We start from the raw sequence: 54,414 nt of genomic DNA, 5'->3' as shown, positions 1-54,414 counted from the left end.
CGCTTCCCACTTCGCCTGGTTCATCGCGCTGACGGCGACCTTCGCAGGCGCGGCCTGGTTCTTCTGGTGGTACGGCAAGACGGCAGGGCAGGACTGAGGGCAGCGCAGGCCCATGCCCTCGTGCTGCCGCCCGCGAGCGGCCAAAGGCCGCGAGCCGGGCTCACAGCGTGCCAGCGCCGTGCAGCCCGTCGCCGAAGGCGTCAGAAACTAAGAAGCCCGTCGAACCTCGATGCCCTGCTCCTGCACCTTCCGGTACAAGGTGGACCGACCGATGCCGAGGCGGCGGGCGACCTCGGACATCTGCCCGTTATACATCTCGATCGCGGTCGCGATCAGGTCGCGCTCGATGTCGTAGAGGCTGCGCAGGTGGCCTTCGCGGTCGAGGACGCTGATCGGATCGTCGCGCGACGGCGTCGTGGCGGCAATCGATTCGATCGGCATGCCGTCCGCCTCGTCCGTCTCCTCGGCCAAGGGCGGTCCGCCCGCGACGCCCGCAGCCTCGAAGGCGGCGGTCAGCGTCGGGAAGTCGTCCGCAGACAGCCAAGCGCCCTCGCAGAGCACCACGGCGCGGAAGATCGTGTTCTCGAGCTGCCGGATGTTGCCGGGCCAGTCCTGCGCGCACAGGACTTCCAGCACCTCGTGGCGCACGCCTTGGACGTCGCGGCTCTCCTCGGCGTTGTAGCGCCCGATAAAGTGGTCGATCAGGGCGGGGATGTCGTCGCGGCGCTCGCGAAGCGGCGGCACCTCGATGGGGAAGACGTTGAGGCGGTAGTAGAGGTCCTCTCGGAACGTGCCCGCCTTCACCTCCTCGGCGAGGTTGCGGTTCGTCGCCGAGATGACGCGCACGTCGACCTTGACGGGGCGCTTGGCGCCGACCGGGTCGACCTCGCCCTCCTGCAGGACGCGCAGCAGCTTGACCTGCGCCTCGAGCGGCAGCTCGCCGACCTCGTCGAGGAAGATCGTGCCGCCATTGGCTTCCTGGAACTTGCCGGCGTGCTTGCCGACCGCGCCCGTGAAGGCGCCCTTCTCGTGGCCGAAGAGGATCGACTCGACGAGGTTGTCCGGGATCGCGCCGCAGTTGACGGTGACGAAGGGCTTGCCGGAGCGCTCCGACGAGCCCTCGATCGCGCGGGCGAACATCTCCTTGCCGGTCCCGCTCTCCCCGGTGATCAGGATCGGAATGCCCGAGGCGGCCGCTCGCTCGCCCATGCGGATGCAGGCGCTGAGCGCGCCCGAGCCGCCGATCACGTCCGAGAAGCCCATGGCGTTCTCGGCCTTGCGCTTGAGGCGCGAGACCTCGCCCTTGAGCGTCGTCACGTTGAGAGCGTTGTTGATCGAGACGATGACGCGCTCGGGCGACGCCGGCTTGACGAAGAAGTCGTTGGCGCCCGCCTGCATCGCCTTGACCACGGTGTCGACGCCGCCTTGCGCCGTCAGCACGATCACCGGCAGGTCGACGTTGAACTTGCGGAGGTCTTCGAGGACCTCGATCCCGCCCATCTTGGGCATGGTGAGGTCGAGCAGCATGACCGAGACGCCGCGACCGGCATCGGTACGCATGATCTCGATCGCCTTCTCACCGTCCTCGGCCTGCATCACGAAGTAGCCGGCGCGTTCGCAGACGGCCTGCATCAGGCGACGCTGCGTGGGGTCGTCGTCGACGATCAGGACGGTCTTGGCCATGTAATCCTCGGCGTGATTGTATCGTTGGGGCCGTCCTACCCTCCTGATCCCTAAGAGCCGGTGAAGTTGTACCGGGATGGGGCGCAGGGAAAAATCCATGCCACTGCGCGCAGAAGTGGCCGATCCTGCTCTCTTAGCGTAGGAAACGTGATAGGGCTGCACGAGGGATCCCCGCCGAATGAAGGTTTCGCCGTGACGAAGATCGCCGTCCTGCGCGCGGGCGGCGACGCCCGCGTCGCCGCGACCCCCGACACCGTGAAGAAGATGACTGCGCTCGGGCTCGACGTATCGGTCGAACCGGGGGCGGGCGCTCGCGCGGGCCTGCCCGATTCGGCGTATGAAGCCGCCGGCGCGACGGTCGGCGGCGGCGCCCTCGACGGCGCGGACGCCGCCTTGGTGGTCGAGGCGCCGCTCGGACCCTTGCCGCGCGGCCTCGCCGTCATCGGCCTCCTCGACCCCTACGCCGAGGACGACCGGGCAGCGCGCTGGGCCGAGGGCGGCGTCGATGCCTACGCGATGGAACTCGTGCCCCGGATCACGCGGGCGCAGTCCATGGACGTCCTGTCGTCCCAGGCGAACCTCGCCGGCTACAAGGCGGTGATCGACGCGGCCGGCGCCTACGGCCGGGCCTTCCCGATGATGATGACGGCGGCGGGCACCGTGCCGCCGGCCAAGGTCTTCGTCATGGGTGCCGGCGTCGCGGGCCTCCAGGCGATCGCCACCGCCAAGCGTCTCGGCGCCGTCGTCAGCGCCACGGACGTAAGGTACGCCGCCAAGGAGCAGGTCGAGAGCCTGGGGGGCACCTTCGTCACCGCCGACCTCGAAGCGATGAAGGCGATGGAGACCAAGGGCGGCTACGCCAAGGAGGCGTCCGAGGACTTCCAGAAGAAGCAGGCCGAGCACGTGAAGGCTCACCTCGCCAAGATGGACGTGGTCATCACCACCGCCCTCATCCCCGGCCGCCCGGCGCCGAAGCTCATTACGCAGGACATGCTGTCGGGCATGAAGCCGGGCTCGGTCCTCGTCGACCTCGCGGCGCCGAGGGGCGGCAACGTCGAGGGCGAGGCGGAGGGCGTGACGGTGGTGCGCCCGCAGAACATCCTCGAAGGCCTCCCAGGCGAAGCCTCGAACCTCTACGCGCGCAACCTCCTGAGCTTCCTGACGCTGATCTACGACAAGGAGACAGGGGCGCTGAAGGCGGACCCCGAGGACGAGATCGTCAGGGGCACGCAGCTGACGAGGAACGGCGAACGCGTCCACGAACGCTTCGCCCCGCCGAGAACGCCGGTGGAGACGGACCCGCCGCGGGGGGAGGGGGCGTGAGAGAGACGCGCGGTTCCCACGCGCCCAACCTCTCCCTCGGGAGAGGTCCAAATCTCCGATTTGGGGTGAGGGGTGTTGTGGGGGAGGTCGACTTCGCACGAAACCTTCGGCGCAACCAGACCGAGGCGGAAGGCCGATTGTGGTCGCGGCTTCGAAACCGGGGCGTAGGCGTGAAGTTCAAACGGCAGGTGCCCATCGTAGGATACTTCGCTGACTTCCTGTCCGAAGAGGCCATGCTGATCGTCGAAGTCGACGGCTCGCAGCATGCCGAAGAGCGCTTCGAATATGATCGTAAGCGTACGGCCCGGTTGGAGACGGAAGGCTTCACGGTGATGCGGTTCTGGAACGGTGAAGTGTTGGCACGAACGGACGAGGTGGTCGAAGCTATCGGCACGACGATCGCGACCTCAAGCGCCGAACGTGCCCCTCACCCGAAATCGAAGATTTCGACCTCTCCCAAGGGAGAGGTTGGGCACGACGGAGGCTCCCTGTGATCCAACAAACCTCTACCCAGCTCGACGCCGCTCAGACCGAGGCTCTTCGCGCCGCCGCAGACGCGGACGCCGCGGCGGCGCAGCTCGACGCGGCTCAGGCCAACGCTGGCCTCGCGCTCGCCAAGGCCGAGGCCGCTCAGGCGCGCCTTGCCGAGGCGATGGGCGCGCCGCACGGCATCCTCGAAGGCGCGGGGCACCTGCCCTTCGTCTCGGACGTCGTCTACCTCGCCGCGATCTTCGCGCTCGCCTGCTTCGTCGGCTACTACGTCGTCTGGTCGGTGACCCCGGCGCTCCACACCCCTCTCATGTCCGTCACCAACGCCGTCTCCTCCGTCGTCATCGTCGGCGCCCTGATCGCCGTCGGCGCCGAGGTCGCGGACACCGCGGCGGGCGGCTGGTCGAGGGCCTTGGGCGTCGTCGCCGTGGCGCTGGCGTCGGTGAACATCTTCGGCGGCTTCCTCGTCACTCAGCGAATGCTCGGCATGTACAAGAAGAAGGAACGCCCGGCATGAACGCTGACCTCACCGCGCTCCTCTACATCGCCTCCGGCATCCTCTTCATCCTCGCCCTACGCGGCCTCTCCAGCCCCGTGACCGCGCGGCGCGGGAACCAGTTCGGCATCGCCGGGATGGCGATCGCGGTCACAGCGACGCTGTTCTCCGAGCGCTTCCTGTCCGGGGCGGGCGCTGGCGCCTGGCTCCTCGTGATCCTCGCCGTGGCGGCGGGCGCGATCCCGGGCGCGATCATCGCGCGGCGGGTGGCGATGACGTCGATGCCGCAGCTCGTCGCGGCCTTCCACGCGCTCGTGGGCCTCGCCGCGGTGCTGATCGCCTGGGCGGCCTTCCTCGCGCCGCGCGCCTACGGCATCGGCGTGCCGGGCGAGATCGAGGCGCGGGCCGTGGTCGAGATGGCGATCGGCGTCTTCATCGGGGCCGTGACCTTCACCGGCTCGATCATCGCCTTCGCCAAGCTCGACGGGCGGATGTCCGGAAAGCCGATCCTGCTGCCGCAGCGCCACCTCATCAACATCGGCCTCGCCGCCGCCGCGCTCCTCCTCATCGTCGTCATCGCGGCGGGCGCGCAGTCGGTCTTCTTGTTCTTCCTCCTCACCCTGATCGCGCTGGCGCTCGGCTTCCTCCTGATCGTCCCCATCGGCGGGGCGGACATGCCGGTCGTCGTCTCCATGCTGAACAGCTACTCAGGCTGGGCCGCCGCCGGGATCGGCTTCACCCTCGGCAACATCGCGCTCATCGTCACCGGCGCGCTCGTCGGCTCTTCGGGCGCGATCCTCAGCTACATCATGTGCCGCGCGATGAACCGCAGCTTCGTCTCGGTCATCCTCGGCGGCTTCGGCGGCGAGGATGCCGCCGCCGGGGCAGGGGGCGAGGAGGATCGCCCGGTCAAGCAGGGCTCGGCCGAGGACGCGGCCTTCGTCATGAAGAACGCCGGCAAGGTCATCATCGTCCCCGGCTACGGCATGGCCGTCGCCCAGGCGCAGCACGCGCTTCGCGAGATGGCGGACCTCCTCAAGAAGGAGGGCGTCGACGTGCGCTACGCCATCCACCCCGTGGCGGGGCGGATGCCCGGTCACATGAACGTCCTCCTGGCCGAGGCGAACGTGCCCTACGACGAGGTCTTCGAGCTCGAGGACATCAACTCGGAGTTCAAGGGCGCGGACGTCGCCTTCGTCATCGGCGCCAACGACGTGACGAACCCGGCGGCCAAGACCGACAAGACCTCGCCGATCTACGGCATGCCGATCCTGGACGTGGAGAACGCGGGCACCGTCCTCTTCGTGAAGCGCGGCATGTCATCGGGCTATGCCGGGGTTCAGAACGAACTCTTCTTCCGCGACAACACGATGATGCTCTTCGGCGACGCGAAGAAGATGTGCGAGGAGATCGTCAAGGCGATGGACTGAGCGGCGCGCTCAGCCCGCCTTCGCCCGCTCTACATATCTGCCGATCACCTCGCTCAGCACCGTCATCGGCACGCTGCCGCCAAGGAGCACCGCGTCGTTGTAGTCGCGGAGGTCGTAGGCGTCGCCGAGGCGCGCCTTCGCGTCCTCGCGAAGGCCGACGATGGTCGAGTGCCCGACCTTGTAGCCGCAGGCCTGGCCCGGCCAGGCGCAGTAGCGGTCGACCTCGCTCGCGACTTCCTCCGGGTTCGACCCGTTCTCGCGCACGAAGAAGTCGACGCCCTCTTGCCGCGTCCAGCGCTTGGCGTGCAGCCCCGTGTCCACGACCATGCGGCAGGCGCGGAAGGCGAGGGACTGAAGGTAGCCTAGGCGCCCTACGGGGAAGTCGTCGTAGACGCCGAGCTCGTCGGCGAGCTGCTCCGCGTAGAGCGCCCAGCCCTCCGAGTAGGCGTTGAAGGCGAGGAGCGAGCGGATGAGCGGCTGGCGGAAGGTGTACTCGCCCTGCCAGACGTGGCCCGGGATCGATTCGTGATAGGTGAGGTCCGCGAGGCTGTAGCGGCTGTGAAGCGCGGGCGTGCGCAGGTTGATCCAGTAGTGCCCCGGCTGCTTGCCGTCGATCGAGCCCGGGCCGCCATAAGCGCCCGGGGCGCCCGCCTCGACGTCCTTCGGGATGCGCGTGACCTCGAGGAAGCCGGGGACGAGCGTGCCGAAGGCTTGCGGCAGGCGCGTGCGGATGTCCGCCAGGGTCTCTTCGATGAAGGCGAGGATCTCCTCGCGGCCCTCGTCGCCCTCTGAGAACTGATAGCGCGGGTCCTTGGACAGCGCGGTCATGCGGGCGCCGACCGACCCCTCCGTAAAGCCCGCCTCGCGCAGGATCGGGTCCATGCGGGCGTGAAGGCTTTTCAGCTCCGCCCGCCCCATCTCGTGCACCTCGTCCGGCGACATCGGCGTCGTGGTCCCTGCGCGCAGCGCCCAGTCGTAGTAGGCCTCGCCTTCGGGCAGGGCCCAGACGCCCGCCTCCTCGCCGGGGCGGGGGGTGAGGGCTTCGAGCGCCGCGGCCTGGCGCTCTACGGCGGGGCGGATCTTCTCCTCGGCGATCTTGCGGGCCTCTTCCGCATGCACGTCGCTGCGCTCCGCGAGCGAGGTGACGATGCCCCAGCTCTCCGTCTCCGCGCCAAGGGCGCCGCGCATCTGGCCGAGCGTCTTCGCCATCAGGAAGTCCGGCAGGACGACCCCCCGGCCCGCGTCGATCCGAACCCGCTCGGTCTCACCGTCCAGCTGCCCCGCATAGGCCTCCATCCGGGCGAGGTAGGCGGCGGCGTCGTTCTTCGTCTCGACGGTGTGGGAAGAGCCGAGGAAGCTTGGGATCTCGACGAAGGCGCCCGTGTTCTGCGCCACGGCGTAGGGGCTGTTCCGGTACGACCAGTTGGTGTTGAGGAGCGCGACGTCGCCGTAAGGGAAGTCGAAGCCCTCCGCCGCCCGCTCGTAGACGGTGCGCACGACCTCGACGTTCAGCGCCTCGTCGGCGGGGAGGGCGCTCGTGTCCACCTTGCGCAGGTCCCCAAGGAGGCTTCGCACGTCGCGCTCGATCGCGGCCTGACCCTCCGGCGAGCGGTCGGTCAGCTGCGCTTTCAACGCCGCGCGGGCGCCCGTGTCGATCCCAGCGCTCGACGCGCTCTCGGGGTAGGCGGCGAGCATCTGATCGGTGCAGCGGTCAAGGACCGGTGTGCCTGCCTTCGCCTCCTGCGCCCTTGCAGGCAGGGCCGGAAGGAGGGCCGCGGCGGCGGAGGTCTTGAGAAGGGTGCGTCGGGAGAGGGGCATCAGGCAGTGTCCCCGCCCGATGCGGGGTGGGTCAAGCGTCCGCCCACTCGTCCTTCGGGATGCCCTGCAGGTAGAGGAGGGCGGTGAGGTCGCCATAGGTGACCTTCACGGGCGCGGCCCTGGCGACGACCGGCTTGGCGCGGAAGGCGACCCCCAGCGGCACGGCCGTGATCATGCCGAGGTCGTTGGCGCCGTCGCCGACGCAAAGGGCGTCCTCGGGCGCGAGGCCGAGCGCCTCGAGGCTCGCGTCCAGGCGCTCCTTCTTGGCCTCGCGGCCGAGGATCGGGTCCGCCACGCGGCCGGTCAGACGGCCACCCTCCGTCAGGAGCGTGTTGCCGTGATGCTCGTCGAAACCGGCGCGCTCGGCCACCGGGCCGGTGAAGCTCGTGAAGCCGCCCGAGACGAGGACGCATCGCGCGCCGTGCGCCCGCATGGTCGCGGTGAGGGTGCGCGCGCCCGGGTTGAGCGTGATCCGCTCTTCGAGAACCCGTCCGATGACCTCTTCGGGGAGGCCTTCGAGCGTTTTCACCCGGCCGCGCAGGGCTTCCGCGAAGCCGATCTCGCCGCGCATGGCGGCCTCGGTCACCCGGGCCACTGCCTCGCCGTGGCCCGCCAGGTCGGCGAGCTCGTCGAGGCACTCCTGCCCGATGATGGTCGAGTCCATGTCGGCGAGGAGGAGGCGCTTCTTGCGCGGCCCCGGCGGGATCGCCGCGGCGTCGATGCCGGTGGGCATGGACGTCTTCGCGAGCCACGCCCGAAGCTCCTCGTAGGGAAGATCCGTATCGAGCTCCGCCGCGCCGCCCATATCCCGCACCTCGGGCGCGTTCAGCTCCCGCCGCCAGGAGGCGCAGGCGTCCCGCGCCCCCTCGCCGATCAGGCAGAGGACCGCCATCAGAAGGCGAGGGCCTGCGCCGACTTCACGTTGGGCAGGTCGCGCACTTGTCTCAGGAGGTCCTTGCCGACCGCGTCGTCCGTCGCGATCAGCGCGACCGCCTCGCCGCCGGCCGAGTGACGGCCAAGGTTGAAGGTCGCGATGTTGACGCCCGCCTCGCCCATCAGGTCGCCGAGCTTGCCGATGAAGCCCGGCTTGTCGTCGTTGACGACGTAGAGCATGTGCGCCGCGAAGCTCGCCTCCAGCCGCATCTCGCCGATGCGGGTGACGCGCGGCTCGCCGCCGAAGGTCGCGCCCGTGATGCTGCGCTCGCCCTTCTCGGTACGGATCGTCACCGTGATGGTCGCGCCGAAGTTCGGCGACTTGTCGGTCTTCGTCTCGGAGATCTGGATGCCCCGGTCCTTGGCGACGGACACGGCGTTGACCGTGTTCACGCCCTGAAGCGCAGGCGCGAGCGCGGCGGCGACCGCCGCTGCGGTCATCGGCGCGGTGTTGAGGCCCGTCACCTGACCCGCATAGGAGAGCTCGATGCCGGTGACGCCCGTGGCGGTCAGCTGGCCGCAAAGGCTGCCGAGCTTCTCCGCGAGCGCGATGTAGGGCTTCAGCTTCGGCGCCTCCTCCGCGCTCACCGACGCCATGTTGAGGGCGTTCGTCACCGCGCCCGTCAGCAGGTAGTCCGCGATCTGCTCTGCGATCTGAACCGCGACGTTCTCCTGCGCCTCTTCGGTCGCAGCGCCTAAGTGCGGCGTGCAGACGACGTCGTCGCGGCCGAAAAGGGGGTTATCGGTCGCGGGCTCGGTCTCGAAGACGTCGAGGGCGGCGCCCGCGACCTGGCCGGTCTCGAGCGCGTCCAGGAGCGCCGCCTCGTCGATCAGGCCGCCGCGCGCGCAGTTGATGATCCGCACGCCCTTCTTGGTCTTGGACAGAGCGCCCGCGTCCAGGATGTTGCGCGTCTGGTCCGTCAGCGGCGTGTGCAGCGTGATGAAGTCCGCCCGGGCGAGGAGGTCTTGCAGTTCCAGCTTCTCGACGCCGAGCTCCACCGCGCGCTCGGCCGTGAGGTAGGGGTCGAAGGCCACGACCTTCATGTGCAGGCCCTGGGCGCGGTCCGCGACGATGGAGCCGATGTTGCCGCAGCCGATGAGGCCGAGCGTCTTGCCGTAGAGCTCGCGGCCCATGAAGCGGGACTTCTCCCACTTGCCGGCGTGCGTGGACTCGTTCGCCTGCGGGATCTGGCGGGCGAGGGCGAACATCATGGCGATGGCGTGCTCGGCCGTGGTGATCGCGTTGCCGAAGGGCGTGTTCATCACCGCGATCCCGGCGGCGGTCGCGGCCGGGATGTCGATGTTGTCGACGCCGATCCCGGCGCGTCCGATCACCTTGAGGTCCGGCGAGGACGCGATGAGCTGCGCCGTCGCGCGGGAGGCCGAGCGGATGGCCCAGCCGTGATGGCCGGGCAGCGCCGCTTTGAGCTTCTCGGCATCCTTGCCGAGCGAGGGATCGAAGGTGACCTCGATGCCTCGGGCTTCGAGCACGCGGACGGCGTCGTCGGACAGCTTGTCGGAGATCAGGACTTTGGTCATGGGGTATCCGGAAGGCTAGGGATTCAGAGGGAGGCGGCCTCGGCGGCGAAGGCGTAGTCGAGCCACTCGGTCAGGATGCGGACGTCGTCCGTCTCGACGGTGGCGCCGCACCAGATGCGAAGGCCCGGCGGCGCGTCGCGGTAAGCGCCGATGTCGAAGGCCGCGTCCTCGGCCGAAAGGCGCTTCTCCATCCTTTTGACGAAGGCGCGCTGGTCGTCCTCGGACAGGTTGGCGACGCGGGCGTCCGTGATCTTGAGGCAGACCGAGGTGTTCGACCGGGCGGCGGGGTCGCCGGCGAGGTGATCGATCCAGTCCGTCTTCTCCACCCAGGCCGACAGCGCGCCCGCGTTCTCGTCCGCACGACCCTTCAGCGCGTCGAGCCCGCCGATGGACGCGGCCCAGTCCAGCGCGTCGATGTAGTCCTCGACGCAGAGCATGGAGGGCGTGTTGATCGTCTCGCCCTTGAAGATGCCTTCGATCAGCTTCCCGCCCTTGGTCAGGCGGAAGATCTTGGGGATCGGCCAGGACGGCGTGTGGCTCTCGAGGCGTTCCACCGCGCGGGGACCCAAGATGAGCATGCCGTGCTGGCCCTCCCCGCCGAGCACCTTCTGCCAGGAGTAGGTGACGACATCGAGCTTCGCCCAGGGCAGGTCCTGCGCGAAGGCGGCGGAGGTCGCGTCGCACAGGGTCAGACCCTGGCGGTCGTCATCGATCCAGTCGCCGTTCGGCACGCGCACGCCGGAGGTCGTGCCGTTCCAGGTGAAGAGGACGTCGGTGTCCGTGTCGATGCCGCCCAAGTCCGGCAGCACGCCGTAGTCGGCGGTCACCGTCTTGGCGTCGACCTTCAGCTGCTTGACCGCGTCCGTGACCCAACCCTGGCCGAAGCTCTCCCACGCCACGGCCGTGACGGGGCGGGCGCCGAGCAGGGTCCACATCGCCATCTCGTAGGCGCCGGTGTCCGACGCCGGGACGATGCCGATTAGGTGGCTGTCGGGCACCTGCAGGACGGCGCGCGTCTTGGCGATCGCCTCGGCGAGGCGGGCCTTGCCCAGCGCCGAGCGGTGAGACCGCCCGAGCGCGTCGGTAGGGAGCGATTCGGCCTTCCATCCCGGCCGCTTGGCGCAGGGTCCCGAGGAGAAGGACGGGTTGGCGGGTTTGCGGCTCGGCTGTTCCATGGGGCGCCTTCTAGCGATCTCGCAGCGGATTGCAGCCGGAACTTGCGGCCATGCGACGGAATGAGCGAAAGTCGCGCGTGACAGGGGCAAAAAGGGGAACTTCATGGCCTTCGATCTCGGGCGGGTCGTCCGCCGTACCTTCACGCCGATCGCGCACAACCCGGCGACGTTCTTAGGGTTGTCCTTCGTGCTGGTGGGCTTGCCGGGGCTCGTCTCCCTCGTGCTTCAGCGCAGCCTCGCCCAGGGCGGCGGGTTCCTGGCGCCGGCACTGGGCACGCTCGTCGTCAGCCTGATCTCGGTCGCGACCTACGGCATCCTTCAGGGCGGTCTCGTCCACGCGGCGATCAAGGACTACCGCGGCGGCCGGGCGAGCTTCGGCGAGTCGCTCGGCACAGGCCTTCAGCACCTCTGGCCGGTCATCGCGATCTCCATCCTTTACGGCCTCGCGGTATCGGTCGGCATGCTGCTGCTGATCGTTCCGGGCGTCTTCCTGGCGATCATCTACATGGTCGCCGTCCCGGCGGAGGTGACCGAATCGACCGGCATCAGCGGCGCCTTCAGGCGCAGCCGCGCGCTGACCAAGGGGTCGCGCTGGTGGCTGCTGCTCACGATTCTCCTTTACGCCGTCGTCTCCTGGGGCATCAGCCTGGTCGTGTACCTGCCGATCGGGTTCGGCGAGGACATGATGGCACAGATCACCACCGCGGTGCTGATCGGACAGCTTGTCGTCTCGACGCTCCAGGGCGCGATCGCGGCCTCGGGCAGCGCGGCGGTCTACACGGAGCTGCGCGAGCAGCGCGAAGGGGTGATGGCCGACGAGCTCGCCAGCGTCTTCGCCTGACGCCTCAGCGCGCGTGCTTGTCGGCGCGGCGCTGGCCGAAGAGGAGGCGGCCTTCCAGACGGCCCCTCAGCGCCTGGTAGTAGGCTTCGAGGAAGGCGGCGTCGGCCTCGCCGGGCTTGGCGGGGCGGCCGATCTTCGCGCGGATGCGTTCGGCGACGGCCTTCAGCGTCGCGTCGTCCTTAGCGCGCAGCACGTCCTCGAGCACGTGCAGCTCCTTGATGCCGTAGGCGTCGAGCGCCGCCGTCGTGAAGGCGTAGGCATCGGACGCCGCCGCCGCCGACAGGTCGGGCAGGAGCTTCCGCCGCGGCGCCTCGATGACCCAGGTCCCGCCGATGAGGTCGCCCGCGCGCAACCGGTCGCGGTTGAACAGCGGAAAGAGGACGAAGATCCCGCACCAGACGAGCGCCACTATCGAGATCAGCGCATCGACGCCGACCGCGTCCGACAGGAGGAAGGACAGCGGCAAGAACAGCTCGACCTCCCGCATCGCGTTGCGGGCGAGCACGCCGAGCGGCGACAGCCTGCCGCCGTCGCGCGCGGCGACGCGAAGGCCCAGAAGGCGCTTTCCCGGCGTGGCGGCGCGCGGGCCGATCTCGAAGCCGGTGAAGTAGAAGCTGCGCAGGACGAAGAAGAACAGGATCCAGACGACGGCGAAGGCGTCTGCCCGCCCGCTGGCGCCGGGCGCGGCGCCGAGCTGGCTGAACGCGACGATCAACAGCACCGTCACGACGATCAGCGCGATCAGCATGAAGGTCAGGTCGAGGAGGAAGGCCCCGGCCCGCGCGCCCGCCTCGCCGAGCTTCAGGCGCAGGTCGACGCCTTCGGGCGTGATCAGGCTACGCTCGCGAGTCTTCACGCCGGCGCTCATGCGGGCTCCTCGGCCGCCGGGCGCGGCGCGTAGAAGTAGGTGCCCCACAGGACCGCCGTCACGCCCGCGATCGCGAACCGCGCGAGGTCCGAGGTGACGAGCTGCCGCCCGAAGCCTTCGAGGAGGGCGGCGATGGCGAGCATGACGACGACGCCCGCGATCACGCCTGCCGCCTGGCGTCCGGCTTCGGCCGCCGCGTCGAGGCGGGAGCAGGCGCCGGGGAAGGCGAGCGCCGTGCCGATCTTGAGGCCCGCCGCCCCTGCGAGGACGATCGCGAAGAGCTCGGTCACCCCGTGGATGAAGAGCCAGCCCGTCAGCTCGACCCCTAAGCCCCGCTCCACGTAGAGCGCGTAGAAGGCGCCGAGCGCGCATCCGTTGTAGATGAGGAGCGCGACCGTCGGCACGCAGAAGGCGAAGCCGAGCGCGAAGGCGAAGATCGCGACGCGCGCGTTGTTCGACAAGAGGAAGGCGGCGAAGACCGACAGGCCCGAGGCGCCGCCATCGTGGTAGAGCCCTTCGCGCAGGCTCTCGGTCGAACTCGCCGGGCTCCGTCCGCCTGCGAGTTCGCCGGGCATGAAGCTGTAGTACCAGTCGGCGTCCGACGAGACGAGGAGGTAGGCCACGGCCACGCCGAGCAGGCTGAGGACGAGGCTGACCAGCGTCTCGCGCCAGAGAGCGCGGACGGCCGAAGGCCAGCCCTCGGCGAAGAAGCCGTAGAGGCGCGAGGAGAGCTTCTCCTTGTTGCCGTAGACGGCGAAGTAGGCGCGGGTGCAGAGCGCCTCCAAATAGTCCGTCGTCCCCTTGTCGAGCGAGGTCTCCCGCGCGACCGAGAGCGCGGAGAGCGCCGCGCGGTAGGCGCGGGGCAGGGCGATCATCTCGTCCGCGGAGAGGGAGCGCGCGCCGCCGCGCTCGATCCGCGTCAGGAGCGCTTCGAGGGTCTGCCAGTCCGCCTCGCGCTCGCTTCGAAAGCGGGCGCTGCGCAGTGTCAGGGTCTGGCTCACAGAAGGCCCCTTTCGCGGATGGCGACGACGCGCGACGCGACCGCCGGGCCGAAGGTCTCGGCATCGGCTTCGAGCACCTCCGCGCCCAAGCGGCGCAGGCGGGTCAGCACCAGCTCGCGCTCGCGCAGAAGGTCGCTCGCGACGACCGCGCGGCTCACGTCCTCGACCTCCTGCGGCTCGGCGGCGGCGATCGCTTCGAGCTCCTCGTCGCGGAAGGCGACGAAGAGGACGAGGTGGTCGCGGGTCAGTCTTCCGACCGTCTCGATCATCAGCTCGGCCATGGTGGGGTCTGCGAACTCGGTCATCACGACGACGAGGCTGCGCCGGTCGAGCTTGCCCGCCAGGGCCGAGAGCCCGAGCGTGTGGTTGGTCTCGCGCGACGAGTAGGCGATGCCGGACGCGGCGTTCTGAAGCGCGGGGAAGCCGCGGGCGCCGGAGACGAGGCCGGTCGAGACCTGCGGCTGCGCGTCGTAGGCGAAGAGGGCGGCCCGGTCGCCGCGCTTGAGGGCGACATAGGCGCAAAGCAGCGCGGCGGTGACCCCGACATCGAGGCGGGAGAGGCGGCCGGGCGCGATCGGCTCCGACATCAGGCGGCCCGCATCGAGGGCCAGGACGACGTTCTGGTTCTGCTCGGTCCGGTACTCCCGCGCGAGGAGGGTGCGGTGCCTCGCGGTGTGCTTCCAGTCGATGGCGCGGGGGTCCATGCCGGTCTGGTACTCGCGCAACGCCTCGAACTCCGAGCCCTGGCCGCGCTGGCGCTGCACCGTCTCGCCGAGCGCCATGCGGGAGAAGATGCGCAGCGCCTCCTCGCGCACCGTGCCGATGTCGGGGGTGATGCGGACCTCTTGGCCGAGCCGTGCGCGCTTCTGCCAGCGGACGAGCCCCATCGGGCCGGGCCAACGGAGCCAGAGCGCGTCGAAGCGCCCGGTGCCGCGGCGCAGCGGCGTCACGTCGAAGCTCACCGCCTCGCCCTCGCGCGCCCCGCCCGAGACGGCGAGCGGGTCCGAGACCTCGAGCCGCGCCTCGGCCCTCAAAGGCAGGCCGCGCGCCTCGATGCGGGCGGGGGCGGCGCGTCCGACCTCCATCCCGCCGGGCAGGGCGTAAGTGAGCGCCACTCGCCCCGGCCAGCGCGCCAAGAGCGCGTCGGCTCCGATCAGCGCGAGGACCGCGACCTCGAAGAGGAGGCCCCACACCCACGCCCCCGGCGCGAGCGCGCCGACGAGCAGCGCGGCCGGCAGGCCGAGGGCCGCGAGGACCACGGCGCGGGGGGTGGGGGTCGGCATGGAGGGGGTTACCGGGGCGGCTTCGCCTGCTCGAGGATCGAAGCGACCGCCTGGTCGGCGGGCATCCCTTCGATCTCCGCCGAGGGCGACAGGACGACCCGGTGGCGAAGGGCGGGCAGGGCCAGCGCCTTCACGTCGTCGGGCACGGTGTAGTCCCGGCCGTCGAGCGCCGCGCGCGCGCGGGCCGCGCGCGCCAGCATCGCGCCCGCCCTCGGGCTCGCGCCGACCGACAGGCTCGCGGTCTCCCGCGTCGCCCTGATCAGCGCGACGACGTAGTCCGCGACCTCGTCGGAGAGCCGCACCTGTCCGACCGCGGCGACCGCGCGGGCGAGGGCGTCGCCGCTCGCGACCGGGCTGACGCCCGCGCTCTCGGGCCGGCTCGCCGCCGCCCGTCCGCCGTGCTCGGCGACGATGCGGCGCTCTTCCTCCGGGCTCGGATAGCCGAGCACGTGCTTGAACAAGAACCGGTCGAGCTGCGCTTCGGGAAGCGGATAGGTGCCCTGCTGCTCGATCGGGTTCTCGGTCGCGACGACCATGAAGCGGTCGGAGAGCGCGTGGCTGCGTCCGTCGATCGTCACCTTGCGCTCCTGCATCCCTTCGAGAAGCGCGGCCTGCGTCTTGGGCGGGGTCCGGTTGATCTCGTCGGCGAGCAGGAGCTCGGTGAAGATCGGCCCGCGCGTCAGGCGGAACTCGGACGCCTGGAAGTCGAAGATGTTGGCGCCGATCACGTCGCCCGGCATCAGGTCGGGCGTGAACTGGATGCGGGCATACGACAAATCGAGGCTCGCCGCGAAGCTCCGCGCGAGCAGCGTCTTCGCCGTGCCGGGCGGCCCTTCGAGCAGGACGTGCCCGCCCGCGAAGAGCGCGGTCAGAAGGAGGTCCACGCTCTCGTCCTGACCGACGATGGTGCGGGCGACCTCCGCGCGGATGGCGCTGGCGAGGCGGGGGATGTCGGCGAGGTCGGCTGCTGTCACGTCAGGTCCTTCTCGAAGGCGAAGAGGCGCCTCGCGGCGCGAAGGAGGGTGGGGGCGTCGCGCGCATCGTGCGCGGCGGCGCTGATGTTTGGCAGGTCGGTCCGGCCTGTCGCGCGCGCGGCGGCCTCGTCGACGCGGTCCTCGCTCGCGCCGAGGCGCCGGGCGATGCGGCGGCGGGCGAGGGCGGCGTAGCGGGGGCCGAGCGTCAGGTCCTTGCCCGACGAGGCGAGGAGGGTGGCGGCGCTATCGACGAGCGCGGTCTTGCCGAGCGCGAAGCTGCGCCCCCGGACGAGCGGCGGGCCGAAGCGGATCGCCGCCTGCCATCCGGCCAGCGCCGCGACGACGAGCCCGGCCAGCGTCGCGCCGAGGAAGGGCGGCTCCAGCGCGAGGGTGAGGAGGTTCCTCGGCCGGCCGAAGCCGTGCAGCGTCAGGTCGAAGAGGATCGCGTCCTCGCCCGCGAGCGCGCCGAGGAGGGAGAGCGCGGCGAGCGCGTTCGGGCGGCTCGCGAGGCCTTGCGTGTTGAGAAGGTCGGGGTCCGACAGGACGTAGACGTCGGAGAGGAGGGTGCCGTCCTCGAGCGCCTCGCGGCTCGGCAGCCGGACGCCATGATCGCCCGGGAAGCTCACGCGGCCGAGGACGATCGCGCCGTCCTCGTCGGTCCAGACCGGCGAGAGGTAGAAGCCCGAGACGGTCTGAAGGCTTCGCACGCGGGATAGGCGCGCGGGCGGCGCGGGGCCGGGGGCGCTGCCTGCGAGGAGGGGGGCATCCGAGCGCTCGGGAAGCGTCAGGCCGAAGCCCTTATGGGCCTCCTCTTCCGGCTCGCCGTCTTCGGCAGGCGCCGCCTCTTCCGCATCGGCGGCCCTCTCTTCTTCGGCTTCCTCGCCGACGGTCAGCTTCAACTCGTGGCCGTGCACGCTCAGGGTCAGCGTGCCGCGCCGATAGGGCCGGACGAGGCCGACCCAGCCCGGATGCTCGGCATGAGGAAAGGTCGACCACTTCGGCAGCACGACGAGGACAGGCCCGCCGCCCGGCACCTCCTGCGTGCCGTAGAGGCCGCGAGGGGTGAGGACGAGCAGGCCTTCGTCCCGCGCGTCGAGCGGCGAGCGGCTGCGAAGGACCCTGTGCCCCGACCGCTCGGCGAGGTCGGCGAGCGCGGCGAAGCCCGTGGCGCCGGTCGACAGGGCGTGCGTGCCGCCGTCCTTGCCGCTGCGAAGCGCGGGCGCGTAGGCGGAGAGGACGAAGAAGGCCGCGAAGGCGAAGACGCCGACGGCGATCATCACCGCGACGGCGACCCGGCCGAAGGGGTTTCCCGCCTCGGCGCTCACGACCAGGCCTCCCTCGCCGCGAGGCGGGCATAGGTCTCGCGCGCCTCGTCGTAGCTCGCCCGCGTCAGCTCGCGGCCCGCGAAGTGCGCGCGTTCGACGAGCCCGGCGATGCCCGCGAAGGCCTCGGCAGCGAGGGCGGTCAGGACCGGTAGGCGCGCGATCTCGCGGCTCGTCATGGCGTCGCGCACGGCGCCGGGACGCTGGCGCTCGACGTCGGCGATGGACCGGTGAAGAAGGAGGCGCACGGCCTCCGCGTAGCGGCCCTCGGAGGCGAGCCTGTCCGCGTCCTCGAGAAGCACGCGGACCGTCCCCGCCGCCGGGCGGTAGGGGGCGGGCCCCGCCTCCTCTTCGCCCCGGCGCGCCTGCCAAGCCTGCCAGCCCGCGCGGCCCGCGAACCAGAGGACGGCGAGGGCGATGGCGGCGAGGCCGACCCAGAAGAGGACCTCCAGCGCCTTGCCGAGGAACTCGAGGAAGGTCTGGACCGCAGGGCTCTCGAGGAGGCGTTGAAGCCAGCTTGGCTCTCTCGGCTCGAGGTTCAGGCCCTCGGCCTCGAACTGATAGCGCGGATCGGCGCGCACGGCGTCGTAGGCCGCGCCGTCCGGCACGCCCGCCCCCTCGGCGCCCGTCGCCCCATTGCTCTGCCCCGCCTGCACGGGAAAAGCGTAGCGCGGAAAACCTTACCCGTCAGTGGCCGAAAGAGACCGCCCCGATCGTGCCCCAGGGGCCGCCTTCGTAGGACCAGAGCTGCACGCCCTCCGCGGTCGCGGTGAACGGCTCGAACTCGGCCTCGATCACCGCGCGGCAGGCTTCGGCCGTCGCCTTCGTCACCTTGTTCTGCACGGTGACATGGGCACGGAATCCTTGGCGGTCCTGTCCTGTCAGCCAGGGGAAGAAGGCGTGGGCGAGGTCCTGGCGCAGGCGTTCGAGCGCTTCCGACCGCAAGCGGTAGGCGACGCCCGCGCCGAGGCTCAGGACCTCCGCCACCACGACTTCGAAGGGCTCGCGCGCGGCGCAGGCCTCCCCCAGCGCCTCCATCACCGCCTCGCGCTCCTCGCCGGGCAGCTTGTGGAACAAGGTCAGGTGCGCGGGCACCTGATCGAGACGGGGCACGAACCAGCGCTTGCGCTCGTCCTGGAAGAAGTCCTGCGACTTCGCGTCGAGCTGAAGGGTCAGGATGATCGGGCTCGCCATGCGCGGGACTTATGCTGGGGATCGCGACGCGCCACTGGCGGGGCGGGCGGGGGTCGGGCAGGCTCGCGCCATGAGCGAGCACTTCGACGTCCTGATCATCGGCGCCGGCCTCTCGGGCATCGGCGCCGCCTACCACGTGCAGGACAAGCTGCCGGGCCTCACCTACGCGATCCTCGAAGGGCGAGAGCGGATGGGCGGGACCTGGGACCTCTTCCGCTATCCCGGCGTGCGCTCGGACAGCGACATGTACACGCTCGGCTACCCCTTCCGCCCCTGGATGGGGGACGAGGCGATCACGTCGGGCGCCTCGATCCTCGCCTACATCGAGGAGACGGCGAAGGCCTACGGGATCGACGAGAAGATCCGCTACGAGACGCGGGTGCGGCGGGTGTCCTGGTCGTCGGGAGATGCGCTCTGGACGGTCGAGGCGGACACGCCCGGAGGGCCGGTCACGCTCACCTGCCGCTACCTCCTCTCCTGCTGCGGCTACTACGACTACGAGGGCGGCTACACGCCGGACTTTCCGGGGGCGGAGGACTTCGGCGGCGAGATCGTCCACCCTCAGGACTGGCACGATGGGGTCGAGACCGAGGGCAAGAGGATTGTCGTCATCGGCTCGGGCGCGACGGCAGTGACGCTCGTGCCCGCGCTGACGCAGACCGCCGCGCACGTCACCATGCTGCAAAGGACGCCGACCTACGTCGCCTCGCGGCCCGCGAAGGACGAGCTGTCGGCAATCGCCCGCCGGTTCCTGCCGGGCCCGCTCGCGCACGGCGTGCTGCGCGCGAAGAACGTCCTGATGTCGATCTACATCTACCAGCTCTCGCGCAAGAAGCCGCAGAAGCTGCGGCGCTACCTGATCGACGAGGCGCAGAAGCGGCTCGGCGACGAGGTTCAGGCCGACCCGCACTTCGCGCCGCCCTACGATCCATGGGACCAGCGGCTCTGCCTCGTGCCCGACGACGACCTCTTCGAAGCCTTGCGCGGGGGCAGCGCCTCGATCGTCACGGACCAGATCGAGCGGTTCGACGAGGCGGGCATTCTGCTCGAGAGCGGCCAGCACCTGGACGCCGACCTCGTCGTCTCGGCGACGGGGCTGAAGCTCCTGCCCTTCGGCGGGATCGAGATCGTGCTCGACGGCGCGCCTTTGGACCTCGCTTCGACCTACAACTACAAGGGCATGATGTTCTCGGGCGTGCCCAACTTCGCGGCCTGCTTCGGCTACACCAATGCAAGCTGGACCTTGAAGATCGACCTCACGGCGCGCGCCTTCTGCCGCCTGATCCGAGCTGCGATGCGGCGCGGGGCGGACAGCTTCGTGCCGCGCTTCGACGGCGAGCCGCCCGCGCCGCAGCCGCTCCTCGACTTCGCCTCGGGCTACGTGCAGCGCGACATCCACCGCTTCCCACGCCAGGGGCCGCAGCGGCCGTGGCGGAACCATCAGAACTACGTGGCGGACGCGCTCGACATCGGCCTCGGCCGGATCGATGACGGCGTCATGCGCTTCGAGCGGGCACGCAAGACAGAGGAGAGCGCGGCATGAGCCTTTGGCCCTATCACGGCGCGGCGGTCATCACCGGGGCGGGAAGCGGCATCGGCCGCGCCCTCGCGCTCAGGCTCGCCGAGCGCGGCGTGAACCTGGCGCTCGTCGATCGCCGGGAAGACCGCCTTCGTGAGGTGCGCGACGCGATCGAGGGGCCCGATCACCACGCCTCCGTCCACGTCCTCGACCTCACCGACCGCGCCGGGGTCGCCGCCCTGCCGGAAGCTGTGCGCGCGGAGCACGAGGCCGTCAGCCTCCTCTTCAACAATGCCGCCGTCGCGATCGGCGGCGACTTCGAGGAGGTCTCGGCCGAAGACTTCGACTGGCTGATAAGCATCAACTTCGGCGCGGTCGTGGACATGACCCGCGCCTTCCTGCCCGTCCTCCGCCGGGCGCCGCGGGCGCGGATCGTCAACCTCTCCTCGATCTTCGGCATCGTCGCGCCTGCGGGGCAGACCGCCTACGCCGCGTCCAAGTTCGCCGTGCGCGGCTTCTCGGAGGCGCTGCGGCACGAGCTCGAAGGCTCGTCCGTCGGCGTCACGATCGTCCACCCCGGCGGCGTCGCGACCAACATCGCCAACGACGCGCGCATCAACGTGGCGCGCCCGACCGAGGAGGTCGAGCGCCGCAGGGCCGCCTTCAACAAGCACCTTTCCCTGCCGCCCGCCCAGGCCGCGGAGATCATTCTAGAGGCCGTCGGGCAGGGCCGGGACCGCGTTCTCGTAGGGGCCGATGCGCGCGTGGGCGCGCTGATCCAGCGCCTGATGCCGGTGCGCTACTGGGACCTGATGAAGCGGCGGATCGGCTAAGCAGCGCAGTGGTCCGCTGGCGAACTCGCGGTTAACTCGCGGTCTTCGTTCGCTTCGAGGGGAACATTCCGATGAAGATTTCGCGCCTCACCGGCGGCGTTCTCGCCGCCGCGCCTCTCCTAGGCACAGTCGCCGCCGCGCAGAACACGGGCGGTGTGCCCGGCCCTGCGGTCAACCCGGGCGAACGGACGGCGGAGCTTCGGCTTGCCTGGGTCCCCGAGGGCGACGACCAGCTCGCGACGCGGTTCCAGTTCGACGTCGCCGCTACGGACGACCTGCGCTGGCGCCTCGTCGGACAGACCCTCTCGACCGAGGGCGACGGTACGGACTTCGACTTCGCCGAGCTTCAGGTCTTCTACGAGTTGGGCGAGGTCCGCCCCGGATGGCAGACCGGCTTGCGCTTCGACGGCCGGGTGCGAAGCGACGGGCGGCCGGGCCAGATCCGGGTCAACTGGACGAACCAGTTCGCCGTGTCCGAGCGTTGGACCGCTAGGGTCGCTGCGTTCAACAGCTTGCAGGTCGGAAACGGCGGAAGCGGCGACCTTTCCCTGCAGCTGCGCTCCAGCCTCGGCTACAGGACCGAGGGCGGCTCTACGATCGGGATCGAAAGCTACGATACGTTCGGTCCCTATGACGATCTCGGCCGATGGTCCGACCGGGGGCACCAGACCGGTCCCTACGTGAACGCACCTCTCGGCGGCGGGTGGTCCGCGTTCGGCAGCGTGCTGATCGGCACGTCGGATGCAACGCCCGACGCGACGCTTCGCCTGTTCGTCGGCCGTAGCCTTTAGAACCGGCCCGCCGGGCCCGGGAAGACGACGGGCGTTTCGGAGCCGTCCTCAGCCACCGCCGAGACGCCGAAGAAGTAGTTGTCGATGACGAGGTTCTCGAACGTGTACTCGGTCACGTCGCCGACGAAGCGGCTGTTGGTCCACTGCGGCGCCGTCGTGTCGCGCCACCAGACGCGGTAGCCCGCGAGGTTCGCGCCCGCCTCGCCCTCGCCGCCGTGCTGCCAGGTGAGCTTGGCGGAGGGCTCGACCGCGCCCGTCGCCTCGACTTCTGCCGGGAAGGGCGGGGCGCCCGCGATCCCTGCGAGGGTGACCGCGTTGAGCGCGGTCAGCTTCGCGGCGTAGTCCGCATCCACCCCTTCGATCGTGTCGCCGTAGACGATGCCGTCCTCGGTGCGCAGGTCCTGGTGCTGGCGCGTGTAGTCCTCATGCGTCTCCATGATCCGCACGCCCGGGAAGCCCGCCTCGTTGAAGGGCCGGTGGTGGCCGCCCCGGCCGTAGCGGTCGAGGCGGTAGATCATCATCACGTCGAGGTTGGTCAGGTACTGGTCCGCCATGCGGTCGATGTAGCGGGCGAGGTTGCGCGAGGGGCTGTCGACCTCGCCGCCGGTGAAGCGGCGCATCCGCGCCTCCTCGGGCGTCTCGGTCACGCGCGTGCCCTCGGAGAAGACGCGGGCGACGGCGTTGTCGGTCACGCCGTCCACGCCCGAGACGTTCGAGATCATGTCGTTGTTGAGGACGCCCTTGATGTCCCAGCCCTCCTCGGTCGCGACCGCGGCGACGATCTTGCCGCCGAAGAGGCCCTGTTCCTCGCCCGAGAGGCCCGCATAGACGATGGTGCCGGCGAACTTCCGCTTGGAGAGGACGCGCGCCGCCTCGATCACGCCCGCCATGCCCGAGGCGTTGTCGTTGGCGCCCGGGCTGTCCGACGTGCCGTCGAGGGCGTCGGAGACGCGGCTGTCGATGTCGCCCGACATCATCACCATGCGGTTCGGGTCCAGCGTGCCGCGCTGGATCGCGACGACGGAGATCACTTCGGTCGGCTTCGGAATGCGCTCCTCGTTCGCGATCGTGTCGCCGATCATGCGCACCTCCAGGCAGCCCCCGCACTCTTCGGAGATCGCCTCGAACTGATCCCGGACCCAGCGTCTTGCGGCGCCGATGCCGCGCGTGTCGCTCTCGGTCTCAGAGAGGGTGTGGCGGGTGCCGAACCCGACCAGGGTCTCGACGTCCGACATGATCCGGTCCGCGGAGACCTCGTCCTGAACGCTGTAGAGCGCCATGACCTCCGAGGGCGGGGCGGTGACCCCGGTGTCCTGGGCGAAGGCGAGGGCGGGGAGCGCTAGGAGCGCCGCGGGGAGGAGGAATCGCATGGCGTAAGCCTAGAGCCTTGCTAGCGAACCGAAAGCCCCTCGCTGCAGCGCGTCACGCGGCGAGGTGAAGCCAGAAGGGCAGAGCCGCGAAGGCGAGGATGGTGGTGGCTGTCACGTGCCCCGCCATCAGCTCGGCGTTCCCGCCGAGCTCCCGCGCCAGCACGTAGGCCGAGGCGGCGCAGGGCGCGGCGCCGATCGCCATCAGCGCGGCGAGGGCGGCGCCGGTCACGCCGAAGACCGCGCCGAGGCCCCAGAAGACGAGGGGGGCCACGATCAGCTTCAGCGTCACCGACAGCGCGAGGAGCGCCGGCGCCGCGCGCAGCGCCGCGAAGTCGAGCGAGGCGCCGACCGTCAGGAGGATGAGCGGCAGGGCCGCCCGGCCGACGAGGCTCGCCGTCTCGACCACCGCCGCGGGGCGGAGCACCGGGAAGGCGGCGGCGGCGAGACCCGCGAGGCAGCCGAGGATGAGCGGGTTGGTCGCGATCCGCGATAGGACCCGTGAGACGCTGGGCGCCCGGTCCTGCCGGCAGAAGATGGTCAGGACGGCCACGGCGAGGACGTTCACGAGCGGCACCATGACGGAGAACATGATCGCGACGAGGACGACGCCCTCGGGCGGGAACGCCGCCTCGGCGAGCGCCAGCACGACGAAGCCGTTGATGCGCAGACCCCCCTGGAAGACGCTCGTCAGCGTCGGCCCGCCCATCGGCAAGGCGAGCCCCGCGCCGAGCGAGATCGCCGCCATGGCGAGGAAGCCGAGCGTCATCGCGCCCAGGAAGGAGCCGACCGGCACGCCCGCATAGTCGGTGCTCGCGAGCGTCACGTAGAGGACGGCCGGCAGGAGCGCCTGGTAGGCGAGCCGGGTGATGGCAGGCCAAAGCTCCGCCCTGACGAGGCCCGACCGCCGCAGGAGCCAGCCGAAGGCGATGCTTCCCGCGATGGGGATCAGACCGGAGACGAGGGGACTCATCGGACGCTTGTGGCGTCGGTGCGAGCCCGGTCAAGAAGCCGAGCTGTCGATGCTACTCCGCCGCCGCCTTCGCGAAGCCCTGCTCGATCGTCCGCGGGACGCTGTCGATGTGCAGCGTCTGCGTCGGGAAGGCGAACTCGATGCCTTCGCGCTCGAAGAGGGCGTGGATCGCGAGGAAGATCTTCTGCTGGGCGTCCATGTAGACGCCGTACTCCTTGGAGAGGACGTAGTAGACGAACTCGAAGTTGATCGAGAAGTCCGCGAACGCGGCGAGGTGGCTGCGGTCGAAGCGGACGTCGGGCGTCGCCTCCACGATCTCCCGGATCTGCGCGGCGAGCCGCTCCAGCTTCTCGTGCGGCGTCGAGTAGGTGACGCCGACCGACGACACGATCCGCCGCTCCGCCATGCGGCGGTAGTTGTTGATCTCGTTGCCGAGGAGGTTCGAGTTGTTCACCGTCAGCTGCTGGCCGGAGAGCGTGCGGATCCGCGTCGACTTGAGCCCGACGCGCTCGACCGAGCCCATCTTGTCCCCGAAGATGATGAAGTCGCCGCGCACGAAGGGCTTGTCGAGGATGATCGAGAGCCCGGCGAAGAGGTCCTCGAAGAGGCTCTGCGCGGCGAGGCCGATGGCGATGCCGCCGACGCCGAGACCCGCGACGAGGCCGGTGACGTCCATGCCGAGGTTCGACAGGATGACGACGATGGCGACCGCGAAGACGATGACGTTCACGAAGACGATGATCAGCGACATCGCGTTCGCCAGCGTCGACTCGTCGGCCGACTGCTTGTCGGAGACCCGCGCGAGGAGCGCCTTGACGACGACCCGCGCCCAGAACGCGACCTGAAGCGTGCCGACGATCATGAAGGCGGTCTGGAGCGCCTCGACCTGCCATTCGCGCAGGACGACGAAGAAGGGCACGACGATGACGACCGACAGGACGATCAGGAACAGCGAGTTCGTCGCCTTCACGAGGCCCGCGATGACGTTGCGGACGGACCAGTCCGGCTTGTCCGAATGCCCGACGATCTTGGTCAGCGTCGTGCGCAGGAGGGCGAGGAGGAGGTAGACGCCGACGATCACGCCGATCGCGATCGCCCACTGGACGCCGTTCGCCGCGATCCACTCCGTGATCCGACCGACCGTGCCCGCGGTCGCGTCGACGGCGGCGCTGGCTTCGTCCAATACGTTCTCGACCTGCACAGGCTCGTCCTGCATGTCGGTTCCTCGAAAGATTGCCCAGGACCCGCTTTGCCGGGGCGGGGCTTGAGAGGCAACACCGCCTGGGCTGTGCGGCGCCGCCTTCTGAGCGGTTCCCCCGGGGGCTAGTCCGTGCTTAAGCCCGGTCCCGCACTGCGACACCGGACGGCGAGACCATCGCGCCGCGCGAGGACGATATGACCGAACTGACCCTTTCCGACGCCCTGAACCGCGTAAAGCCGTCGGCGACCCTCGCCGTGACCCAGAAGGCGCGCGAGCTGCGCGCGGCGGGACGCGACGTGATGGCGCTCGCCGCCGGCGAGCCCGACTTCGATACGCCCGAGCACGTCAAGGACGCCGCGATCGACGCGATCCGGCGCGGCGAGACGGGCTACACGGCGGTCGACGGCATCCCGGAACTGAAGAAGGCGATCGCTGACAAGTTCGCGCGCGACAACGGCCTGACCTACGACCCTTCGACCGAGGTCACCGTCACGACGGGCGGCAAGTACCTCATCTTCGCGACCATGCTCGCCACGCTGAACCCCGGCGACGAGGTGGTGATCCCCGCGCCCTACTGGGTCAGCTACCCCGACATGGTGGGGATCGCGGGCGGCACGCCGGTGATCGCCGAGACGACGCCCGAAGACGGCTACGTGCTGACGCCGGAGAAGCTCGAGGCGGCGATCACGCCGAAGACGCGCTGGGTGATCCTCAACTCGCCGTCGAACCCGACCGGCGTCGTCTACAGCGCGGACGCCCTGGCCGCCCTCGGCGCGGTGCTCGAACGGCACCCGCATGTCTGGGTCCTGACCGACGACATGTACGAGCACATCGTCTACGACGCCGCGTTCTCGACCATCGCGCAGGTGACGCCCGCCCTGAAGGAGCGGACGCTGACCATGAACGGCGCGTCCAAGGCCTACGCGATGACGGGTTGGCGCATCGGCTACGGCGCGGGCCCCGCGCCCCTCATCAAGGCGATCGGCAAGGTGCTCAGCCAGTCGACCTCCAACCCCTGCTCGATCAGCCAGTGGGCGACGGTCGCGGCGCTGAACGGCGATGACGGCTTCCTCGAGGAGCGCAACGACGCCTTCCGCGCCCGGCGCGACGCCGTGCAGAAGGCGCTGGACGAGACGCCCGGTCTCTCCTGCCTCCTGCCGGAGGGCGCCTTCTACCTCTATCCCTCCTGTGCTGGTGTGATTGGCAAACGCGCAGGGGGCAAGGTGATCGAGAGCGACCTCGACTTCGCCGCTGCGCTTCTCGAGGCCGAGGCCGTCGCCGTCGTTCCCGGCACGGCCTTCGGCGCGGGTCCGGCCTTCCGGGTCTCCTACGCGACCGACATGGAGACGCTGATGGAGGCCTGCCGCCGCATCCGGCGCTTCTGCGAGAGCCTTGATTGAGCAGCTGCCCCGCCTGTGACTCCCCGGGGCGGGAGAGGGCGGCGAGCTGGGCCGAGTGGGCCGCCAGCTGCGCGAACCGGCCGGACGGCCCGATGCGCCTCGCAGCCGCCGAGGTCTGCGGCGTGGCGGCCGCCGCCCCGGACCTGGTGCGCTGCCTGGCTTGCGAGACGATCGGCATGGCGCCGGTGCCGACGAACGATCAGCTCGCCGTCTTCTACGACCGCTACCACGCGACGGACGCCTTCCTCGCCAAGGCCGAGCGCAAGGTCGCGCGGGCCCGCCGACGCGTGCGGGCGCTGAGGCTCCTGAAGCCGGGCGCGCGCACCTTCCTCGACGTCGGCGCCAGCATCGGTACGGCGGCGGAGGCCGCGCGGCGCGCAGGTCTCGAAGCCTTCGCCGTGGAGATCGACGAGGACGCGGTCGCGAAGGGGCGCGCGCTCTTTCCCGATGTCGCCTTCACGCGAGGCACGCTGGACGACCTGCCGGCGGGGGCGGCTTACGATCTCCTCTACGGCGCCGAAGTCATCGAGCACGTGCCCGATCCCCTCGGCTTCGCGCGACGCCTCTTCGAGCGGACGGCGCCGGGCGGGCTTCTCTACCTGACGACGCCGGACGCCGGCCATCCGAGGCGCCCGCGGCGGCTCCTCGACTGGCACTCCGTGAAGCCGCCGGAGCACGTGACGCTGTTCACCCGCAGCGGTCTCCGCGCGCTCCTGTGCCGGGCGGGCTACGATCGCGTGGTCTTCCAGCCCTATCTGAAGCCCGGCATCCGCGCGGTCGCCCGGCGCGGGCGGCGCTGAGGGTCCGCGAGACGCCTGCACCGACTGTTTACCGTGATGGGGCAGGAAGACCGGCCGGGCGGCGGGGCCTTGCGGGTAGGGAAGACAAGATGAAGAGAGTTCTCGCAGCGACGGCACTTGCCGTCGCGATGGTCGCGACGCCGGCCGCGGCCCAGTCCACTTACGGCGCGCTCGGCGTCACCTTCGACGATGGCGTCACGGACCTCGGGGCCACGGGCCGCATCGGCCACGACCTCAACTCGGTCGCCTCGATCGAGGCCGACGCGACCTACCTCTTCGGGCCGGAGGTCGGCACGATCGCGGGCTTCGTGAAGGGCCGCGTCCCGGTCACGCCGCGCATCACCCTGCATGGCCGTCTCGGCTACGGCTTCGTGCGCAATGGCGAGTTCGACATCGATGACGACGCCTTCGCCTACGGCCTGGGCGCGGAGGCGGCGCTAAGCGCGCGCAACGCGGTCAGGATCGACTGGACGAAGTTCGACGCGGGCGGCGGCGGCAGCGACGGCCTCCTCACCCTCAGCTACAGCTGGCGCTTCGGCGGACGCTGATCCGTATCGCTCAGTACTCTCGGATGAGGCCCGTCAGACGGCCCTGAACGCGGACCTGGTTCGGACCGAAGATACGCGTCTCGTAGGCGGGGTTCGCCGCCTCGAGCGCGATCGAGCCGCCGCGCTTGCGGATGCGCTTGAGGGTCGCTTCCTCGTCCTCGATCAGCGCGACGACGATGTCGCCGTTGGGCGCGTCGTCGCAGCGCTGGATGACGACCGTGTCGCCGTCGTGAATGCCCGCCTCGATCATCGAGTCGCCCTGCACCTTGAGGGCGAAGTGCTCGCCGCCGCGCATCATGGAGAGCGGCACCTGGATCCGGTCCTGCTCGTGTTGGATGGCGCTGATCGGCGTCCCGGCCGCAATCTTGCCGAGCACGGCGATCTCCTCGGTCCCCGACGGCGCGATCGGCATCGGCGCCTGCGGGCCGCGCGCTCCTTCGATGACCGAAGGCGTGAAGCCGCCCATGCGGCCCGCCGCGGCGGCGACCGGCGTCGCGGTCTCTGGCAGGCGCAGCACCTCGAGCGCCCGCGCCTTGTGGGGCAGGCGGCGTAGGAAGCCCCGCTCCTCGAGCGCGGTGATCAGGCGGTGGATGCCCGACTTCGACTTGAGGTCGAGCGCGGCCTTCATCTCCTCGAAGGAAGGCGAGACGCCGTCCGCCTGGATCCGCTCGTGGATGAAGAGGAGGAGAGCGCGCTGCTTCGCCGTGAGCATCGAAGATCCTTCCGCGCTATGACCGCGCCGGTGGTGTGAACAAATCAGGACCGTTCTAGGGTTGTTCCAGCCGAGGCGTCAAGCGCGACGTGCGCCTCGCGGCGGTCCGAAGCGACGGCGCCTCGCATGTTCGAGCGAGCGGAACGCGCTATGTGAGGACCCGAGGGCAGGAGGCATCATGCTCGCGATCGCGCATGCCGGCGGGGCCCTGAACGGGCGTCCTTACACCAACAGCCTCGAGGCGTTGGACGCCTCTTACGCGCGCGGGTTCCGGTGGTTCGAACTCGACTTCAAGCGCTGCTCGGACGGCGCGATCGGGTGCCGCCACGACTGGAAGGACTTCTCGGGCCGCGCGCCGAGCCTCGAGGCGCTGAAGCAGCGCTTCGCCGGCGTCTACACCCCCCTTTGCGCGACGAGCCTATCGGCCTGGATGGCGGCGCACCCGGACGCCGTGCTGGTGACGGACGTGAAGGAGGACGACCAGCTGCCCGTGCTTCGCGACCTCCTCGCGGCGGGCGTGCCGCCCGGGCGGACGGTGGTGCAGCTCTTCGATCCCCAGGAGGACGAACCCGTCGCCGCGCTCGGCTTCCCTCGCCGCTCGATCATCCTCTACCGCTACCAGGGCACAAGCCGGGCTCTTCGGGCCTTCGTGGACGCCGCGCGCCCCGTCGCCGTCGCGGCGGCGCAGGGCGAGGCGCGCCGCCTCTCCCGCCTTCGGGGAGCGGCCCGCTGGGTCTACACGGTGAACGCGCCGGACGCGCTGGCCGGCCTTGCGGCGAGGGGCGTTTCCGGCGTCTTCACCGACGACCTTGGCCCCGGCCGCGACGGCCTGACCGCCGTGCCGGCGGACCAGGCGCTCTTCGTCTACGGCACGCTGCGCGATCCGGACGTGCAACGCAGGGTGCTCGGACGATGCGTCGAGGGAACGCCGGACGGGATCGCCGGCTACGCCCGCGGCCTCCTCGCGCAGGAGGGCGAGAGCTACCCCATGGTCACCCCGACCGGCGCGCCGAGCGACAAGGTGGGCGGCGTCGTGTTGTCCCTCACAAACGAGGAGCTCGCGCTCGCCGACGCCTATGAGGGGGCGGAGTACGCGCGGGTGCGGACGGCGCTGGCGTCCGGCGCCGAGGCGTGGCTCTACATATGCGCGAAGGAGACCTGATGTTCGACGTTCCGATCCCCACCGTGCCGATCCTGAACGGCGGCGCGTTTCCCGTTCGCCGCATCTTCTGCGTCGGCAAGAACTACGCGGACCACGTGCGCGAGATGGGCGGCGACCCGCAGGACACGCCGCCCGTCTTCTTCACCAAGCCTGCGGACGCCGTCTCCGCCGCGCCGGAGATCCGCTACCCGCTCGCCACCGAGAACCTGCACTTCGAAGGCGAACTCGTCGTCGCGCTGAAGGCCGGCGGCGAGCGTCTCTCCGAGGACGAGGCCCGCACCTGCCTCTTCGGCATCGCTGCTGGCTGCGACCTCACGCGGCGCGACCTCCAGGCGGCGGCGAAGAAGGCGGGCGGGCCCTGGGACACGGCCAAGGCGCTCGACGACGGCGCTGTGCTAGGGCCCATCGCACCGGTGGACGAAGCGCCCGCCGAAGGCTTCCTCCGCACGCGCGTCAACGGCGAGCTGCGACAGGACGGCCGGCTCGAGGACATGATCTGGCCGGTCCCCGCGCTGATCGCCAAGCTGTCGGAGTACTTCGAACTCAAGGCGGGCGACCTCGTCTTCACCGGCACGCCCGAGGGCGTCGGCGCGATCGGACCGGGCGACGCCGTCACGGTCGAGATCGAGGGCTGTGCGCCCTGCGCCTTCGGGGTCGTGCCGCGATGACGCTCCGCGACGCGAAGCCGAGCGACCTCGCCGCCATCACCGCCATCTACGGCGCCTCGGTCGAGGCGGAGACCGCCTCCTGGGAGACCCTGCCGCCCGACGAGGCGGAGATGGGAAGGCGCCTCGGTCAGATCACGGCGGGGGGCTACCCCTACCTCGTCGCGGCGGAGGGGGAGGCGGTCCTGGGCTTCGCCTATGCCGGACCCTTCCGCCTGCGCGCGGCCTATGACTGGTCGGTCGAGGACTCGATCTACGTCGCGAAGGACGCGCGGGGGCGGGGCGTCGGCACCGCGCTCCTCGGCGCGCTCGTCGAGCGGTGCGAGGCGCGCGGCTTCCGTCAGATGCTCGCCGTCCTGGGCGAGGCGGAAGGAGGCAGCCGCAAGCTCCACGCCGCCTGCGGCTTCACCGAAGCCGGACGGATCAAGGACTTCGGTTGGAAGCTCGGCGCGTGGCGGGACTTGCTTCTCATGCAGCGGAGCCTAGGCCCCGGCGGGGCGACCCCGCCCGAGGAGCTCACCCGCCCATGAAGGACGACATCTACCGCCAGCTGCGCCGCGAGGCCCTCTCCGTGCTCGAGGGCGAGGCGAACGTGACCGCCCGCATGGCGACGGTGGCCTGCCTCCTCGCCCACGCCTTCCCCGAGAACATCTGGACCGGCTTCTACGTCGTCGACGAGGACAAGGACGAAGAGCTCGTCGTCGGCCCCTACCAGGGCACGCTCGGCTGCCTGCGCATTCCCTTCGCTAGAGGGGTCTGCGGCGCGGCGGCGCGCACGGGCGAGACCCAGGTGGTGGCGGACGTCCACGCCTTCGACGGTCACATCGCCTGCGACAGCCGCTCCGTCAGCGAGATCGTCGTGCCCGTCCGCGATGCGGAGGGCCGTCTCTTCGCCGTCCTCGACATCGATGGTCCGGACGCCGGGATGTACGGCGACGCCGACCGGGCGGGCCTCGAAGCGTTGGTCGAGGCCGTGTTCGTGTAGGAGCGAATCGCATCAAGGTTCTGATCTGCCCTGAGGGTCGTTCCGAATGCTCCGTGTCGTCTCGCTCTGGCTCTTCGGTCTGATGCTCTTCGGCTGCGGCGCGCCGGACGAGGCGCGGTCGATCACGATCCGCGCCTCGGCGACGGCGGAGGCGACGGCGGACACCTTCGTCGTGAACGCGGCGGCGATGGCGGGCTCGCGTCGCCGTGACGAGGCGATCGAACGCCTCGCCGCGCAGATCGCCGCCGTCAGGCGCGACGCGGCCCGCCTCGAGGGTCTCTCCGCCCTCACGGTGGAGGCGGCCGACCTGTCGATCGAAGGCGTCCCCGCAGCCACCTGCGTCGCCGCCTACGAGTACGACTGGGAAAGGCTTTGTGCCCCGAGCGAGTACCGGACGCGGAGCGCGCTGACGCTGCGCGGGCGGCCGGCGGCGCTGGCGGGCGACATGGTCTCCCTCCTCTCCGAGCTCGTCTCGGGCGACGTCGCGCTTTCGGGCTACGAGCTGTCCGACCGGACCGCCCTCGAGCAGGAGGCGCTCCGCAGCGCGATGGCGTCGGGCCGGACGCGGGCGGCGCTGATCGCGGAGGCGTCGGGCGACGCCCTCGGCAGGCTGATCGACGCGCAGCCGCTCGACGACCGGGGGACGGGAGGGGACGTGATCGTCGTGACCGGGACGCGCGCTGGCGGCCGCGATCGGGTCAGTCCCAGGACACCGATCGCGCTCGACCCGACCGTCGTGCGCGAGGAGGCGACCGTGCGTCTCACCTTCGCGATCGAGTAGCGGGGCGGGGAAGCAACCAACCCCCTTCGGCGCTGTTCGGGCCGCATGACCAGATCGCCGGCCGAAGCTGCGCCGCCCCACATCGCGCCGACCCATGCGCCCGCGCCGCGCCGGGCCCCCGACGAGCTCGCCGCGCACCTGCCGGAGGGCAAGACCAGGCTTTGGCGGCCGAAGCGCATCGTCATCGCCAAGGCCGCGGCGGGCACCGCCGTCGCTGCGCAGGCGGCGCGGGTCGGCGCCGAACTCGGGGCGGAGGTCGTGCACCTCTCCGGCAACACCGTCCGGGGCCTCAAGGGCGAGAGCGAGGCGGAGACCTACCGGCGGGCGAAGTCGACGCTCGCGATCGTTCAAGCGCCGCCCTCGGCGCTGAAGCTCCAGCCGATCCCGCCCAGCGCCGACTTCCGCCTCGACCTCGCCGTCGGCTGCCCCGCGCACTGCCAGTACTGCTACCTCGCAGGGTCTCTGTCCGGCCCGCCGGTGACGCGGGCCTACGCCAACCTCGGTGAGATCTTCGCCGTGCTGCCGGACTACCTCGGCCAGGGCCGAATCACGAGCGGGACGCAGGCGAGGGGGCACGAGGGGACGACCTTCGAGGCGTCCTGCTACACGGACCCCTTGGGCATCGAGCATCTGACCGGAAGCCTCTCGGCCGCGATCGAGCACGTCGCGGGAATGCACCAAGAAGGCGCCGAGATCGGCCTGCGCTTCACCACCAAGTACGACGCGGTCGCCCCGCTCCTGACGCTCCAGCATGGCGGGCGGACCCGCGCCCGCTTCTCGGTCAACGCCGAGATCGTCACCCGCCTCTTCGAGGGCGGCACCGCGCCGCTCGGCGCCCGGCTCGCGGCGATGGGGCGGATGGCGGCGGCGGGCTACCCCGTCGGCCTCACGGTCGCCCCGATCATGCCGGTGGAAGGCTGGCAGGACGCCTACGACGCGCTTCTGTCCCGGACCGCGGCCGTCCTGCCCGAGGGCGCGGACCTGACGGTCGAACTCATCACCCACCGCTTCACCCCCGGCAGCCGCGAAGTCCTGATGGGTTGGTACCCGGCGACCAAGCTCGAGATGGACCCGGGCGTCCGCGCCCAGAAGCGCAACAAGTTCGGCGGCGTGAAGTACGTCTACCCGAAGGCGCTGATGGACGAGATGAAGGGCTGGTTCGGCGAGGCGGTGAGGGCACGCCTGCCTCGCGCTTCGGTCCTCTACTGGACGTAAGTCTCGGGACGCGCCGACGCAGACGGCGAGATCCCTAAAACTCTCCTTCTCAACTTGAGGGGTTGGAAACCGGGCCGGGGCACGCTACGTCAGGTATGGCGAAGGCGAACCCAGGGGGTTCCTCGCTCGGCTTCCTCTTATCGATCTTGCCCGCCGCATGTCGTCGTGCGGGTTCGGACCGAACAAGGGGGCGCGGAGGACGCTTCGTCTAGAGGACGGGTCCGGCGGGTGCCGGGCCGATGACCGCCGGGGAACAGATGGTTTCGACCTGACGGGTTCCGAAGGGAACCCGCCCCGGCCTGAACAGGATGTCGCACGTTTTATGGCGCAGAACTCCAAACGCGGCCGGTCCGGTCGCCGTCGGCAAGGCGGCGGTGGGAACAACCCCAACCGGTCGATGGACAGCCAGGGCCCCGAGGTGAAGATTCGCGGCACGGCCCAGCAGATCTACGACAAGTACACGGCCCTCGCGCGGGACGCCTTCTCCTCCGGAGACCGGGTGCGCGGCGAGAGCCTGCAGCAGCACGCCGAGCACTACTACCGCATGCTCCGCGCCATGCAGCCCGAGAAGTTCGCGACGGACGAGCAGAAGCAGGACGCCGGCGAGGACCAGTCTCAGGACGCCCGCGCCGAGACCCAGCAGAATCAGCCCGAAGTGAAGGAAGAGGCGCCCAAAGCGGCCCAAGCCGATCAGCCCTCCGATCGCGACGCGGTCGAGAAGGATACGGCCGAGACCGCCGCCCGCGCGGAGGCTGCCGACGGCACCGACGAGGAGGGGAGCGCCCGCCCCCGCCGCACGCGCCGGCGCCGTTCCCGCCGGGGCGAGGACGCCGAGGCGTCGTCGGAGGACGCGCCTCAAGAGAAGCAGAAATCGCCCGAGCCCGAAGAGGCGCCCGCCGCCTGATCGTTCGCGTGCAGTGACGCTTCGCTTCTGCGGCTGTTCGCTCGTCGGGAACGATGCGGGAGCACTGCGTGATCGAGGACGAGGCAGGCGGGAGCGCCACGCCCGGAGAGGACGAAGGGCAAGCGCAGGGCGTCGGGCATGAAGGGCCCGTGCGCCGCACCGGGCCCTCGCCGCGCTCCTGGCTGATCGGCGTCATCACGGTCGTGCTCGTCGGCGCGGCGCTTAAGGCGACGGCGACCATCACGCTTCCCCTCGCGCTCGCCTTCTTCGTCGCGCTCGTCGTCTGGCCGATCGACGGCTTCGTCCGGAAGCACGCGCCCAAAGGGTTTCGCTGGCTCGGGCACCTCGCGGCGATGGGGGCCATCCTCGCGGTCATCGTCTTCTTCACGGCGGCGCTCTACTTCGTCGCCGCTTCGCTTGCCGACGCGATCCCCGACCAGGCGAGGGCGATCCAGGCGCGTTTCCACGAGATGACGCAGGACGGCGACGGCATGGCCGGCCGCGCGGCGGAGCTCTTCTCCTCGGCGACGGGCGAGAGCGCCTCGACCCTCGTCAACCTGTTGCGGTCCTTCGCCGAGCGGGTTCTCCAGTCGCTCGGCATGACGCTGTCCCTGACGACGCTCGTCTTCTTCTTCGCCCTCATCATGCTGACCGAGGCACAGGACTGGCGCGCGAAGATCGACGCCGTCTCGGGCGACCCGCTCGAGCACGACTGGTTCGAAGTCGCCGAGGCGGCGGGGCAGCGGTTCCGGTGGTACCTCTTCGTCCGCACCGTCCTCGGCCTCGCCACGGCGCTTCTCTACGCAGGCTGGCTATGGGCGTTCGGGCTCGACTTCGTCCTCGTCTTCGGGATCTTGACCTTCCTCTTGGGCTTCGTGCCCACCCTCGGCTCCCTGATATCGGGCCTTCTGCCCTTCCTCTTCGCCCTTGCGACGAGGGACACCGGCACGGCGCTGATCATCGGCGCGGGCCTGTTCGTCATCGAGCAGGTGATGGGCAGCTACGTGGATCCCAAGATGCAAGGCCGCGAGCTCTCCCTCTCGCCCCTGGTCATCCTCTTCTCGCTCCTCCTGTGGAGCTTCATCTGGGGCATACCGGGCGCGCTGATCGCGGTGCCGATGACGGTGCTCATCGTCATCGTCCTCGCGCATATCGACCCGCTCCGCCCCGTCGCCCTGCTGCTCAGCGGCAACACGACCTATGACGGCCTCGACGAGAGCGTCGCGCCGGACTGAGCCTGCGAAGGCTTCTAGCTCTTCTTCGGCGGCTGCGGCCGGGTAAAGACGAAGGTCCGGTCGTCCGACAACGCCTTCTGGAACTTGTATCCCCCACCGCGGAAGTCCTTGAGGCCGTCCGCCCGGTCGAGCCGCTCGTCCACCGCGAAGCGCGCCATCATCCCCCGCGCGAGTTTGGCGAAGAGGGCGAGCGTGCGGGCCTGCCCGTCCTTCTCCTCCTTGAAGACCGGCGTGATCACCGGCGCGTCGAGGTCCTTGGCCGCTTTGAAGTACTCGTTCGAGGCGAGGTTCACGACCGTCTGGTCCTCATGGCCCGCAAGATCGTCCTCGATCGCCTGCGCGATCTTCCCGCCCCAGAAGCCGTAGAGGTCCGCCGCCTTCTTGGTGCGCAGCTTCGTGCCCATCTCCAGGCGGTAGGGTTCGATCGCGTCGAGGGGCCGCAGGAGGCCGTAGAGGCCCGAGAGGATGCGCACCCGGTCCTGCGCGGCGGAGAGGTCTTCGTGCGACATCGTCCCGGCATCGAGGCCGCGGTAGACGTCGCCCGCGAAGGCGAGGATCGCCGCCTTCTTCGACTGCTCGCCGAAGGCGCGGTAGCGGGCGCGGTTGAGCGCCGCGAGCTTGTCCGAGAGCGACATGAGGCCGGCGATGTCGGCGGCCGACTTCGCCTTCAGGCTCTTCGCGAGCGCGGCGGTCTCCTCGGGAAAGCGCGGGGTCGTCGCAGGCGGGGCGGGCGCCTCGGCGAAGTCGAGGTTCTTGGCGGGCGAAATCAGGATCAGCATGGCGGGCTTCTAACCTGCGCGCGGCCCTCAGGGCGAGTCCGTCTCAGAGCGTCAGGTCGAGCCCGATGTCGAGGTTCGGCGCCGAGTGCGTGATCCACCCCGAGGAGATCACGTCCACCCCCGTCTCCGCGACCCCGCGCACGGTGTCGATCGTCACGTTGCCCGAAGCCTCCAGCACCGCCCGCCCGGCCGTCAACCGCACGGCCTCGCGCAGCGCCTCGGGCGTCATGTTGTCGAGGAGGACGACGTCCGCCCCGCCCATGAGCGCCTCTTCGAGCTGATCGAGCCTGTCCACCTCGACCTCGATCTTGACCATGTGGCCCAGCGCGGCGCGGGCGGCCCGGAGCGCGGGCGTCAGCCCGCCCGCCGCGACGATGTGGTTGTCCTTGATCATCGCCGCGTCGTGCAGGCCGAAACGGTGGTTGTGGCCCCCGCCGCAGAGCACGGCGTGCTTCTGCGCGGCTCTGAGGCCCGGCAGCGTCTTGCGCGTGCAGACGATCCGCGCCCCCGTGCCCTCGACCGCACGCACCAACGCTGCCGTGGCCGTCGCGACGCCCGAGAGGTGGCCGAGCAGGTTCAGCGCGACGCGCTCCGCCGTGAGGAGCGACCGCGCGGCGCCCTTCACGGTCATCACGCGTCCGCCGGCCGCGAGCCGGGCCCCGTCTTCGGCTTCGACCGAGACCTCCAAGGTGGTGTCGACGAGGCGGAAGACGCGCCGCGCGAGCTCCACCCCCGCCACGTGCCCCGCCTTCCGCGCGTTGATCTCGGCCACCGCCTGCCGGTCCGCCGGCACCGTCGCGAGCGTCGTGACGTCACCGGCGTCGCCGAGATCCTCTTCGAGCGCCCTGCGGATCAAGGGCTCGGTCAGGGCGGGGGGCAGGGGAAAGGGGATCATCGTCCGACCTTAAAGGGCCGCGGGCCGCCTGTCCTCTCCGCGGAGGCGAAGTCATGGCGAGCCGGGGTTGAAGGGGCGCTTCGAACGAAGCCTAGCTGTCGAGCATCTGGCCGACCCGCCGGGCCAGGTCCTCGACGTCGAAGGGCTTGCCGATCATCTCCATGCCTTCTTCCAGGAAGTCTCCCCTCACCGCAGCCTTCTCGGCATAGCCCGTGGCGAAGAGGACCTTGAGGTCCGTCTGCACCTTTCGCGCGGCCTCGGCGACCTGCCGTCCGTTGAGGCCTGGCAGGCCGACATCGGTGACGAGGAGGTCGAAGCGCCGGTCCGCTTCTAGGATCTCGACCGCTCTGCGGCCGTCGCCCGCTTCGGTGACCTCCAGGCCGAGGTCCTCGAGCGTATCGACGATGAGCATACGGACGAGCGGCTCGTCCTCGACCACCAGGACGCGGGCCCGCCGCAGCGGGCCGGGGCCCGGGACGGACGGCGCGGGACTGGCGGCGGCCTCGGCCGCCCCCTCGGCTCGCGGCAGGTGCAGCGTGACCGTCGTTCCTTCGCCCTCGATGGAGGCGATGCTGGCGTAGCCATTCGACTGCCGCACGAAGCCGTAGATCATGGAGAGTCCGAGGCCCGTACCCTGGCCGATCGGCTTGGTCGTGAAGAAGGGTTCGAAGGCGCGGCCGCGTACCTCTTCGGACATGCCGCTGCCCGTATCCGACACCGAGATCGCGACGTAGTCGCCGGGCTCGATCTCCTCGTCGTCCTGCGCGCGGCCGCCCTCGAGCCGGACGTTCTTGACCGTGATCGTCAGCTGCCCGCCCTCGGCCATGGCGTCGCGGGCGTTGATCACGAGGTTCAACACCGCGTTCTCGAGCTGGCTGACGTCGGTCGCGACGGGCCAGGCCTGCGCGTCGACGTTCAGAACGAGGGTCGCCTGATCGCCGACCGTGCTTCCGAAGAGGTCGGCGAGCCCCCGCACCAGGGCCGCTGCGTCCAGCCGCTCGATCTCGAGCGACTGGCGGCGGGAGAAGGCGAGAAGACGCTGGGTCAGCGCCGCCGCCCGTTGCGCGGAGCTGTGGGCCGCGTCGAGGTAGCGGTCGACCTTCGGATCGCGCGGGTCGGAGAGGTGCCGCCTGGCCACCTCCAGCCCGCCCAGTATGGTCGTCAGCATGTTGTTGAAGTCGTGCGCGATGCCGCCCGTCAGCTGCCCGACCGCCTCCATCTTCTGCGCCTGGCGGAGCTGGCCTTCGGTCCTGAGCCGCTCCTCGACCTCGCCCTGTACGCGCAACTCCAGCGTCGTGTTGAGTTCCTTGAGTTCGGTGAAGAGCCGTTCGGTCTCTGTCACGTCCCAGGCCTCTACGAAGATGCCCCGGACGTCCGCACCCTCGCGGATCGGCTGATAGATGAAGTCGAGCTTGCGCTCCTCGCGCTGCCCCTCGCGGACAAGGTCGACAGGCACCGCGGTGCCGCGGAACGCCTCGCCCGTCTCGTAGACGCGGTTGAGGAGGGCGATGAAGCCCTGCTCGATGACTTCGGGGAGAGCCTCCGCGACGGGCTGCCCGATGATGTCGTCGTCGCGGCCGATGAGGCGGCGATACGCGTCGTTGGCCAGCTCGAAGACGTGGTTGGGCCCTCGTAGGATCGCCACCGCCCCCGGCGCCTGAGCGAAGAGCTCGCGCAAGCGATCGGTCTCCGCCTCGCGCGAGCGCGCGGCCAGAACGTTGTCGGTGGTCTCGTGCCCCTGATTGAAGACGCCGACGACGCTGCCGTCCGGACCGATGATCGGCGACAGGCTGTAGTTCCAGTAGGTCTCCTCGGCACGCCCGTCGCGCTCGATCTTGAGAAGCTGGTCGTAGCTCGCGACGCTGCCGCCGCGTTCGATGACCTCCTCGAACTGCGGCCCGACGACGTCCCAGATGTCCGTCCACAACTCCGCCGCACGCTGTCCGAGCGCGGCGGGGTGCCGGTCGCGCGGCACGGCGGACCAGGCGTCGTTGTAGAGAAGCCACAGCTCCGGCCCCCAGTAGATCGCCGTGGGCAAGCTCGAGTTCAGGCAGATGCCGAGCGCGGTATGCAGGGTCGGCGGCCAGTGCCGCGGACTGCCAAGCGGATGGTTCTCCCAATCGAACCGGCGGATCCGCTCGCCCATCTCGCCGCCGCTGGCGGGGGTCGGCCCGGCATCGTTCGTCATGATTTGCCCTCTAGAACCGCCGGTTGCCCTTGGCGGCCATCCTGGACGTTTTGGGCGGGCCCGTCACGTAAAGCCTGCCTTCAGGCGCCGGTGAAGGGCAGCCTTGAGGCGTCAAACGGCCCCATCACCCATCGTCCCCCCTCGCCGGGCGAGGCTATGACGAGGCGGAGCCACCTCGGGAAAGTCCGTCCGCTGATGGGCGCCGCGGCTCTCCTCGCGGGAGAGGGCGGCTTCCACGATCAGCTTCGCTGCGCCGCGGGCGAGGCGTCCGCCGACGGTCTGCGCGGCCTCCGGATCGATCCCGGCGAGCAGGGCACCGAGGCTGCCCGCCTCCCGCAGGAGGCCGCAGTCGCGCGACATGGCGCGCCGTAGCTCCGCCATGTCGGTCGCCGGCTTGGAAGGCCGGGTGAAGCCGGGCGGGTCGGCAGGCGCGCCGCACCGGACCGTCTCAGGCATCGCACGCGCCGCGCGGGCGCCGAAGACGAGGGCTTCGAGGAGGCTGTTGGACGCCAGGCGGTTCGCGCCGTGGACGCCCGTCGAGGCGACCTCGCCGACCGCCCAGAGACCCGGCACGTCGGCTCGGCCATCGAGGTCCGTCAGCACGCCGCCCATGTGGTAGTGCGCGGCGGGCGCGACGGGGATCGGCTTGACGCGCGGATCGACGCCGCCCGCCATGCAGGCCTCGAAGACGGTGGGGAAGCGGGCGGGGAAGGCCGCGCCGATCGCCGCCCGGGCGTCTAGGAACGCCGCGCCGGTCTCCTTGATGGCGCCCGCGACGCCGCGCGCGACGACGTCGCGCGGCGCGAGCTCCGCGTCCTCGTGCAAGCCTCGCATGAAGCGCCGTCCGTGCGCGTCGTGCAGCGTCGCGCCGTCTCCGCGCAGGGCTTCGGTCGCCAGCGGCGCCGGGTCGCGTCCGATGTCGATGCCGGTGGGGTGGAACTGGACGAACTCGAGGTCGCGCAAGCTGGCACCCGCCTCGTAGGCGAGGACGAGGCCGTGGCCCTGCGCGTGGAGCGGGTTCGTGGTGACCGCGAAGAGCCCGCCCGCGCCGCCCGTGGCGAGGATCGTCTCGCAAGACGGGACCGAGACGGGTTCGCCCGCCTCGATGTCCCAGCAGACCGCGCCCGCGACGCGCCCGTCCTTGACGATCAGGCGCTCGGCGACGTGGCGCTCGCGGACCTCGATGTGCGAAGCGGCCCGGGCCCGCTCCGTCAGCACCCGCATGATCGTCGCGCCCGCCTCGTCCCCGCCGACATGCACGATCCGGTCGCGCCCATGCGCGGCCTCGCGCCCGACCTTGAGGTTCCCGGCCTCGTCCGTGTCGAAGGGCACGCCGAGCGAGAGGAGGTCATGGATGCGCGCAGGCCCGTCCTCGCAGAGGATGCGCGCCGCCGCCTCGTCGACGAGGCCCGCCCCGGCCGCGATCGTGTCGGCGAGGTGCTGCTCGGGCGTGTCCCCTTCGCCGACGGCAGCGGCGAGCCCGCCCTGCGCCCACTCGGAACTGCCGCCCTCGCCCAAGCGCCCGGCGGTGACGATGGTGACGGGCCGGGGGGCGAGCTTGAGCGCGGTGTAGAGCCCGGCGATCCCCGCGCCGACGATGAGGACGCCCCCTTGGGCGGGAGCGGCCTTCATCCTACCGCGTCTCCACCGAGATCACGTCGCGCCCCGTCCGGCCGTCGAAGCGCGCGGGCACCGCAGGGTCCGGAAGCGCGATCATCCGCTCCACGGCCTCGCGCGCCCGCGCCGCGATCACCGGGTCGACCGTCACTTCGTGCACGCCGTTCTCGAGGCTGTTCAGGATGCCCTCCAGCGTGATCCGCTTCATGTGCGGGCAGAGGTTGCAGGGCCGCACGAAGTCGACGCCCGGGTTCTCGAGCGCGACGTTGTCGGACATCGAGCACTCGGTGATCAGCACCACGTTGCGCGGCTGCTTGTCCCGGACGTAGGCGTTCATCGCGCCCGTGGACCCTGCGAAGTCCGCCTCGGCCAGGACCTCGGGCGGGCATTCGGGGTGGGCGAGGATCTGGACGCCCGGATGGCCTTCCTTGATCTCGCGGATGTCCTCGGCGGTGAAGCGCTCATGCACCTCGCAGGCCCCGGCCCAGGTGACGATCTTGAGGTCCGTCATCGCCGCGACGTTGCGCGCGAGGAACTGGTCGGGGATGCAGATCACCGTGTCCGTGCCCGCCTCGCGCGCGGCGTGCTCGCAGACCTGGACCGCGTTGGAGGAGGTGCAGCAGATGTCGGTCTCCGCCTTCACCTCGGCGGTCGTGTTCACATAGGTGACGACGGGCACGCCCGGATAGCGCTCCTTCAGGAGCCGCACGTCCGCGCCCGTGATCGAGGAGGCGAGCGAGCACCCCGCCTCCATCGAGGGGATCAGCACGGTCTTGCCGGGCGCGAGGATCTTCGACGTCTCCGCCATGAAGTGGACGCCCGCCTGCACGATCAGGTCCGCCTCCGTCCGCGCGGCTTCGCGCGCCAGCGCGAGGCTGTCGCCGCGGAAGTCGCCGACGCAGGCGAAGATCTCCGGCGTCATGTAGTTGTGCGCGAGGATGATCGCGTTCTTCTGCCGCTTGAGGTCGTTGATGCGCGCGATGACGGGCGCGATCGCCTCCCACTCGATGCGCGGGATCTTCGCCTCGACGAGGGCGTAGAGGTGGTCGGTCTTCGCCCGCACCTCGTCCGTGTAGGCGAGCGCAGACGTCTCGTTCAGGGCGTCGAAGGGCATGAACCGCCTCCCGGATATTTGCTCAACTAGAGCATAAGTAGGGGCGGACCCTAGTCGCGGCAAGGCGGGGGCGCAAGCGGCCTGCGCGGTCTCACGGATGTGTGGCTCAGGCGCACTCGGCGCGCAGGCGGGGGAGGGTGAGGCCGAGCCCCGCCGTCACCGGCACCCGCGCCCGGGCGTAGAGCGCGGCGGGCCGTCCGCCGGTCCCTTGCGCCGTCTCGCCCGTCTTGCGCACGAGGCCCGTCGCCTCGACCGCCCGGCGGAAGTTCTGCTTGTGCACGCAGAAGCCGAGCACGCCTTCGACGGCTTCTTGCAGGTCCGAGAGGGTGAAGGGGTCCGGCACCAGCTCGAAGATCACCGGACGGTAGCGCAGCTTGCCGCGCAGGCGGCCGATCGCGGTCGCGAGGATGCGGCGGTGGTCCGAGGTCATCGCGCCGTCATCCGCCATCCTGCGCCCGCCGGCGTGGCCGTCCCGCTCGGCCTCGGGCACGAGGCCCGCCTCGTACATCAGTTCGTAGCGGTCGAGCGCCCGCTCTTCCTGCCAACCTTCCTCGGCCTGGCCGAAGGCGAGGGCGATTCGGGCCTGGCGGCTCGCCTCGCCTGCGGCCCAGGCCATGAGCGCGTCCAAGATCGGCCCCAGCGCCTCGTCGCCGCGCCGCCGGTCCTCCCAGGGGAAGTGGTCGTACCAGCTGCGCCAGGCGACCTCCCGGCGGCCCGTGGACCCGGCCTCGGGCGACAGCGCGAGGTAGCCGACCGAGACGATCCGGTCCGACGCCTCGCCGCCCGAAAGGCTCGCCAGCGGCGCCTCCCGCCCCTCGTCCCCGAAGGTGTAGAGCTGCTCGGCGTAGCCCAGCGTCAGCGCGGTCTGACGGCTGACGAAGTCCCGCATGCCGATCTCGAAGGTGCGGTGCCGCACGGGATCGAAGGCGCCGTAGGGCAGGCCCCAGCCGTCCTCGCGCCGGACGCAGAGGACGTGGGGCTCCCCGCCCATCAGGGCGGTGACGACGGCGTTGAGGCCGATGACGACGCGGTGCTGCATGGAGGCGCAATGTCGGCGTTGGGACGCCCCGCATCAACCGGCCGGCCTGTCCTAAGCCTCGACGCGTCAACGCGGCGTCGGCGCGGTGCGTCCCGAGCCCTGCGGGGCGGCCTGCGAGGAGGATCGTCGGCGCCCCTCTTTGATTCCGAAGGCGATCCGCACGCCGGGGACGCGCCGCAGCAGCTCGTAGCCTGCAAGGCATCCGATCACGGTGGCAAGGATCACGAGGATCGCCTCGGGCCAGGCCCCCAGGCGCATCGGCGCGAGCGCGTAGCCGACGGCGACGATGATCGTCTGGTGCAGGACGTACCAGCAGAAGACCGCGCCGTTCGCGTAGGCGAGGGCGGCGGACGGTCCGCGCACCGCCCGGCGTGCAAAGCCCAGAAGCGCGACGATGACCGACCAGGCGTAGAGGACGTAGCCGACCGTCCACGCGCCGTCGCCGAGGTCATGGCTCGTCAGCGCGTCGTAGAGCGGCTGCGCGAAGAGCCGGGCCGGCACGAGGAGAATCGCGATCGCGGCCGCGGCGGGCAGGGCGCGGTCGACGCTTCCCCAGAACCGCTCGTCCTTCGCGGCGAGGACGCCGAGGAGGAAGATCGTCAGCCGGTGCGCGTGGTTCCCCCAGTCGTCGACGAGCGCATGCGTCGTCGGGAAGCGTTCCGAGAGCGTCAGCTCGAAGAGGATGAAGGGCAGCGGCACGAGGAGGAGAAGGCGCCAGGGGCCGCCGAGCAGACGGCCGAGCGCCTCGCGCGCCGCGAGCCGCCGAAGGAGGGGCAGGACCGGCAGCAGGAGGAGGACGTAGACCAAGAGGTAGACAAGGTACCAAAGGTGGTTCCAGGTCGGCGTCAGAAGCGGCAGGTCGCCCGACAGGTAGCGCGCGTAGAACGCGCCGAAGTCCGGCGGGATCGCCCCGTCCTGGCGCAGCTCGAAGTAGGTCTGCGGCGCCACCGTCACCAGCATGCCGACCAGGATCGGCAGGCCGAGGCGCAAGAGGCGGCTGGCGGCGAACCGTCCCCGCGAGGACGCCTTGTCGGTCGCGAAGCGGACCGCCACACCCGAGACGAAGAACAGGATCGCCAGGCGCCACGGGTTGACGAGCCGCATGAGGGGCTCGGCCGCGGCCGAGGCGTAAGGGCTCTTCACGTGCCAGTCCCAGGTCACGTAGAACATGCCGACGTGGTAGAGGATGAGGAGGCCGAACGCGCCGACCCGCACCGCGTCGAGGTCGTATCGGCGGCCCGGAGGCGCCGCAGCGGCGCGCGAAGGACGGGCGGAGGGGACGGTCAGGGACATGGTGCTCTCCAGATCACGTCGCCGGCCTGCGCCGGACCGCCTCGCGCCAGAAGCGCGAAGTGACGGGACGCGGGCCGAAGGGACGGCGGCGGGACGAAACGCGGCGCCCGGGGACGGACGCCCGCGCCTCTCCGCCGAGGCCAGCGCGTTCCTCGTCTGCAGCCTGATCGCCTGCGTCGCGGGCGTCGTGAACGCCCTCAGCGTCCAGACCGAGGCGATGCGGCGCGGCGAGGTCGCGGGGCTTGCTCCCTGGCTTTGGGAAGGGACGAGCGCGGTCGTGGTGATCGCGCTCCTGCCCGTCCTCTTCGCGCTCATCAGGCGGTGGCCGCTCTTAGGCCCCGGCTGGCGACGCAGCCTCGCCGTCCACGCGCTCGCGACGGTTCCCTACTCGCTCGCGCACGTCGCGGGCATGGTCCTCTTGCGGACGCTGCTCGCCCCGAGCCTCCTCGGCCATCGCTACCGCTTCTTCGGCGATCCGGTCACCGAGCTTCTCTACGAGTACAGGAAGGACGCCGTCGGCTACCTGATCCTGGCCTACGTCATGACGGCGGTGCTCAGAGGCAGCGAGGCGCGGCGCGATCCCGAAGCGCCGCCGCCTCGCCCCGCCACGAAGGTCGCCCTGCGCTGCGGCGCGACGACGGTGCTGGTCGAGCCGCTCGACGTCGCCTGGGCGCGCGCCGCGGGCAACTACGTCGAGGTCAGCACGGGCGGCCCACCGATCCTCGTGCGCTCCACGCTCGCCGCGCTCGCGAAGACCCTCGAAGGCGCAGGCCAGCCCATGCTGCGCGTCCACCGTTCCTGGCTCGTGCCGAGCTATGCCGTCACCGCCCTGCATCCTGACGGGAACGGCGGCCTCCGCGCCGTGCTGACGGACGGCCAGGACGTCCCCGTCGGACGCGGCTACCGCGAAGCCATCGAGAAGCAGCTAGGCGTCTCGGCGTAGGGCGGCTCGCGGAAGCGTGCCGCCACCTCTCCCTCTGGGAGAGGTCCAAATCTTTGATTTGGGGTGAGGGGAAGCGAGGGTCGTGCCAGGCGTCACCGCCGCTGGCCCTCACCCGAAGCCCGCTGACGCGGCCTTCGACCTCTCCCGCAAGCGGGAGAGGTGATCCCAGCGGCGAACTTGTCCCCGTGTTCTTAGCCTATGGCACTCTTGTCTCGTCGCGGCAGGGCCGGGGCGGGGCGGACAGCTGACGCCTGCTCTGCCTGCCGCTGCGGGACCACGTGCCGGTCGGCCTGGGTGATGGAATGCATCCCGCCGTATCGGGCCAGACACGCGCCGGGCGAGCTGAAGAACGGCCCCGGCGGATCGCGCCGAGGGGCGTGGAGGGTCCCGTGCCGCGCGTCAGGCTACGGTGTGGGACCCTTCACGCCGCAGCAAACCTTACTCAACCCTTCGCTGCGGCGGGCCGCGCGCGGGACACCCCGGACCATCGTATCGCCGCTTAGCGGACGACGGCGCTTGCGCGTCACCCAGCCAAGCTCTCGAACCGCTCGAGGTACAGCGCCTGGCTCGCCTCCGCGTCCAAAGCCTCGATCGTCAGCGCGTGGGGCCGCGGATCGCCGAAGAGCTTGCGGCTCTCCGAGACGCCGAAGCCTGCGATCTGGACCGCCTCGAAGTAGGCGCAGATGCGGTCGGCGCGCTTGATCTGCTTGCCGACCTTCTCGGGCAGCTCGGGCGGCAGGCCGAAGCGCAGGTGCACCGCTCGCTGAAGGCCGTGCTCGACCTCGCGGTACCTCGCCCCGAGCGCTGCTTTGAACGGGCTGATCATGTCGCCGATGACGTATTCGGGCGCGTCGTGGAGGAGGGCGGCGAGGAGGTGCTCCTTCGGCCAATTCGGGTTTCGCGCCGCGCAGAGGTCGGTGACGATGACCGAGTGATGAGCGACGTTGAAGGGCAGGGGGCCCGTCGTCTGCCCGTTCCAGCGGGCGACGCGGGCGAGGCCGTGGGCGATGTCCTCGATCTCGACGTCGAGCGGCGAGGGGTCGAGGATGTCGAGCCTTCTTCCTGAGAGCATGCGCTGCCAGGCGCGCGGCGGCGGTGTCTGGGACATGGGCGAAGCTCTAGCGGCGGAGGCCGTCAGGCGTTTCGGGCCGAGCCATGTCGATCCGGTCGCCGAGCGCGAAGTAGGCCGTCGGCCCGCCGCCGCGCATGATGGGGTCCGCCTTCTCGGTCTCGAAGACGCCTGTCGCAACGAGTGCCGGGTCGATATGGACCATGACGACCTCGCCGATGACGAACCAGTTGGGCATGTCTTCGCCCTCCTTGGTCCGAAGCCGGACGATGTCCGTGACGACGCACTCGAAGTTGACGGGGCTTTCGAGGACGCGCGGCGCCGCGACGAGGCGGCTCTTCGCGGGCGTCAGCCCTGCGAGCTCGAACTCGCTGGCGCCTTGGGCGACGGCGGCAGCGGTCGCGTTCATCGCCGCACCGAGAGCGCGCGTCGCGAGGTTCCAAACGAACTGCCCCGTCGCCTCGGCGTTCTCCAGGCTGTCCTTCCGGCCAGAGCTCGAAAAGCCGATCGTCGGCGGCGTGTAGGCGAGGGCATTGAAGAAGCTGTAGGGCGCGAGGTTCGCCCGGCCCTCGCCGTCGCAGGTCGAGACCCAGCCGATGGGGCGCGGCGCGACGATCGAGTTGAAGGGATCGTGCCGAAGCCCATGCCCGTTCTTCGGCTCGTAGGTATGCGCGTCCGGTCCGGCCACGCTCAGACCGCCCGAACGATGACGGAGCCGGCGGAGTACCCCGCGCCGAAGCCCGAGATCACGCCGATCTCACCGGGCGAAAGGTCCGCATGGTGCAGGTGGAAGGCGATGATCGAGCCGGCAGACGACGTGTTCGCGTACTCGTCGAGCACCACTGGCGCCTCCTCCTCGCTCGCCTCGTGGCCGAGCACCTTCTTCGCGATCAGCTGGTTCATCGAGAGGTTCGCCTGGTGCAGCCAGAGCCGCGAGACCTCGGACGCCTCGACGCCGTTGTCGGCGAGGTGCTCGGAGATCATCGCGCCGACCATGGGCACGACCTCTTTGAACACCGACCGCCCGCGCTGCTTGAAGAGCTTGTCCGTGCCGGGATCCTGCCAGTCGATCACGCTGTCCGTGGCGGGGTCGAGGAAGCCCATATTGTTGCGGATGTTGTTCGAGAACACGGTCTTCAGCCGGGTGTCGAGCACGTCGAAGAGGGGCGCTTCGCTCTCGTCCGGCGGCCCGCCGACGATAACCGCGGTCGCGACGTCGCCGAAGATGAAGTGGCCGTCCCGGTCGCGGAAGTTGATGTGCGCGGTGCAGATCTCGGGGTTCACCATCAGGACCCGCCGCGCCCCGGTCGAAAGAAGCCCGATCGCCGTCTGGATGCCGAAGGCGGCCGACGCGCAGGCGACGTTCATGTCGAAGGCGAAGCCCTCGATCCCCAACGCGTCCTGGATCTCGACGGCGAGGGCGGGGTAGGGCCGCTGCATGTTCGAGGCGGCGCAGATCACCGCGTCGATGGACGACGGCTCGATTCCGCTCCGCGCCATCGCGTCCTTCGCCGCGAGGACGCCGAGTTCGGCCATGATCGAAAGCTCGTCATCGCGGCGGACTGGCAAGACGGGCCGCATCCGCTCGGGGTCGAGCATGCCCTGCCGGTCGAGGACGTGCCGCGCTTTGATGCCCGATGCCTTCTCAATGAAGGCCGCCGAGCTCTCCTCGCGCGGATCGTCGGGATGCGCGGCGTTCCACCGCTGGACCCAGGCATTGTAGGCTCCGACCAGCTCCTCATTGGTGACCCGCGCCTCCGGCGTGTGAAGGCCGGTGGCGAGGATGCGGGCGAGCGTTCGGCGCGAGGAGGGCGCGGACATAGAACCTCAGGCGTGACGGGGGCCCTTTGTGCGCCGCGCTCCCGCCGCTGACAACCGGATGACGGTCAGGCCTTGTTCAGCTCGGAGTGGCTCTTGAGCGCCGCGCCCCCGTCGTCCTGCTTCACGTAGTAGGCTGGGTTGTCCTCGTCGGCATTGCGGGTGATATCCTTGCCGTCGATCTTGCGGGTCACCTTCTCGGTGTTGCTCTTCTCGACCTTGCCGGTCGCCGTGCCGTTGCCCCAGCTCCAGGACACCTTGGTCCCCTTGTTGTAGGTCTTGGACATGCTCGTTTCCTTTCCAGGCGAGCGAACAGGCTGCCTTCGAGGTGGTTCGCCGCGTGGGGGAAACGGTCGCAAGGCCTGAAACGCGAAGCGCCCCGCGAGGGCGGCTCGCGGGGCGCTTGAAAGAAAGGCGAGAAGGAGAGGCTTACTCTTCGTCGCCTTCAATCTCGGCGCCTGCAGGGCCTTCGGTCACTTGCGTGTCCGGCGTCTCGTCCTCGTCGTCGGCGGCCGTGACGGCGCGCGGCGCGATGATCGTCGCGATGGTGAAGTCGCGATCGGTGATCGTCAGCTCGACGCCCTTGGGCAGGCTGACGGTCGAGACGTGGATGACGTCGCCGATCTCGGCGGCGGCGAGGTCCACTTCGAAGAACTCGGGGATCTCGGTCGCGGGCGCCTCGACCTCGATCTCGTGGCGGACGACGTTGAGCGTACCGCCCGACTTGAGGCCGGGCGAAGTCTCGTCGCCGACGAAGTGGACGGGAACCGCGACCGTCACGCGGGTCCGGGCGTCGACACGCATCATGTCGACATGCATCGGCAGGTCCTTGACCGGATCGACCTGGATCTCCTTGCCGATGACCTGCTGCTCCTTGCCGTCGACGCTGATCTTGGAGAGCACGTCGATCAGGCGGCCGGTCTGATAGGCCTTCAGGACCTGGTTGTAGCGCAGCTTGATGTTGGCCGGGCCCTCGCCGCCGCCGTAGAGGACGGCCGGCACCCAGCCGTCACGGCGCACGGCACGGCTGCCGCCGGTCCCGGCGCGCTTGCGCAGTTCACAGTCGAAAACGGTGGCTTCGGTCGCCATGACAGCCTCGGCAGGTTCGGGCGCCGCGGAACACGCGGCCAGCCTCGTGACAAAAAATGAGCGCGGGCGATAGCGGCGAAGCCCGCGGGTTTCAAGTCCCGCCGCGCTAAAGGCCTAGACCTTCGTCGTCACCCGGATCGCCGCTCGGCATCCCGCCTTGATAGCGGCGCTCAGGAGCCGGTAGCCCGGCGCCTGCTCTGCACCCTCGGCGATCGCCGTATCGTGGTGGCCGAGCTCGTCCTCGCGGAACTGAAGGAAGGTGCCGCGCAGCTCGGGCTCCTGGTCGCCGAGCTCGTCCGCCTGCTCTTTGTAGTGGCCCTCGATCACGCTTTCGACCGCGCTGGTGCAGGCCATGGCAGCCTTCTCGCCCAGGAGCGCGGTGCCCGCGCCGAGCGCGAAGCCGGCGGCGTTCCACAAGGGGGCGAGGAGGGTGGGGCGGACCCGGCGCTCGTTCAAAAGGCCGTCAAAGGCAGCGAGGTGATGCTGCTCGCCTTCTTCCATCTCCTGCAGAAGGGCAGTCATCCGCGCCTTGTGCGGCAGGCGTTCGAAGACGGCTCTTTGGCCCTGATAGATCGCGACCGCACCGTACTCTCCGGCGTGGTCGACGCGGAGCATCTCGGCGGTGCGGCGACGTAGCAACATGGCGAAGAGCTAGGCGGCGAGGGGGCGTGCGTAAAGGCGCCGCGCAAACGCGACGCAGGCGAGCAGGCACACCGCCGCGAGCGAGGCCGAGGCGAGCACGTTGTAGCCCGCCATCGACACGCCACCGAGGCGCCAGGCCGCTTCGGAGCAAGCGGGGCCTCTCGGGCCCGGCGCATCAAGCCCGGAGAGAAGATCCCCAACGCTCGGTCCGTCCCCCAAACCCGTCGCGGCGCAACCGGAAGGCCCTTTCCAGAATCCCCACTCGACCCCAGCGTGGTAGGCTGCGAGCCCGGTGGAGAAGAGGTAGACCACGCAGAGCGCGCCGAGCCCGGCAGCGACGACCTTGGCCGCCCCCGCCCTCGCGAAGAACAGCATGACGCCTGCGACGGTGAGAGCAGCCCAGTGGACCTCGCGCTGCTCAAGGCAAAGCGCGCAAGGGGCAAGGCCGCCGAAGCGCTCGAAGGCGTGCGCGCCGGCGAGGAGCGCCCCGCTGGCGAGGGTGGCGATGCCGAGAGCACGCATCGGGGTCAGGGGCGTCGAGGCGGCCATGGCGGCACGCTGCCGAGCGCGCTCCTCGCGCGAAAGGTGCCCAAGCGTCGCGCGGCCGCTCGTCACCCTCATCCCCCGAAGGTGCCCGAGACGAGGCCACGCGTGAACTCCTTGACGATGGAAGTCGCCTCCGCCCCGAGGAGGACGAAGATCGTGACCAGGAAGACGACCCAGGCGAGGCCGAAGACGAGCCCGGCGAGGGTCAAAAGGCCGTCCTTCTCGAGAAGGCCGACCGAGACGATCGCGACCCCGATGCCGGGGGCCGTGTTCGACCCCGGAAACGGCATGAGGATTGAGATCGTGGGGACCAGAAGCAGCGCGCCGACGATCCTGAGCCCGGCGCCCTCGACCACGGCGGAAAGCCGGGGTCTCGCGAGGCGCTCGATCCACCCGATGTAGCGGTGAACGCGGGTAACGGACGCTTTCATCCGCTCGACCGAGAAGCGGCGTGCCCGCAGCGAAGCGGGCAGCCAGGGCCTATGGGCGCCGCGCGCGATTTGGAAGGCGACCGCGAGCATGGGCAGCGAGACGACCTGCGGAATGCCCCAGAGGAAGGGAATGCAGCAGGGTAGGGCCAGGACCAGAAGGAGGAGGCCGAAGCCGCGTTCGTCGAGGCTGTCGAGCACGCGGCCGAGCGAGACGTCGGCCTTCCCCTCGACGGCGGCCGCCTTGTCGAGCGTCAGAAGGATCAGGGCGGTGACGTCCTCAGGCTCACCTGCCCCGGCGGGCGCCTCGTCTTCGTCAGATCGCGCCGCGTCGGTCGAGAGCATGTCGTCATCGTTCCTTGTCACCGGCCCGCCTTAGCGGCGCCGCAGCGATCTGCCTACAACACCCCTATCGACAAGGCGTGACGTTCGGTTAAACGATGATCGCCTCGCGGGTGTGGCGGAATTGGTAGACGCGCCGGACTCAAAATCCGGTTCTGGTGACAGAGTGTCGGTTCGAACCCGACCACCCGTACCAAAACGACGTCTAACTTCGTGCTGGCGTACGCTGCTCGAACTGCACGCTTGCGTTGTTCCAGACCTTGGGAGAGCGTCGTAGGACGGCTAGAGGCGACCACGTAAGTGCGCGTGCAACTCGCCACCACGGTACTGCATCTGCATGAAGCGTTCTACGCTCCGAGAGGAAGGGATCAGCGCCGCGAACTGCGTCGCGGACGGCACGCAGGTAGGCGTTTCCCTGACCGTGACGTGCGGTTTGAAAGACGAGTAGCAAGTTGAGCAGAATGTGTGCTGGGAAGGCAACCAGCAGAATTGGGAGAGGAGTATTGCGTAGGAATACCCAAATACGGTTTCGATGACCGTGGTACACTGTGAACGCTGAGTGCCGACCGCTAATTCCGGAGCCCTCATGTGCGACGATTGCATCCCTGAGTTGAACGCACCGACCACCTGCTAGCCGGTGTCGGTACCCGAGGTCGACGTCCTCGCCGTAACAGAAGAAGCGTTCTTCGAAACCGCCTAAGTCAACGAATGTCTTGCGACGCCATAGAGCTGCAGCGGCGCAAGGCGCAAAGACCTCTCCTTCCGGAAAAGATCCCACGCGCCGTTGGCCGAACCCGCCACGGAACGGCTGCCCTGCCACGAAATAGGCGTCTCCCAGACCATCGATCTGGTCCTCCACGCCCGCTGTCAGCTGAGTCGAACCAAACGCATCGACACCGGGAAAGCGTTCCATTCCCGATCTCAACTCCGCGACCCACCGTGCATCCGGGTAAGCATCCGGGTTCAAGAAAGCTATCCATTCGCTAGCTGCGTGCCGTACGCCGAGGTTGCATCCTGCCGCAAAGCCCAAATTGTCGTCCGATCGAACGAGACGGAAGGGCGATTTGACAACTTCTTGAGAGTCATCAGAAGAGGCATTGTCTACAACGATGACCTCGAAGTGCGGATCGCTTTGCCGCGCCAATGCTGCAAGACATCGTTTCAGGCGACACCCTGCATTATAATTAATGATAATTATGCTGAGAGACGAGCACGAGATGGCGCCTCGTACCTGTTGGCGGTCAAGTTCGTCCTGCATCGATTATAAAGAACTGGCTTGTGATCATCCGACTGTCGTTCGAACTCAGGAACAGGATTAGGTTTGCGACGTCGCTGGGTTCTATCCGACCCTTCAGAGCGACGCGTGTTGACCATTCTGCTTCTGCTTCGGGCGTGAGCCAGGTCTCGAGTTGACGTTCAGTGGCCACCCAACCTGGTAGGACGGCGTTCACGCGGATTCCTGCAGGCCCGTACTCGTTCGCCAGCGCCTTTGTCATTCCCAAGAGTGCTGACTTGGCCGTAATGTATCCCGGCATGTTCGGGAACCCTAGCAGCGCATTGATGGAAGAGATGTTGATGATCGCCCCACCACCGGCAGGTATCATAAGCTTCAACGCCGCCTGTGCGCCGAAGAACGCAGCATCGACGTTGACGCTGAAGTTCTCGCGCCACCGTTCCAACGTGACGTCCATTGGGTCATGCCGGGCATCGTTGGCAACGTTGTTTACGAGAACGTCAAGGCCGTTGCGATCCTCCGCGAAGGTACGGATCGCCTCCGCTAGGGCGCCCTCGACTGTCACGTCGACCGGCGCGAACCACGGTTCGTTCCCAGTCGCCGCTTGAACCCGACCGCACAACGCCTCCCCGGCGCGCACATTCTTGTCGACAAAGCCGACCAGCGCCCCTTGGCTCGCGAACGCCTCAACGGCCGAACCGCCAACTCCCGTCGCGCCACCGGTGACGAAGACCCGTTTGGCAGCTAGGCTCGGATAGTGGGCCGTTAGAGATTTCGTCATTCCATCGTCCCGCTGCCCTCCAGAGACAGTCGATAGACCACATGCGCACGCGGCTGAAAACCCTAGCGAGAAGCATCGAACCGGTTGATATACATTCGACTGCGTGCCGCACCAGCGCGGGGGGGGGGACTAGTAATTGTTTGACGTACGGCTAGTGTACACGATCGAAAGTGGCGATACGCTGGGGGAAGGCGTGTTGTGGCGCGATACGGACAACACGGTGTGGTGGGCCGACATCATCGGTAGGCGGCTGTGCAGAGCTTCTTGGCCAGACCTTCGGATCAAACGTTACTCAACGCCGTATCGCCTCTGCGCATTCGCGTTCTTGGACGGCACCGAGGATCGCCTTCTGTGCGCGTTCGACGAGGGCTTCGGCATTTGGGACCTCGAAGAAGAGAGCGTGGCTTGGATCTCGCGGCCAACGGACATAGGAGCCGGCCTCCGGCTGAACGACGGGCGTGTCGATCCGAGCGGTCAGTTCTGGGCCGGTTCCATGCACGAAGGGTCGTTTGCGGGCAACCCGTCGGGAAAACTCTATCGCCTGAACGGGAACGGGACGATCGTTACCATGCGTCGAGGTCTCGCGATCTCGAACGGTCTTTGCTGGTCGCCGGACGGGAAGACGGTCTATCATGCGGACTCTGGGACAGGTACGATCGTACAAGCCCATTTCGATCCGTCATCGGATCGCCCACCCGACTGGGAAATCTTTGTAGAAGTCGAGGACGGCTCGCCCGACGGTGCGGTAACGGACAGCTTTGGGCGTCTTTGGGTCGCATTGTGGGGGAAGGGGGCCGTGGCTTGCTACTCGCCGGGTGGGGAGCATCTATGCGAACTCGCTGTCCCTGCGCCGCATGTGACTTGTCCCGTATTCGGAGGCCCAGGCTTCAGGCACCTCTTCGTAACGAGCGCACGACGCGATCTATCGGCCGCCCAGTTAGAAAGTTGGCCTCTCTCCGGAAGCGTGTTCGTCTACGAAACCGATACGATCGGCATGCCGAGCGACCGCGCGGCACTCTTACTCAATTCTTGAGGAACTCGGCCATATGCTTGATCGCGGTTCGGCTTACGCGCCGAACGGCGTCTACCGTGTTTGATCCATTGTGTGAGCCGAAGATACAATCGCCGTAGGTACGT

At 69.7% G+C, this 54,414-nt stretch carries 56 protein-coding genes and 1 tRNA gene (2 of these 57 cut by a window edge); 23 read left to right on the top strand and 34 right to left on the bottom strand.

What is annotated here, in order from left to right:
- Nucleotides 1-97 carry the 3' portion of a hypothetical protein gene (locus tag GGQ59_RS07585; protein ID WP_183817174.1) on the top strand. It extends 131 nt beyond the left edge of the window, so the window shows 97 of its 228 coding nt (coding positions 132-228); its start codon lies beyond the left edge, outside the window; the stop codon is at nt 95-97.
- Nucleotides 98-207: 110 nt separating this feature from the next.
- Here the strand turns inward: GGQ59_RS07585 and GGQ59_RS07580 are convergent, their stop codons facing one another.
- Nucleotides 208-1,683 carry a sigma-54-dependent transcriptional regulator gene (locus GGQ59_RS07580; RefSeq protein ID WP_183817173.1) on the bottom strand — a complete coding sequence of 492 codons (1,476 nt, stop codon included), beginning with the start codon at nt 1,681-1,683 and terminating at the stop codon, nt 208-210.
- Nucleotides 1,684-1,875: 192 nt separating this feature from the next.
- On the opposite strand from GGQ59_RS07580, the gene GGQ59_RS07575 reads away from it, so the two are divergent.
- The 4 genes from GGQ59_RS07575 to GGQ59_RS07560 are packed head-to-tail and all read left to right on the top strand — an operon-like array spanning nt 1,876 to nt 5,421.
- Nucleotides 1,876-3,006, top strand: a complete 1,131-nt coding sequence (locus tag GGQ59_RS07575) for an NAD(P) transhydrogenase subunit alpha (protein WP_343074293.1) — start codon at nt 1,876-1,878, stop codon at nt 3,004-3,006.
- Nucleotides 3,003-3,500 (top strand): endonuclease domain-containing protein, encoded by a 498-nt coding sequence (locus GGQ59_RS07570; protein ID WP_221400927.1) that lies wholly within the window; start codon nt 3,003-3,005, stop codon nt 3,498-3,500. The genes GGQ59_RS07575 and GGQ59_RS07570 overlap by 4 nt, the downstream gene beginning before the upstream one ends.
- The gene (locus GGQ59_RS07565; RefSeq protein ID WP_343074292.1) at nt 3,497-4,012 is read left to right on the top strand and encodes an NAD(P) transhydrogenase subunit alpha part 2; all 516 of its coding nucleotides are present in this window, start codon (nt 3,497-3,499) and stop codon (nt 4,010-4,012) included. Before GGQ59_RS07570 ends, GGQ59_RS07565 begins: the two co-directional genes overlap by 4 nt.
- Nucleotides 4,009-5,421 carry an NAD(P)(+) transhydrogenase (Re/Si-specific) subunit beta gene (locus GGQ59_RS07560; RefSeq protein WP_183817172.1) on the top strand — a complete coding sequence of 471 codons (1,413 nt, stop codon included), beginning with the start codon at nt 4,009-4,011 and terminating at the stop codon, nt 5,419-5,421. Before GGQ59_RS07565 ends, GGQ59_RS07560 begins: the two co-directional genes overlap by 4 nt.
- Before the next feature lie 9 nt (nt 5,422-5,430).
- Here the strand turns inward: GGQ59_RS07560 and GGQ59_RS07555 are convergent, their stop codons facing one another.
- Genes GGQ59_RS07555 through GGQ59_RS07540 form a run of 4 tightly spaced genes read right to left on the bottom strand, consistent with a single transcriptional unit; the run spans nt 5,431 to nt 10,886 of the window.
- Nucleotides 5,431-7,239 carry a DUF885 domain-containing protein gene (locus GGQ59_RS07555; protein ID WP_183817171.1) on the bottom strand — a complete coding sequence of 603 codons (1,809 nt, stop codon included), beginning with the start codon at nt 7,237-7,239 and terminating at the stop codon, nt 5,431-5,433.
- A 31-nt stretch (nt 7,240-7,270) separates the two neighbouring features.
- Nucleotides 7,271-8,131: a phosphoserine phosphatase SerB gene (gene serB, locus GGQ59_RS07550; RefSeq protein ID WP_183817170.1), complete on the bottom strand. Its 861-nt coding sequence runs from the start codon at nt 8,129-8,131 to the stop codon at nt 7,271-7,273.
- A complete protein-coding gene (gene serA / locus GGQ59_RS07545) occupies nt 8,131-9,711 on the bottom strand; it encodes a phosphoglycerate dehydrogenase (RefSeq protein ID WP_183817169.1) in 1,581 nt (526 codons plus the stop codon). Before serA ends, serB begins: the two co-directional genes overlap by 1 nt.
- Nucleotides 9,712-9,734: 23 nt before the next feature.
- Nucleotides 9,735-10,886: a phosphoserine transaminase gene (locus tag GGQ59_RS07540; RefSeq protein WP_183817168.1), complete on the bottom strand. Its 1,152-nt coding sequence runs from the start codon at nt 10,884-10,886 to the stop codon at nt 9,735-9,737.
- A gap of 103 nt (nt 10,887-10,989) precedes the next feature.
- On the opposite strand from GGQ59_RS07540, the gene GGQ59_RS07535 reads away from it, so the two are divergent.
- Complete coding sequence (locus GGQ59_RS07535) at nt 10,990-11,727, top strand: hypothetical protein (RefSeq protein ID WP_183817167.1); 738 nt, start codon at nt 10,990-10,992, stop codon at nt 11,725-11,727.
- Between the two features lie 4 nt (nt 11,728-11,731).
- Here the strand turns inward: GGQ59_RS07535 and GGQ59_RS07530 are convergent, their stop codons facing one another.
- Genes GGQ59_RS07530 through GGQ59_RS07500 form a run of 7 tightly spaced genes read right to left on the bottom strand, consistent with a single transcriptional unit; the run spans nt 11,732 to nt 18,369 of the window.
- Nucleotides 11,732-12,595 carry an RDD family protein gene (locus GGQ59_RS07530; RefSeq protein WP_183817166.1) on the bottom strand — a complete coding sequence of 288 codons (864 nt, stop codon included), beginning with the start codon at nt 12,593-12,595 and terminating at the stop codon, nt 11,732-11,734.
- The gene (locus tag GGQ59_RS07525) at nt 12,592-13,596 is read right to left on the bottom strand and encodes a stage II sporulation protein M (RefSeq protein WP_183817165.1); all 1,005 of its coding nucleotides are present in this window, start codon (nt 13,594-13,596) and stop codon (nt 12,592-12,594) included. Before GGQ59_RS07525 ends, GGQ59_RS07530 begins: the two co-directional genes overlap by 4 nt.
- Nucleotides 13,593-14,879, bottom strand: coding sequence for a DUF58 domain-containing protein (locus GGQ59_RS07520; protein ID WP_183817164.1), 1,287 nt, complete (start codon nt 14,877-14,879; stop codon nt 13,593-13,595). Before GGQ59_RS07520 ends, GGQ59_RS07525 begins: the two co-directional genes overlap by 4 nt.
- An 8-nt stretch (nt 14,880-14,887) precedes the next feature.
- Nucleotides 14,888-15,853 (bottom strand): AAA family ATPase, encoded by a 966-nt coding sequence (locus tag GGQ59_RS15415; protein ID WP_183817163.1) that lies wholly within the window; start codon nt 15,851-15,853, stop codon nt 14,888-14,890.
- Nucleotides 15,850-17,178, bottom strand: coding sequence for a hypothetical protein (locus GGQ59_RS07510; RefSeq protein ID WP_183817162.1), 1,329 nt, complete (start codon nt 17,176-17,178; stop codon nt 15,850-15,852). Before GGQ59_RS07510 ends, GGQ59_RS15415 begins: the two co-directional genes overlap by 4 nt.
- A complete protein-coding gene (locus GGQ59_RS07505; RefSeq protein ID WP_183817161.1) occupies nt 17,175-17,831 on the bottom strand; it encodes a hypothetical protein in 657 nt (218 codons plus the stop codon). The genes GGQ59_RS07510 and GGQ59_RS07505 overlap by 4 nt, the downstream gene beginning before the upstream one ends.
- Before the next feature lie 31 nt (nt 17,832-17,862).
- Complete coding sequence (locus GGQ59_RS07500; protein WP_183817160.1) at nt 17,863-18,369, bottom strand: 2'-5' RNA ligase family protein; 507 nt, start codon at nt 18,367-18,369, stop codon at nt 17,863-17,865.
- Here GGQ59_RS07500 and GGQ59_RS07495 point away from each other — a divergent pair.
- From GGQ59_RS07495 to GGQ59_RS07485, 3 genes are all read left to right on the top strand, one after another.
- A complete protein-coding gene (locus GGQ59_RS07495) occupies nt 18,368-19,912 on the top strand; it encodes a flavin-containing monooxygenase (RefSeq protein ID WP_425511354.1) in 1,545 nt (514 codons plus the stop codon). The genes GGQ59_RS07500 and GGQ59_RS07495 overlap by 2 nt on opposite strands.
- Nucleotides 19,909-20,721 (top strand): SDR family NAD(P)-dependent oxidoreductase, encoded by an 813-nt coding sequence (locus GGQ59_RS07490; RefSeq protein ID WP_183817159.1) that lies wholly within the window; start codon nt 19,909-19,911, stop codon nt 20,719-20,721. The genes GGQ59_RS07495 and GGQ59_RS07490 overlap by 4 nt, the downstream gene beginning before the upstream one ends.
- Nucleotides 20,722-20,792: 71 nt before the next feature.
- Nucleotides 20,793-21,512, top strand: a complete 720-nt coding sequence (locus GGQ59_RS07485; RefSeq protein ID WP_183817158.1) for a hypothetical protein — start codon at nt 20,793-20,795, stop codon at nt 21,510-21,512.
- Here GGQ59_RS07485 and GGQ59_RS07480 read toward each other — a convergent pair.
- From GGQ59_RS07480 to GGQ59_RS07470, 3 genes are read right to left on the bottom strand one after another with little or no spacing between them, the layout of a single operon-like run.
- Nucleotides 21,509-22,882 carry a M28 family peptidase gene (locus GGQ59_RS07480; RefSeq protein WP_183817157.1) on the bottom strand — a complete coding sequence of 458 codons (1,374 nt, stop codon included), beginning with the start codon at nt 22,880-22,882 and terminating at the stop codon, nt 21,509-21,511. The two genes, GGQ59_RS07485 and GGQ59_RS07480, sit on opposite strands and share 4 nt — an antisense overlap.
- A gap of 52 nt (nt 22,883-22,934) precedes the next feature.
- Nucleotides 22,935-23,852 (bottom strand): AEC family transporter, encoded by a 918-nt coding sequence (locus GGQ59_RS07475; protein ID WP_183817156.1) that lies wholly within the window; start codon nt 23,850-23,852, stop codon nt 22,935-22,937.
- Nucleotides 23,853-23,904: 52 nt separating this feature from the next.
- Entirely contained in the window at nt 23,905-25,068 is a 1,164-nt protein-coding gene (locus GGQ59_RS07470; RefSeq protein WP_183817155.1) for a mechanosensitive ion channel family protein, read from the bottom strand.
- 179 nt (nt 25,069-25,247) lie between these two features.
- On the opposite strand from GGQ59_RS07470, the gene GGQ59_RS07465 reads away from it, so the two are divergent.
- The 3 genes from GGQ59_RS07465 to GGQ59_RS07455 all read left to right on the top strand — a co-directional run bounded on the left by GGQ59_RS07465 (nt 25,248) and on the right by GGQ59_RS07455 (nt 27,801).
- Nucleotides 25,248-26,453, top strand: coding sequence for a pyridoxal phosphate-dependent aminotransferase (locus GGQ59_RS07465; RefSeq protein WP_183817154.1), 1,206 nt, complete (start codon nt 25,248-25,250; stop codon nt 26,451-26,453).
- 92 nt (nt 26,454-26,545) lie between these two features.
- Nucleotides 26,546-27,253, top strand: a complete 708-nt coding sequence (locus tag GGQ59_RS07460) for a class I SAM-dependent methyltransferase (RefSeq protein ID WP_183817153.1) — start codon at nt 26,546-26,548, stop codon at nt 27,251-27,253.
- Between the two features lie 89 nt (nt 27,254-27,342).
- Nucleotides 27,343-27,801, top strand: coding sequence for an outer membrane beta-barrel protein (locus GGQ59_RS07455; protein ID WP_183817152.1), 459 nt, complete (start codon nt 27,343-27,345; stop codon nt 27,799-27,801).
- Nucleotides 27,802-27,811: 10 nt separating this feature from the next.
- On the opposite strand, the gene lexA is transcribed toward GGQ59_RS07455, so the two are convergent.
- The gene (gene lexA, locus GGQ59_RS07450) at nt 27,812-28,513 is read right to left on the bottom strand and encodes a transcriptional repressor LexA (protein ID WP_183817151.1); all 702 of its coding nucleotides are present in this window, start codon (nt 28,511-28,513) and stop codon (nt 27,812-27,814) included.
- Between the two features lie 178 nt (nt 28,514-28,691).
- Here lexA and GGQ59_RS14755 point away from each other — a divergent pair, with 178 nt between their 5' ends.
- The 8 genes from GGQ59_RS14755 (at nt 28,692) to GGQ59_RS07410 (ending at nt 35,460) form a co-directional block, all read left to right on the top strand.
- A complete protein-coding gene (locus GGQ59_RS14755) occupies nt 28,692-29,675 on the top strand; it encodes a gamma-glutamylcyclotransferase (RefSeq protein ID WP_221400926.1) in 984 nt (327 codons plus the stop codon).
- A 62-nt stretch (nt 29,676-29,737) separates the two neighbouring features.
- Nucleotides 29,738-30,343, top strand: coding sequence for a fumarylacetoacetate hydrolase family protein (locus GGQ59_RS07440; protein WP_425511353.1), 606 nt, complete (start codon nt 29,738-29,740; stop codon nt 30,341-30,343).
- A complete protein-coding gene (locus GGQ59_RS07435; RefSeq protein ID WP_183817149.1) occupies nt 30,340-30,870 on the top strand; it encodes a GNAT family N-acetyltransferase in 531 nt (176 codons plus the stop codon). Before GGQ59_RS07440 ends, GGQ59_RS07435 begins: the two co-directional genes overlap by 4 nt.
- On the top strand, nt 30,867-31,325 hold the full coding sequence (locus GGQ59_RS07430; protein ID WP_183817148.1) for a GAF domain-containing protein: 459 nt from the start codon (nt 30,867-30,869) through the stop codon (nt 31,323-31,325). Before GGQ59_RS07435 ends, GGQ59_RS07430 begins: the two co-directional genes overlap by 4 nt.
- Nucleotides 31,326-31,371: 46 nt before the next feature.
- Nucleotides 31,372-32,106 carry an SIMPL domain-containing protein gene (locus GGQ59_RS07425; RefSeq protein ID WP_183817147.1) on the top strand — a complete coding sequence of 245 codons (735 nt, stop codon included), beginning with the start codon at nt 31,372-31,374 and terminating at the stop codon, nt 32,104-32,106.
- A gap of 45 nt (nt 32,107-32,151) precedes the next feature.
- Nucleotides 32,152-33,321, top strand: a complete 1,170-nt coding sequence (locus GGQ59_RS07420) for a spore photoproduct lyase family protein (RefSeq protein WP_221400925.1) — start codon at nt 32,152-32,154, stop codon at nt 33,319-33,321.
- A 397-nt stretch (nt 33,322-33,718) separates the two neighbouring features.
- Nucleotides 33,719-34,225: a DUF4167 domain-containing protein gene (locus tag GGQ59_RS07415; protein WP_246408516.1), complete on the top strand. Its 507-nt coding sequence runs from the start codon at nt 33,719-33,721 to the stop codon at nt 34,223-34,225.
- A 53-nt stretch (nt 34,226-34,278) separates the two neighbouring features.
- On the top strand, nt 34,279-35,460 hold the full coding sequence (locus tag GGQ59_RS07410; RefSeq protein WP_183817145.1) for an AI-2E family transporter: 1,182 nt from the start codon (nt 34,279-34,281) through the stop codon (nt 35,458-35,460).
- 14 nt (nt 35,461-35,474) lie between these two features.
- Here GGQ59_RS07410 and yaaA read toward each other — a convergent pair whose 3' ends face one another.
- The 7 genes from yaaA to GGQ59_RS07375 form a co-directional block, all read right to left on the bottom strand.
- Nucleotides 35,475-36,239: a peroxide stress protein YaaA gene (gene yaaA, locus GGQ59_RS07405; RefSeq protein WP_183817144.1), complete on the bottom strand. Its 765-nt coding sequence runs from the start codon at nt 36,237-36,239 to the stop codon at nt 35,475-35,477.
- Nucleotides 36,240-36,282: 43 nt separating this feature from the next.
- Nucleotides 36,283-37,134, bottom strand: coding sequence for a carboxylating nicotinate-nucleotide diphosphorylase (nadC, locus tag GGQ59_RS07400; RefSeq protein WP_183817143.1), 852 nt, complete (start codon nt 37,132-37,134; stop codon nt 36,283-36,285).
- Between the two features lie 91 nt (nt 37,135-37,225).
- Nucleotides 37,226-39,322, bottom strand: coding sequence for a PAS domain-containing sensor histidine kinase (locus tag GGQ59_RS07395; protein WP_183817142.1), 2,097 nt, complete (start codon nt 39,320-39,322; stop codon nt 37,226-37,228).
- A gap of 111 nt (nt 39,323-39,433) precedes the next feature.
- Entirely contained in the window at nt 39,434-40,954 is a 1,521-nt protein-coding gene (locus GGQ59_RS07390; RefSeq protein WP_183817141.1) for an L-aspartate oxidase, read from the bottom strand.
- Between the two features lies 1 nt (nt 40,955).
- Nucleotides 40,956-42,053 carry a quinolinate synthase NadA gene (nadA, locus tag GGQ59_RS07385; protein WP_183817140.1) on the bottom strand — a complete coding sequence of 366 codons (1,098 nt, stop codon included), beginning with the start codon at nt 42,051-42,053 and terminating at the stop codon, nt 40,956-40,958.
- 106 nt (nt 42,054-42,159) lie between these two features.
- Complete coding sequence (locus GGQ59_RS07380) at nt 42,160-43,092, bottom strand: NUDIX hydrolase (protein WP_183817139.1); 933 nt, start codon at nt 43,090-43,092, stop codon at nt 42,160-42,162.
- A 66-nt stretch (nt 43,093-43,158) separates the two neighbouring features.
- Nucleotides 43,159-44,385, bottom strand: a complete 1,227-nt coding sequence (locus GGQ59_RS07375; protein ID WP_183817138.1) for an acyltransferase family protein — start codon at nt 44,383-44,385, stop codon at nt 43,159-43,161.
- On the opposite strand from GGQ59_RS07375, the gene GGQ59_RS07370 reads away from it, so the two are divergent.
- A complete protein-coding gene (locus tag GGQ59_RS07370) occupies nt 44,384-45,328 on the top strand; it encodes a LytR/AlgR family response regulator transcription factor (protein WP_183817137.1) in 945 nt (314 codons plus the stop codon). The genes GGQ59_RS07375 and GGQ59_RS07370 overlap by 2 nt on opposite strands.
- A 523-nt stretch (nt 45,329-45,851) precedes the next feature.
- On the opposite strand, the gene GGQ59_RS07365 is transcribed toward GGQ59_RS07370, so the two are convergent.
- The 8 genes from GGQ59_RS07365 to GGQ59_RS07330 all read right to left on the bottom strand — a co-directional run bounded on the left by GGQ59_RS07365 (nt 45,852) and on the right by GGQ59_RS07330 (nt 51,286).
- On the bottom strand, nt 45,852-46,436 hold the full coding sequence (locus GGQ59_RS07365; RefSeq protein ID WP_183817136.1) for a YfbR-like 5'-deoxynucleotidase: 585 nt from the start codon (nt 46,434-46,436) through the stop codon (nt 45,852-45,854).
- Between the two features lie 10 nt (nt 46,437-46,446).
- A complete protein-coding gene (locus GGQ59_RS07360; RefSeq protein WP_183817135.1) occupies nt 46,447-47,085 on the bottom strand; it encodes a flavin reductase in 639 nt (212 codons plus the stop codon).
- Nucleotides 47,086-47,087: 2 nt separating this feature from the next.
- The gene (locus GGQ59_RS07355; protein WP_183817134.1) at nt 47,088-48,218 is read right to left on the bottom strand and encodes a beta-ketoacyl-ACP synthase III; all 1,131 of its coding nucleotides are present in this window, start codon (nt 48,216-48,218) and stop codon (nt 47,088-47,090) included.
- 65 nt (nt 48,219-48,283) lie between these two features.
- Entirely contained in the window at nt 48,284-48,502 is a 219-nt protein-coding gene (locus GGQ59_RS07350) for a hypervirulence associated TUDOR domain-containing protein (protein ID WP_183817133.1), read from the bottom strand.
- 142 nt (nt 48,503-48,644) lie between these two features.
- Nucleotides 48,645-49,304 carry a 50S ribosomal protein L25/general stress protein Ctc gene (locus tag GGQ59_RS07345; protein ID WP_183817132.1) on the bottom strand — a complete coding sequence of 220 codons (660 nt, stop codon included), beginning with the start codon at nt 49,302-49,304 and terminating at the stop codon, nt 48,645-48,647.
- 114 nt (nt 49,305-49,418) lie between these two features.
- Nucleotides 49,419-49,946, bottom strand: coding sequence for a demethoxyubiquinone hydroxylase family protein (locus tag GGQ59_RS07340; RefSeq protein WP_183817131.1), 528 nt, complete (start codon nt 49,944-49,946; stop codon nt 49,419-49,421).
- A 9-nt stretch (nt 49,947-49,955) separates the two neighbouring features.
- Entirely contained in the window at nt 49,956-50,561 is a 606-nt protein-coding gene (locus GGQ59_RS07335) for a disulfide bond formation protein B (RefSeq protein ID WP_221400924.1), read from the bottom strand.
- Between the two features lie 2 nt (nt 50,562-50,563).
- The gene (locus GGQ59_RS07330) at nt 50,564-51,286 is read right to left on the bottom strand and encodes an exopolysaccharide biosynthesis protein (RefSeq protein ID WP_183817130.1); all 723 of its coding nucleotides are present in this window, start codon (nt 51,284-51,286) and stop codon (nt 50,564-50,566) included.
- An 85-nt stretch (nt 51,287-51,371) separates the two neighbouring features.
- Here GGQ59_RS07330 and GGQ59_RS07325 point away from each other — a divergent pair.
- Nucleotides 51,372-51,458 (top strand) — tRNA-Leu (locus GGQ59_RS07325).
- 9 nt (nt 51,459-51,467) lie between these two features.
- On the opposite strand, the gene GGQ59_RS15555 is transcribed toward GGQ59_RS07325, so the two are convergent.
- Complete coding sequence (locus tag GGQ59_RS15555) at nt 51,468-52,520, bottom strand: glycosyltransferase family 2 protein (RefSeq protein WP_183817129.1); 1,053 nt, start codon at nt 52,518-52,520, stop codon at nt 51,468-51,470.
- Nucleotides 52,504-53,277, bottom strand: a complete 774-nt coding sequence (locus GGQ59_RS07315; protein ID WP_183817128.1) for an SDR family NAD(P)-dependent oxidoreductase — start codon at nt 53,275-53,277, stop codon at nt 52,504-52,506. Before GGQ59_RS07315 ends, GGQ59_RS15555 begins: the two co-directional genes overlap by 17 nt.
- A gap of 154 nt (nt 53,278-53,431) precedes the next feature.
- On the opposite strand from GGQ59_RS07315, the gene GGQ59_RS07310 reads away from it, so the two are divergent.
- Entirely contained in the window at nt 53,432-54,310 is an 879-nt protein-coding gene (locus tag GGQ59_RS07310) for an SMP-30/gluconolactonase/LRE family protein (RefSeq protein WP_183817127.1), read from the top strand.
- Here GGQ59_RS07310 and GGQ59_RS07305 read toward each other — a convergent pair.
- On the bottom strand, nt 54,300-54,414 hold the 3' portion of the coding sequence (locus GGQ59_RS07305) for a phosphoglycerate dehydrogenase (RefSeq protein ID WP_183817126.1). The gene runs 782 nt beyond the window's last position; only the last 115 of its 897 coding nucleotides appear in the window; its start codon lies beyond the right edge, outside the window; the stop codon is at nt 54,300-54,302. The genes GGQ59_RS07310 and GGQ59_RS07305 overlap by 11 nt on opposite strands.

The organism is Parvularcula dongshanensis (assembly GCF_014199615.1).
GTDB lineage: Bacteria > Pseudomonadota > Alphaproteobacteria > Caulobacterales > Parvularculaceae > Parvularcula > Parvularcula dongshanensis.
This window is presented reverse-complemented; position numbering and strand designations above follow the sequence as displayed.

Excerpts from the sequence above, each read along its gene's own strand:
- GGQ59_RS07580 (WP_183817173.1), bottom strand. The coding sequence starts at position 1,683 with ATGGCCAAGACCGTCCTGATCGTCGACGACGACCCCACGCAGCGTCGC.
- GGQ59_RS07560 (WP_183817172.1), top strand. The coding sequence starts at position 4,009 with ATGAACGCTGACCTCACCGCGCTCCTCTACATCGCCTCCGGCATCCTC.
- GGQ59_RS07555 (WP_183817171.1), bottom strand. The coding sequence starts at position 7,239 with ATGCCCCTCTCCCGACGCACCCTTCTCAAGACCTCCGCCGCCGCGGCC.
- serB (WP_183817170.1), bottom strand. The coding sequence starts at position 8,131 with ATGGCGGTCCTCTGCCTGATCGGCGAGGGGGCGCGGGACGCCTGCGCC.
- serA (WP_183817169.1), bottom strand. The coding sequence starts at position 9,711 with ATGACCAAAGTCCTGATCTCCGACAAGCTGTCCGACGACGCCGTCCGC.
- GGQ59_RS07540 (WP_183817168.1), bottom strand. The coding sequence starts at position 10,886 with ATGGAACAGCCGAGCCGCAAACCCGCCAACCCGTCCTTCTCCTCGGGA.
- GGQ59_RS07535 (WP_183817167.1), top strand. The coding sequence starts at position 10,990 with ATGGCCTTCGATCTCGGGCGGGTCGTCCGCCGTACCTTCACGCCGATC.
- GGQ59_RS07530 (WP_183817166.1), bottom strand. The coding sequence starts at position 12,595 with ATGAGCGCCGGCGTGAAGACTCGCGAGCGTAGCCTGATCACGCCCGAA.
- GGQ59_RS07520 (WP_183817164.1), bottom strand. The coding sequence starts at position 14,879 with ATGCCGACCCCCACCCCCCGCGCCGTGGTCCTCGCGGCCCTCGGCCTG.
- GGQ59_RS07495 (WP_425511354.1), top strand. The coding sequence starts at position 18,368 with ATGCGCGGGACTTATGCTGGGGATCGCGACGCGCCACTGGCGGGGCGG.
- GGQ59_RS07500 (WP_183817160.1), bottom strand. The coding sequence starts at position 18,369 with ATGGCGAGCCCGATCATCCTGACCCTTCAGCTCGACGCGAAGTCGCAG.
- GGQ59_RS07490 (WP_183817159.1), top strand. The coding sequence starts at position 19,909 with ATGAGCCTTTGGCCCTATCACGGCGCGGCGGTCATCACCGGGGCGGGA.
- GGQ59_RS07485 (WP_183817158.1), top strand. The coding sequence starts at position 20,793 with ATGAAGATTTCGCGCCTCACCGGCGGCGTTCTCGCCGCCGCGCCTCTC.
- GGQ59_RS07480 (WP_183817157.1), bottom strand. The coding sequence starts at position 22,882 with ATGCGATTCCTCCTCCCCGCGGCGCTCCTAGCGCTCCCCGCCCTCGCC.
- GGQ59_RS07475 (WP_183817156.1), bottom strand. The coding sequence starts at position 23,852 with ATGAGTCCCCTCGTCTCCGGTCTGATCCCCATCGCGGGAAGCATCGCC.
- GGQ59_RS07470 (WP_183817155.1), bottom strand. The coding sequence starts at position 25,068 with ATGCAGGACGAGCCTGTGCAGGTCGAGAACGTATTGGACGAAGCCAGC.
- GGQ59_RS07465 (WP_183817154.1), top strand. The coding sequence starts at position 25,248 with ATGACCGAACTGACCCTTTCCGACGCCCTGAACCGCGTAAAGCCGTCG.
- GGQ59_RS07460 (WP_183817153.1), top strand. The coding sequence starts at position 26,546 with ATGCGCCTCGCAGCCGCCGAGGTCTGCGGCGTGGCGGCCGCCGCCCCG.
- GGQ59_RS07455 (WP_183817152.1), top strand. The coding sequence starts at position 27,343 with ATGAAGAGAGTTCTCGCAGCGACGGCACTTGCCGTCGCGATGGTCGCG.
- lexA (WP_183817151.1), bottom strand. The coding sequence starts at position 28,513 with ATGCTCACGGCGAAGCAGCGCGCTCTCCTCCTCTTCATCCACGAGCGG.
- GGQ59_RS14755 (WP_221400926.1), top strand. The coding sequence starts at position 28,692 with ATGCTCGCGATCGCGCATGCCGGCGGGGCCCTGAACGGGCGTCCTTAC.
- GGQ59_RS07435 (WP_183817149.1), top strand. The coding sequence starts at position 30,340 with ATGACGCTCCGCGACGCGAAGCCGAGCGACCTCGCCGCCATCACCGCC.
- GGQ59_RS07430 (WP_183817148.1), top strand. The coding sequence starts at position 30,867 with ATGAAGGACGACATCTACCGCCAGCTGCGCCGCGAGGCCCTCTCCGTG.
- GGQ59_RS07425 (WP_183817147.1), top strand. The coding sequence starts at position 31,372 with ATGCTCCGTGTCGTCTCGCTCTGGCTCTTCGGTCTGATGCTCTTCGGC.
- GGQ59_RS07420 (WP_221400925.1), top strand. The coding sequence starts at position 32,152 with ATGACCAGATCGCCGGCCGAAGCTGCGCCGCCCCACATCGCGCCGACC.
- GGQ59_RS07415 (WP_246408516.1), top strand. The coding sequence starts at position 33,719 with ATGGACAGCCAGGGCCCCGAGGTGAAGATTCGCGGCACGGCCCAGCAG.
- GGQ59_RS07410 (WP_183817145.1), top strand. The coding sequence starts at position 34,279 with ATGCGGGAGCACTGCGTGATCGAGGACGAGGCAGGCGGGAGCGCCACG.
- yaaA (WP_183817144.1), bottom strand. The coding sequence starts at position 36,239 with ATGCTGATCCTGATTTCGCCCGCCAAGAACCTCGACTTCGCCGAGGCG.
- nadC (WP_183817143.1), bottom strand. The coding sequence starts at position 37,134 with ATGATCCCCTTTCCCCTGCCCCCCGCCCTGACCGAGCCCTTGATCCGC.
- GGQ59_RS07395 (WP_183817142.1), bottom strand. The coding sequence starts at position 39,322 with ATGACGAACGATGCCGGGCCGACCCCCGCCAGCGGCGGCGAGATGGGC.
- GGQ59_RS07390 (WP_183817141.1), bottom strand. The coding sequence starts at position 40,954 with ATGAAGGCCGCTCCCGCCCAAGGGGGCGTCCTCATCGTCGGCGCGGGG.
- nadA (WP_183817140.1), bottom strand. The coding sequence starts at position 42,053 with ATGCCCTTCGACGCCCTGAACGAGACGTCTGCGCTCGCCTACACGGAC.
- GGQ59_RS07380 (WP_183817139.1), bottom strand. The coding sequence starts at position 43,092 with ATGCAGCACCGCGTCGTCATCGGCCTCAACGCCGTCGTCACCGCCCTG.
- GGQ59_RS07370 (WP_183817137.1), top strand. The coding sequence starts at position 44,384 with ATGGTGCTCTCCAGATCACGTCGCCGGCCTGCGCCGGACCGCCTCGCG.
- GGQ59_RS07375 (WP_183817138.1), bottom strand. The coding sequence starts at position 44,385 with ATGTCCCTGACCGTCCCCTCCGCCCGTCCTTCGCGCGCCGCTGCGGCG.
- GGQ59_RS07365 (WP_183817136.1), bottom strand. The coding sequence starts at position 46,436 with ATGTCCCAGACACCGCCGCCGCGCGCCTGGCAGCGCATGCTCTCAGGA.
- GGQ59_RS07355 (WP_183817134.1), bottom strand. The coding sequence starts at position 48,218 with ATGTCCGCGCCCTCCTCGCGCCGAACGCTCGCCCGCATCCTCGCCACC.
- GGQ59_RS07350 (WP_183817133.1), bottom strand. The coding sequence starts at position 48,502 with ATGTCCAAGACCTACAACAAGGGGACCAAGGTGTCCTGGAGCTGGGGC.
- GGQ59_RS07345 (WP_183817132.1), bottom strand. The coding sequence starts at position 49,304 with ATGGCGACCGAAGCCACCGTTTTCGACTGTGAACTGCGCAAGCGCGCC.
- GGQ59_RS07340 (WP_183817131.1), bottom strand. The coding sequence starts at position 49,946 with ATGTTGCTACGTCGCCGCACCGCCGAGATGCTCCGCGTCGACCACGCC.
- GGQ59_RS15555 (WP_183817129.1), bottom strand. The coding sequence starts at position 52,520 with ATGCAGGACGAACTTGACCGCCAACAGGTACGAGGCGCCATCTCGTGC.
- GGQ59_RS07315 (WP_183817128.1), bottom strand. The coding sequence starts at position 53,277 with ATGACGAAATCTCTAACGGCCCACTATCCGAGCCTAGCTGCCAAACGG.